We start from the raw sequence: 57,671 nt of genomic DNA, 5'->3' as shown, positions 1-57,671 counted from the left end.
CTGCCCATCATCTCGCGAGCGACTTCAGTGATCTCATCGACATGGCCGATCGTGGTTCGCACCGTGTCGAGGAAGAGCGCGGCGACGCCTTGGGTTGCATCGAAACTGAGTGCACTGAGCCGTTCGGCAGACCCGATCCGCGCCCGAACGCTCGATGACGGCACCTTCAGGACCCACAGCGCGTTTGGCTTACCGTGCCAGAATTCGTAAGGCGCATCTCCCCTCTCAACGAGGAAGCCCCCCGGACTGCAACTGACGGTTCTCGATCCTTGCGAAAAGTTCACCTCCGACATCTCCGGGATGGTGATGAGCAGGCTGGCGTCACGCTCGTTGAGGAAGTGGCGGCGATGGCGGCGATAGCTCACGGCATCGCAGCGCATTTTAGACACGCTGACGAGCCCGAGAGAGAAGGTTTCCAGCGTGCCTGAAAACTCGCGACGGTTCCGATACTCGGTGTCGAGCGGAAAATAGGCTTCGGTAACAGCGGCTTGCCAGGCATCACCGCCTGCGGGACCGCCGATCGTATCGACGACGTATTTCATTCCCCGACCTTTCTGGTTGGCCCGGTTAGCCCGGTGTTTTTCTGAAGATTACAGGAATCCGCCCGCGCGTATTGGTCAAAAACGAATAAACTTATGTGGTCGGCTAGCCCAGACCGGAGCTCGCACCCAGCCTTGGGCGCGCAAACCGCCAGCCGACTTGGGGCCATGCATCCTTTTCGCACACTCATTCAGGATAAGTTGTCGGCTTCCAGATATGGGTGGAAATGATGTCTCGCAGTTCCGTGCGCACCGCACGGAAGAGTGGGCGAAGTTCGAGGACATTGGTCGCTGCGACGAGGTCGCGAGGATCAGCTGTCGGGTAATCGGCGGGTCGAATGGCCAGACCTCGATGCGGCCAGCCTCAACAAGAAGATGGACGCGCCTTTGTCGGTTAATCTCGTGTCTTACCCAGCCAGGAGTGGAACTCATGTCTTCCCGAGCCGAGGGATTTAAAATCGCTCTGTCCCACAGTGGAGATGCCAGAGCGCAGGCCGCCGCAGCGCTCTATCAATACAACATCGCACAGACCGGGATCGACGACCGAGCTGCTATCGGAGCGGAGCTTTGCGGCCAGTCAGGAAAGACCTGGGGCGGGCTTTGGGGCAGAACGGAACTCGGGCTCCTATTTCTCGATATGTTTTTCCTGCCTGAGCAGTTGCGTGGCCAATCCTTTGGCTCACAACTTCTCAGGACGATCGAGGAAGAAGCCATCCGGCGCGGCTGTAAGAAGGCCGTCGTGGAGACGAGTAGTTTCCAGGCACCGCTATTCTACATGCGCCATGGTTTCGAGGAATTCGGCAAAGTCGAATTCGGAATTCCAGGGCACGCACGCATCTTCCTTCGCAAGGATCTGCTGTAAGTCTTGGGGACAGGGCGCACGGATGGCCATCGGCCAGTTGTTTCAAATGCCAGGTGCTCTGGAACAAATCGACGAGTGCGGAGTTAAACGCGTCGCGACGCGCAGTCTTGCAGCGACGTGTCGAATAGAGTGCATCCCGCTGGAGAGGCATGTGCGTACTGGACATTTCAGAAAGCCGATTATCATTCAACCCGGCCGGATAGACCGCGACAGGGTTGTGGTTTCGGTGTCGGACGCAGCCGAAGTGCTGCTGCGGGACTGGCCAAAGCCGACATCCGAGAGGCGTCTTGCCGCGATCAGAGCGTGCCTTGCCGTCATGCGAGGCGAAAAGCCGACAAGGGCCGCACGACAGGCGTTCATCGTTGCAGCCAAGGACGCCAGGATTCTGCTGAGCGAGCAAGTCTGACCGTGGTGGGTCGCCTTAGTGCACGCAAGTTTGGTTCCGTCGGCGCCTGCAAGTGCGACTCTGCCGAGATCGGTTCGAAGGGGAGAGATTATGGCTAAGGTTTCAGGTTTCACGCCTGCCGCGGCCAGAGGCGAAGTTCAGGCAGGAGTTACGCAGGACAAGACTCCGGGGTTCGATCCCGCCATTGCCCCGCTTGAGACAGATGCAGAGGCCGCGGACACACAAACTCCGGTCGCTGAAACAAGTCCGCTGCGCAGTCACCCAAAATTCGAAAACGATGCCAGCTTTGCCGATGCCATGCGCCCGGTCGAAGGCGAGCCGGAACTGCGGCCTGGCGGCAACTGGCCGGTGTTGGTGATTGCAGCTGTCGTTTTGACAGCAGCCGTGGTCTTCCTGGCGGCAAGCATGCTGCGCTGAGAATGGTCTTGCAATGCAGCACCCACAACCTATTCCTGGATGTCTGGGGCGCCCTTCATGCCTGAGAGTTCGGTCATCGGGCACAGCAGCCGCGGTCGCGCGGGATCGGAGATGTCGAGCTTGTCCCAAGGGATGCGGTATAGACCGTCGCGGCGGCGCAATCGGAAAAGATCCAGCACCGCCACGCCCATGGCCGAGGCCGAAAGACGCTCGAAAGCAGCGTAGACCCCGACATGGAATTCGGTGACGACGAAATCCTCACCATCCCGTTCGGCGTGGATCTCCTCGATATAACCGACATTCTTGCCGCGCTGCGAGAGTACGCGTCGCCCTGCCAGATGCTCGAGTTTGACCGTGGTCATCGTCAAGCTCCCGGAATGCGCCCGATGACATGGTCGCGCAACCAGTCCTGCCAGGCGAAGATCGACGTTTCTCGCACGTCGATGTCGAACTCGATATCGACGCCGATATCTTTCACCTTGTGCCAGGCGATCCGATGGGGCTCACCATGCTGCTTGCCGCCCAGCTTGACCGCGAGCCGCGCCATCCAGCGCCCAGGCCGTGCGCCGAGGCGACGCGCCAGGGTGATGGAGCCGAGCTCGATCGCAATGATCCGAGGCGGCTTGCCAGGCCGCAACTCCGCCACCAACCCGTCGACCTTGCCGATCTTGACCTGCTCGCGGTCGACCACCTGCTTGTCCAGGAGATCACGCAGTAACTTCATCATGTGCCTCCGAATATCTGCAGCGGGATGGTCACCACGGCCAGCACGAAGCCAAGCGCGATGATGAGGATGACCGCGGCATTCGAGATGATGCCGTTGCGATGCTCACCGACATAGCGTTCGTCGTTCAGCAGAAACAGGAATGGAACCACCGTCAGCGGCAGGCTGGCTGCCGTCAGTGCCATGGAAAAGATGGTGACCCTCAGCGGATCGAGACCAAGCGCGATGGGAATAGCCGCCAAAAGCAATGATATCGTGTAGGTGGCGCTGAAACCCGGATCGTCGCGCGGCTTACGATCCTCGCCCCAATTCCAGCCGAAACCCTGGGCTACAAGATAGGCCTGTTGCAACCCGACCTCTAGTGCGGCGCCGAAGCAGGCGATGGCGAGAGAGGCAACAAACAGCACGAAGCCCCAGAAGCCGAATATGGGGATCAGCATCAACGGCAACTGGTGATAGTCGTCCACCTGCGTGACGCCATGCGTGGCGAGCACGAGAGCCGCTACGATCAACACGCCGATCGAGATGGTGCCCCCGAAGGTCATGCCCAACCCCGCTATGGCCCGATTGGCTCCGAGATAGCTTTTGTCCCACCGGTCCTCGATGGCCCCCGAGGAATAGAACATGAAGAGGTAGGGCGATATCGAAGCGCCGAGAATGCTGACCGCCATGAACCAGTAATTGGCGGCATCGTGAACTGGCAGCGAAGGCACGGCGCCCCTTGCGACTCCCGTCCAATCGGGCCTCAGCATCACCGCTCCGACGACGAAACACAGCGTCACCAGACCCAGAATCGATACGCCCTTCTCGATGAAGCCGAACGTGCCTTTCCAGAGCAGCAGCCATGCCAGCAAAGCCACCGGCAGTGCCCACCACTGGAAGCCTACGCCGGTGGTAAATTCGAGCGCAATGGCAACGCCGCCGATCTCGGCGGACAGCACCAGGAAATTGACCAGCAGGGCGGCAAGCAACGGCCATAGAAAGACGTTGAAGCCGAATCTCTCGCGGATGCCGTCGGAGATCGTGTGATGGCTCACAGCCGCGAACCGGCCGGACATTTCGACAAGGAAGATGATGCAGATGGTGCCGAGCACCACCGCCCAGATCAATTGGAAGCCAAACATCGCGCCCGCCTGCGCCGCCGTCGCCATGGACCCAACTTCGAGGAAGCCGCCGACGCTGGTGACGACGCCGAGGGATATTTCCATGAGCTTCTTCATGGCTTCGGCGCGAAATACTTGGCGTAGGCGGTAGCGAGCGAACGCGACGCCAGCCGTAGATCCTGTTGCGCGTTCTGAACTTCCGGCCGGTCATCTGCCCGCAATCCGGCCTCGGCGCGCGCCACCGCGACCGACAGATCGTTGACTGCTTTTGTAAGGGAAGCTTGCTCGGTGGGTTCACTGGTTTCGGCGGACCGGATTTGCGCCCCGATATCTGCAAGCGTCTGGCCGATCGATTGCAGCGTATCCATCGTGTATACAGTCGGCGCCGCCCCTGCCGCCCAAGCGTCCAGCGCCATCAACACGGTCTGCGATGCGGAGGCCGCAGTTCGTGATTGCTGCTCGATCCGATCCGAAGATGAGCATGCCGACAACATCAGCAAAAGCAGCAAACAGTCGAGCCTGAGATAGCGGCGTCTAACGATCAAATCCGGCGTTTGGTGCGCCACAGAATAGTCTCCCCGACCCAACACGGCGTGAATCTGATCTAGAGCGCTCGTCGGGTCCGTCAACAACCGGCTCCCGATCCGCGCACGAGGCGGTCAAATCGGCTTTCGATTGTTGCTGAAGCTCAGTCGGGGCGATCCCCGCTCGAAGCGTCTCGGATTCTGTATTCGTGAACGAGGCCGAGAACCTGACTTCTGACGGTGTCGCGCGCGTCGGGCTGGATGAAAAACATCAGCCGTTCGACCGCTTCCACGACTGCTTCCGGCAGATCCGAAACCGCGTCAGTGAGTTCGCTGCCATGCTCGTACATATTGTCCGTCAGCTTCTTGTCGAGGTCGGAAAGGATGCCCATCGTCCACACTCCAGATCGGTGCTGTGTTGATCCCAGTCCGGCAGCGTCACCGCGAGGTCGCCCTCTCCTGTTGCTGCCGGCCGTCGATCACTGTTGCCCCGGCATTTCGGTGTTTTCCTTGGGATTCTTCTGGACGCCCGCGGCTGGTGAGGTATCCGCCGGGGCGTTGCCACCCTGGTTCTGTTCAGGCGCGCGTTTCAGCGGCGAGGTGTGCCAGCCCATATCAACGTAGAAAAAGCCGACGACGAAACCGACAATGATGACTGCGGCTATCACCAGCGAGATTATCGCGTTGCGTCGCTCCATAGGCCTAGCCGCCACTTGGCTTGGGAGATGCTGGCTGGGCTGGCTGCGTGCCTTGCTGATCGCCGCCGGTGCTGGTCTGCGGTGTCGGGTTGGTGTCCGTCGTGGGATTCTTGTCGACCGGTTGGCTGTTCGTAGTATCCGTCTTGGACTTGGCTGGATCGGCATTGTCGTTGCACCCCGCCAAGGCGAGCAATGCCGCTGACATCAATAACACTGTTCTCATGCTGATTTCTCCTGGCTGAGTCCGGGCGAAGCCGCCTGCCAATGACCTATCCGGTCGAACCGCACCGAGAGCCCTTGTTTGACCGCGCTTCTGGCCAGCAAATGGTCCAGTTCGGCGTCTTCGATCGGGCTTCGCACGACCTGGCGAATGGCCTTGCAGGCAAGTTCCGTCGAGACGAAATCATATCTCCTGCTCCTGGCGACGACATATTGTTCGACCAACATTTTCACGCGCCTGAGCGCGATTTCTTCGGCGTATTGCATTTTGTTCCTCCTGCCCGCCGAACTGCCGAACGGGTTTGTTGTTCCCTCTCGCATCTCAAACATCACAGTCGCCATACGGAAAGCCCGCGCTTGCCGGACAGGCACGCGCGGGCTGGACCAGGCTGAGGGGACCCGATCATTTAGCATCAAAAGGGGAGCAACGACGCTGCACCGACATCGAACTCGCATCGACCTGAGTTGTTCCACCTCTCCACGCGCCGCTGTTCATGGCTCGGATGAACTCAAGGGCAAATCGTTGTCCCAGCCCGCATACGGCCGCGCATCAAGCCGCACGGAACAATCAGCCCCGATAGTGGTTCGGCCGAAGCGAGGTTCGGAGGACGTGATGACGAATGAAAAGTTGGCCGTGGTGACGGGCGCCTCAAGCGGCATTGGCAAGGAACTCGCCAAACTGTGCGCCAAGGACGGCTTCCACCTGATCATAGCCGCCGACGAACCCGCGATCCAGCAGGCTGCCGAGGCGCTCGGCTCACATGGTGTGACTGTCGAAGCCATCGAGGCCGATCTGGCGACCGAGGAGGGTGTCGATCGTTTGATCGCCGGGATCGGCGATCGCGATGTCGACCTGTTGTTCCTGAATGCCGGACGTGGGCTCGGCCGTGGTTTCGTCGATCAGGATTGGAAAAAAGTCCGCCGCATCATCGACACCAACATCACCGGGACCGTCTATCTCGCGCATCAACTCGGAGCCAGGATGGCACGCCGCGGCCGCGGCCGCATTCTCTTCACAGGATCGATCGCTGGTTTCATGCCCGGCACTTTCCAGGCGGTCTACAATGGCACCAAGGCTTTCATCGATTCCTTCTCGATCGCACTGCGTCATGAGCTGCAGGACACAGGAGTCACAGTCACCGTGCTGATGCCCGGGGCAACGCAGACGCGGTTCTTCGAACGCGCCGAAATGATGGATACCAAGGTCGGGACCGACGAGAAGGACAATCCCGCCGATGTCGCCGAGGCCGGCTACGAGGCGATGATGGACGGTGAGGAACAGGTCATCAGCGGTTGGAAGAACAAGCTGCAGGTGACCGCAGCGCATGTGACGCCGGCAGGCACGCTGGCCGAACAGCACCGCAAGATGGCCGAGCCGGGTTCGGCGTCTAAAGACTGACCTTCGGCCTCAAGCAAACCACAAATGTCGGCGGACTCTTCCGCCGACCTTCTCCAAGGCAGGAGCACCTTCATGAAAGCGCTCACGTGGCACGGCAAAGGCGACATTCGATGCGACCAGGTGGCTGATCCCGCAATCGAGGATGATCGTGACGTCATCATCAAAGTCACCTGTTGCGCCATATGCGGCTCGGACTTGCATCTGATGAACGGATATATGCCGACGATGGAATCGGGCGATGTGCTCGGACACGAGACGATGGGCGAGGTCGTCGAAGTCGGCAGCGGCCATTCGAAGTTCAGAAAGGGCGACCGCATCGTGGTGCCTTTCAACATCTCATGCGGCGAATGCTGGTTTTGCCAGAAGGGGTTGTTCTCGCTTTGCGACAGGTCCAATCCCAATGCCAAACAGGCTGCCGAAGTGATGGGGCAATCCCCGGCTGGCCTGTTCGGCTATTCGCATCTGGTCGGCGGCTATTGGGGAGGGCAAGCCGAATACTTGCGCGTTCCTTTCGCCGATGTCGGTCCGATAAAGGTGCCCGAGGGAATGGACGATGAACAGGTGCTGTTCCTCTCCGACATCTTCCCGACCGGCTACATGGCGGCTGAAAACGCAGGCATCGAACCAGGCGATACCGTCGCTATCTGGGGCTGCGGTCCAGTCGGCCAGTTCGCCATCCAGAGCGCATGGATGCTCGGCGCCGGCCGCGTCATTGCCATAGACAAGGTGCCGGAGCGGCTGGCGATGGCTCGCGAGCACGGCAAGGCCGAGACGCTCGACTTCAGCAACTCCGATATCTACGACGCCTTGATGGCGATGACCGATGGCCGCGGTCCGGATCGCTGCATCGACTGTGTCGGTACCGAGTCCGACCCCGGCGCCAGTGCCGACTCCATGCTCGACAAGGTTAAGGCTGCCGTCTATCTCGGCACCGACAGGCCCCATGTGCTTCGCGAAGCAATCTATTCATGCCGCAAAGGCGGCACCATCTCGGTACCCGGCGTCTATATCGGCCTCCTCGACCATATCCCGTTCGGCGCCGCCATGAACAAGGGCCTGACCTTCCGAATGGGCCAGACGCACACGCAACGCTATCTCGAACCGCTCCTGGCCATGGTGCAGAACGGCGACATCGATCCTTCCTTCGTGATCACGCACAGGGCAGACCTCGAAGCGGGACCGGATCTCTATAAAAAGTTCCGCGACAAGCAGGATGGCTGCATCAAGGTGGTAATGCGACCACATGGCTGAGACGTCGGCATCTTGCGCGGGGTTCACCTTGCGCGAATTTTCCGCAGGGATGGCACCGACGCTACTGGGGAACCCGGAACTTTCGACCGTGGCGGCGGTTGACCCGCAGAATAAACTCAGGGCGGCGAGACTGTCGCCCGCTGTGAAGAAAGCTGCCACCATGAGCACTGAGAATTCCACATCGAAACCCAGCGTCCGGTCTCCAAACGCCGATGCCCTGCCGCACCCGAGACGGGATGCCGATGACACGAATGCCGGTGCCAAGCCGCCGACCCCGAAAACCGCCGGCACATCCCCGCCATCGGCCCCGCCGCTGGACAATCCGGTTGCCAATCGAAACGCCGGACGGCCGCGTCAGGCGAGCACCACGCCTCGGCCGACGGACAAGCCCCTGGACTGAAACCGGCCTCTCTTGAAATCACGACAAGTGTTTGTCGGGACGAAGCGATGCCAGGTCGGCCAGGGTGTCGAGAAGGGCAGCGTCGCCTGCCGGTTTCGGCACGAATTTGCAGTTTCGGAAGGGTTCGGGAACGTCACGCGGCCCAAATCCGGTCATGAAGGCGAAGGGGATGCCGCGAGCCAGCAATGTTTCAGCTATGGGCAGACTTGTTTCACCGTTCAATTGAATATCCAGCAGCGCCACGTCGACTTTGCCTGCGTCGATAAGCCGACGAGCCGCGGCGACCGAGGAGACAGGGCCGATCACCGGATAGCCCGCCGCGCGCAGGCGTGACGCGACGTCTTCGGCGATCAGCCATTCGTCCTCGACCACCAGAACGCGCGGCCTGTCGTCGCTCACGGCGCCTCCTTGTGGTTTGCCGGAAACGCGATCTGGACGCTGAGGCCCTCCTTGTGGAACACTGTCTCGACATGGCCGCCGAGCCTGTAACCGATTTCTCCTTGTAACAAGGTCAGGCCAAAGCCGTTGTCCAAGGGGGCCTTGACAAGAGGACCGTCCTTCTCTCGCCAGCCAAATGTGAAACTGTCATCCTCGATCGACCATTGCACATAGACCTTGCCGTCGGTTTTTGACAAAGCGCCATACTTGGCCGCGTTGGTGGCCAGTTCATGAATGGCCATACTGAGGGAAAGCCCCTGTTGCGGACCTAATTTCACGTCTTCGCCATCGAGTTCAACCCGCTCGATGCCGAAAGGTTCGAGTTCCTGCTGGAGCAATTCCCTGACCGAGGCTTCCTTCCATCTCTCCCGGGTCAGCAGGCCGTAGGCCCGCGACATGGCATGCAGGCGGCCGATCAGCGCATCCGCGAACTCCTCCTTCGTATCAGAACTTTCCCGCGTGCGGCTTACAATGCTGGCGATCACCGCAAGCATATTCTTGACCCGGTGATTGAGTTCCGAGATGAGCACCTGCTGATGCTCTTCCGCCTGTGCCAGCGTGGTGACATCGACAAGTGTCACCACCACGCCCTGGATCCTGTTGCCTTTGTCTCGATAGGGATTGATGCGGACCATGTGGAAGAGGCCCCTGGCATCACGCGCCAGATGATGATTCAGGATCTCGCCTGTCTCGAACACCTTGTCGATGTGCTGCTTCAACCCTGGGTAGTCGAGTTGGCTCGACAAATCCGTCAGCGGCCGGCCGACATCGGAGGGACGCAGGCTGAAGAAGGATGACGCCGCCGGCGTGAAGGTGCGGACCACAAGGCTGCGGTCGAGGAAAATGGTCGCGATATCTGTGCTTTCGAACAGGTTGCGCAGATCGCCGTTGGCGTGGTCGAGCTCTTCTATCTTGGCCGTCAACTCGGCGTTGATCGTGTTGAGCTCCTCGTTGAGCGACTGCATCTCCTCCTTCGAGGCTTCGAGTTCCTCGTTGGTGGATTGCGCCTCCTCATTGACGGAGACGAGTTCCTCGTTCGACGATTTCACCTCCTCCAGCGCGGTCTCGTATTCCTCGATCGTCGACTGCAGGCGTTCTCTGGTATCGCGCAGTTCCCGCTCGAGATCGGCGGTGCTGTCGCTGACACGGCTGCCGCCGTCTTCCTCTGAGCGAGCCTGCGTTGGGCCCGACGGCTCGAAAAGGACAAGGTAAAGCGGCTCGCCGTTGCCGCGTTCGGCGAGCGGCTCGATCGTCAGCCTGATCGGCTGGACCCGTTCGTCGTCTTCCTCCACGGTGAGGTTTTCCCGCACCACTGTGCGGCGCGTGGTCGTCGCTTCGCGCAGTGCGGCGCGGAGATCCAGCCGCAGCCCACGCCTTGCCATCGTCAGCAACTGCCGGCTGGGAATCCCTTGTGGCGCTTCGAGATATCTGCCGGTCCTGGCCGAATAATAGACGACATCGCCATCGGCGTTGACCAGGACATGCGGCGGCGCGAACCGTTCCAGCACCTGCGCCTCCACTGCCTGCCGCAGGGGATAGCCGACAAGTCCCTTCTTCGAGCCGGCGCTTTCGGATGGGAAGACGGTGGAATGGCTTTCCCCGATCAGGGCCGGCAGTCTGATGTGCGGTGAGGCATGCTCCCGGGCATGGAAGATGCGATGTTTCTTGTCGACGGTGGCGAACAGATCTTCGTGCTGCCCGATGCTTTCGGAGGTGCCGAGGAAAAGGTAACCGCCGGGCTTCAGCGCATAATGGAAGACAGGGATGACGCGGTTTTGGATGATCGGGCCGAAATAGATCAGCAGATTGCGGCAGGAGACCAGGTCCATGCGCGAGAAGGGTGGATCGCGAATGACGCTGTGCGGCGAGAAGATGCACAATTCGCGTATCGCATTGCTGATGACATAGCTATCGCCATCGCCGTTGAAAAACCGCTGTTTGCGTTCGGGAGAAAGACCTTGCAGCAAGGCTTCCGGATAGCGTGCCGCCCGCGCCACCGCCAGCGCCGGCTCGTCTATGTCGGTGGCGAATATCTGGACGCGCGGAACGACCGTAAGCTTCTCCATGTGTTCGCGCAGCAGGATGCCAATGGAGAACACCTCCTCGCCCGTGGCGCATCCGGGAACCCAGACCCTGACGGTGTCGCTGGCGGTCTTGCCTTCGAACAGCTGCGGTATGATCTTTCGCTCGAGCAACTCGAAGGCATCGGGGTCGCGAAAGAAGTTGGTGACATTGATCAGCAGATCGCGAAAAAGGTTCATCACCTCCCGAGCATCCTTCTTCAGCCAGTCTATATAAGCGCTGATGGAATGGACCTGGGCGATCTGCATGCGCCGCTTCACGCGGCGCAGGAATGTCTTGGTCTTGTAGCCCGAGAAGTCGTGGCCGGAGTGGCTGCGCAGAATGGCGTATATCTGTTCTCGCACCTTATCGATTTCGGCCGTATGGTCGCCATCTTCTTCCGCCAGCCCTTCCAGCGGGTCGAAGCCACGGGCGAAAGCCTCCAGCTTCGCCCCGATCTCCTCCGCGGGCACAGCGACATCGACGAGTCCGCTGGCAATAGCGCTCTGCGGCATGTCGGGATTGCGCGGCCCGTAGCCGTCCGGCGCTTGCGCGACGATAAACCCGCCCCGCTCCTTGATGGCCTTGGCGCCCAGGGTTCCATCGGAGTCGCCGCCCGACAGGATGACGCCAACGGCATATTCGCCCTGGTCTTCACCCAATGCGCTGAAGAAGATATCGACGGGCTTGCGCTCCTGGGTAAGCCCATTGGGCCGGCGCATGTGCAGCACCCCCGATTCAATGACCAATGTCACGTTTTGCGGCATCACATAGACGTGGTCAGGTTGAACCACCATGCCGTCCTCGACCACAATGACGGGCATGTCGGTGTAGCGGCTGATAACCTCGTGCAACAGGCTTTCGCGCTTGGGACTGAGATGCGTGATGATGATGAAAGCCATACCAGGCTGGCTGGTCACGCCTTTGAACAGGCCTTCCATCGCGGGAATGCCACCCGCCGACGCGCCGATGCCGACGATGGGGAATCTAGTCGATCGGGCAGTCACGGCATGTCCCCCTTTCGCCGACCCGACATGAAGTTGCCTCAAGGCCGGATCGAACAGGACACAACCATATAGCGCGCTAGACGGATGGAACAAGACGTCAGGGACGACGTTGAACCCGATATCAATGGTGGTTCAATGGCAAAACGATCTGCTGACATAAAACTCCCGACGCCGGTGGTATCAGGGGAGCCTGGATCGCTTGGAGATTCCCATGCGGGGGCCGTCCCGGATCGCATGGTGACGCTTGCGAAACTGTTGCAGGCGGCCTTGGATGACAGAATCCGGAAAGCAAATCCGCTGCACTCTAACCTCCGTTCCAAGAAAGGATGACGACGTGCGCGACCTGCGGGGGCTGCATATTCTGATAGTCGAAGACGAATGGACGATGGCGGGAGACCTTGCGCGGTTTTTCAGCAATATGGGCGCCATTATCCTCGGTCCGGCTGCAACCGTCGAACAGGCATCCAAACACACCGGGGCGGCCGAAGCTGCAATCCTCGACGTCAATCTCAATGGCCGACGCGTGTTTCCGATCGCCGATGAGTTGATGCGTCGGGGTGTCCCCTTCGTGTTCTTCAGCGGCGATGACGACATCGCCATTCCCGATCATCTCCGCTACGCCAGCAATTTGCGGAAATCCTCGGGCAGCCAGGCGGTGTTCAACGCGCTCTTTCCCCCGCAGGCACCTGGGTTGGCGACCCCCGTGCCGGATCCGTCCGACGACATCTTCGCGCTTTTGCCCAAGCTGCGACTTGCGGCGCGCCTTTTGCTGGGAGACGTCGACGCATCGGATCGGCTCGTCGAGCGGACGCTCGAGCAAGCAATCCGGGCTGTCGACCGCAGACAGCTTGGTCAATCCACTGAAAGCTGGCTCAACGGCATCATGCGGGAGATGGCAAAAACCCGCGGCGCAAAACTGATGCATTAGTTTAGCCTCCCAAGGCATTCTCAGGCTGAAGTGCTAAGCCGCGGGACCATCGATTGTTCACCCCATCTCGAAAAATGGCCGGAAGGCGTGTCGACCGATCAGTCGCCTGGGCCTGCGTCATCAGTCCTTCCGATGGCGCTCGACGAATTTGTTGAAACGGCTGGCTTTTCCCTCACCGGTCTTGGCCTGATACAGAAAGGCCAGATCATTCTCGTCGAATATCCGGAAGAACTCGTCCCATTCGACGGGCTCGAATGCTTCCTCGGGCTCGCCGAAGTCGATCCGCAGGATGCCGCCCTCGCCTTTGGTGCGCACCACTGCCGGCCGGCCATCCCGCTCCTCGGCCCATTTGCGAATTTCGTCGTGGTTGGTGGTCGTTTTCGACTGAGACATTGAAATCTCCTTTGATCATCGGCGTTGCCACATGGGATACGCAGGCCGTCGGGCGTCCTAACAGCACAAGGGCGCCAATGTTCCAGCACCGCGCGGTGATCGCGATGCGCCAGCTCCCAACGAAGCCGGGCAAAGGAACTTTGTTGAAGCAAGGGAACAAACCTTTTGCCGAAAAGTTCGGGGCGCCGAGGTTACTTGTTTGAGGAGTCGTCGTGAAACGCATATTGGTTACAGGAGGCTGCGGCTTCATCGGCCGGCATGTCGCACAGGAACTCGTCGAGCAGGGTTATTCGGTTCGCATCCTCGATGCGCTGCTGGAGCAGGTGCATGCAGGCGAAGCCGTCGCGCTTCCCGCCGGGACCGAACTGATCAAGGGTGACGTCCGCGATCGGGAGGCGGTCGCCAGTGCGCTCGAAGGGATTGACGCGGTCATTCATCTGGCGGCGGAAGTCGGCGTCGGACAATCGATGTACGAGATCGCGCGTTATGTCGGCTGCAACGATCTCGGCACCGCAACGCTGCTTGAGGCGCTGATCAAACACCCGGTCGAGCGCATTGTCGTCGCCTCGTCGATGAGTGTCTACGGCGAGGGACTCTATGCCACGTCCGACGGCCGGCGTGTCGACAATGCTCGGCGCAAGGCGAGCGACATCAGGAGCGGGCAATGGGACCCGCTGTCGCCAGCGGGAGACGCCCTCTCGCCGCTGCCGACGGACGAAGAAAAGCCGGTCGATCTCGCCTCCATCTATGCGCTGACAAAATACGCCCAGGAGCGCGCCGTGCTGATCTTCGGCGAGGCCTATGGCATCGATGCGGTCGCGCTGCGCCTGTTCAATGTCTTCGGCGCCGGCCAGGCGTTATCCAATCCCTATACCGGCGTGCTTGCCAACTTCGCCTCGCGTCTCGCCAACGGCCAACGGCCAATGATCTTCGAGGATGGCGAACAGAAGCGCGATTTCGTCCATGTGCATGACGTCGCCCGCGCCTTTCGCCTTGCGCTGCAGCAACGCCAGGCAAAGGGTCATGTCATCAACATCGGCAGCGGCCGAGCCTATGCAATCAGCGAAGTCGCGCGACTGCTGGCCGAGGCCATGGGGACACCGAACCGCTCGCCGGAACTGCTCGGCAAAGCGCGCTCGGGCGATATCCGCAACTGCTTCGCCGATATTTCCAAGGCCCGTGAGCTGCTCGGTTTCGAGCCGGTGCAGCAACTGGAGAATTCGCTCGGAGATTTCGTTTCCTGGGTGCGTAACACGTCCGCCGTCGACCGCGGCGCCGACATGAAGCGCGAGCTCGAAGAACGCGGGCTGGTGTCATGAACACACGCAATCGACGCGACGCGCCGGTCGCCATCGTCGGCGGCAGCGGCTTCATAGGATCGAACCTCGCCGACAGCCTGCTGTCGGATGGCGAACCGGTGCTGGTGATCGACAATCTCAGCCGTCCGGGTGTCGAGCAGAACCTTGAATGGCTGGCGCAAAAACACGGCGGTCGCCTCACGGTGGAGACGATCGATGTGCGGGACGCCAACGCCTTGGCGCCGGCTCTGATGAGTTCGAAGGCGATCTTCCATCTGGCCGCGCAAACCGCCGTCACCACAAGCCTGGTCCAGCCGGGCGAGGATTTCGACATCAACCTTCGAGGAACGTTCAACGTTCTGGAGGCGGCGCGACTGAGCGGCGAGCGTATCCCGGTGATCTTCGCCAGCACCAACAAGGTCTATGGCAGCCTGCCCGACGTCGCGGTGCGCGAGGACGGCGATCGCTATGTGCCGTGCGACAGCGTCATCGAGGCGAACGGCATCGATGAGGCTCGGAGCCTGAACTTCTGCACGCCCTACGGTTGCTCCAAAGGCGCGGCGGATCAGTATGCGCTCGACTATGCCAAATCCTACGGCATGCCGACGGCGGTGCTGCGGATGAGCTGCATCTATGGACCGCGCCAGTTCGGAACCGAGGACCAGGGCTGGGTCGCGCACTTCCTGCTCAGCGCGCTGACGGGGCGCCCCATCACCATTTACGGCGACGGCAGGCAAGTGCGCGATATCCTGCATGTCTCCGATGCCGTCGCCGCCTACAGGGCCGTGCTCGATCGCATCGAGACCACCAAAGGCCAGGCATTCAATCTTGGCGGCGGCCCGAAAAATGCGCTCAGCCTGCGCAGGCTGTTGAGCGAGATCCGTAGCCTGACCGGTCATGAGCTTTCAATCCGCCATGATAGCGAACGCACCGGCGACCAGCCCTTTTTCGTCGCCGACACCCGGAAGATCAAAACCGCGCTTGGCTGGAGGGCCAATGTCTCATGGCGCGAAGGCGTCCGCGATCTCGCCGACTGGCTGCAGCGCCATCGGCTCGAGCCTCGCCCGCAAGCCGTGAGGTACGTCGCATGAAAATCGCCCTGGTAAACCCGTCCTGGACGTATGAGGACAGCATTTATTTCGGCTGCCGCCAACCGCATCTGCCGCTGGAACTCGGCTATTCGAAGGCCCTGCTCGAAGGCGCCGGACATGAGGTGCTGATGCTGGATGGGCAGTTGCAGAAGCTCGACAATTCCGGTCTCTGCGAGCGGGTGGCTGATTTCGCCCCGGCGATGACCGTCGTCAGTACCGCCCCGACCTATCTGTTCTGGCGCTGCGCGCCGCCGGAATTGCGTGTGCCGGCCGATTTCCTCAACCGTCTCGCCGGGCGCGGCGGACGCACGGTCGCGGTCGGGCCGCACGGCTCGGCGACGCCGGCGCCGACATTGCGCAAGCTCGGCGTCGACATCGTCGTGCGCGGCGAGTGCGAAGAAGTCGTCGAGCAACTTGCCCGGCGCGACGATTGGAGCGCGGTGCCCTCAACCGCCTATCTTCGGGATGCCAAGGTGGTTTCGAACGGCGGCGTCCACGCCAGCTCGTTTGCCGATCATCCCCCACTCGAATGGCCAGCGGACTGGATCGCAGCCCATTCGCACCACCATCACAGGTTCGATGACAATCAGGTCGGGTTCGGTGCGGAAGTCGAGGCATCGCGCGGCTGTCCCTACAATTGCAGCTTCTGCGCCAAGATCGATTTCCGTGACGCCTATCGCCGTCGAAACCTCGAAGCGGTGGTAGCGGAGATCGATCGGCTGATTGCCCAAGGTGTCGGCTACATCTACTTCATCGACGAAATCTTCCTGCCACAAAAAGCGTTGCTGGAAGCCTTGGTCGATCGCGATGTGAAATTTGGCGTACAGACCCGCATCGATCTGTGGAAGCCCGAGCTGCTGGAATTGCTGGGCGCCGCAGGCTGCGTCTCAATTGAAGCCGGTCTCGAAAGCCTGACCGTTGAAGGCCGGGCGATGCTGGCCAAGCGCTGCCGGCTGGGCACCGAGGAACTCGCCGCGCTGCTCGTCGATGCCAGACGTCACGTTCCGTTTGTCCAGGCCAATCTGATCGGCGTGGTCGAGGATGATCCCGCCCTGGTCGAGCACTGGCGAACCCACCTGATCGACCACGGCGTATGGGCCAACGAACCTGTGCCGCTTTACCCGTATCCGAGTTCGCCCAGCTACCGCGAGCTGTGGGGCGAACCCGACGACCTTGCCTGGGAGCGGGCCCATGACCACTACCTCGCATCCTTCCAGAAATTCAGTGACATCCAGGAGAGGCGGCCGCGGCCGCTGGCGGAACTGGAGGCGACATGTTGCGGACACTGACGCCGCGCTCGCGGCGCATCCTGATGACCGTCGATGCCGTGGGCGGCGTATGGCGCTATGCGCTTGATCTGGCACGGGAACTTGTGAGCGGCGGCGACAGTGTGGTGCTTGCCGGCCTCGGTCCGCAACCGTCGAGGCAGCAGGCCGAGGAGGCGGAGGCTTTCACGACGCTGATCTGGTTGAACACGCCGCCGGATTGGATGACCCGCAACGGCGGCGACCTCGACACACTGCCGCGGGAATTGCTTGCGCCCATGCGCGACCACGCCATCGACCTTGTCCATTTCAACGCGCCGACGCAGGCAGCAGGATTCGATGCGCCGTGCCCAACCGTGGTGGTCTCCCATTCCTGCGTGACGACATGGTTCCACGCCGTCAGGAACCAGGCGGTGGATGGCGCATGGGCCTGGCAGAAGGAGCGTAACAGGCGCGGCTTGGATCGGGCCGACGCAGTCATCGTGCCGAGCCGCAGCCATGCCGACATGCTTGAGACCTGCTATGGCCCGATCGCGCGCCTGCATGTTGTTGGAAATGGCGCTCGTCCCGTCCCGAATGCCGAAAAGCGTCAACCGCTCGTCTTCGCCGCGGCCCGCTGGTGGGACGAGGGCAAGAATGCGGCGGTGGTCGACCAAGCTGCGTCGCTGACGCAATGGCCCGTCTTTGTCGCCGGTTCGATGCACGGTCCGAACGGCGGGCGTACCAGCTTCAGCCATGCTGTTCCTCTGGGAGCACTGCCGTTTCACGAGGTGCGCTCCTTGATGGCGCGCGCCGGCATTTTCGTGTCGCCATCAATCTATGAGCCATTTGGTCTGGCCGCGCTGGAAGCTGCCATGTCGGCGACGCCCCTGGTGCTTTCCGACATCGCAACCTATCGCGAACTATGGGACGGAGCCGCGACGTTCTTTGACGCGCGCAATCCGCACGACCTCGCGGCCTGCCTCAATCGTCTCTCCAGCGACGCCGAATTCAGGCGGGAGCTCGGCCAGGCAGCCATGCGACGGAGCCGCCGGTTTACACTGGCCAGGCAAGCGGCGGCCATGCGAGGCGTCTACGACAAGGCGGCCCTAGCCATGGCGGGGCGCTGACCATGCGCTTTCTGTTCTACACCCACTCGGTCGTTTCCGACTGGAACCATGGCAATGCCCATTTCCTGCGCGGTATCATGCGGGACCTGGTTGCGCGCCAGCACCAGGCAGTCGCGCTGGAACCGGCGGACGGCTGGAGCCGTTCGAACCTGCTGGCCGAGAAGGGATCCTTCGCCATCGAACGCTTCCGCAAGGATTTCCCTGAGTTGATGCCGGTCACCTACGATGCCGGGTTCGATCACGAAGCCTGGATCGCTGAGGCCGACGTTGTGATCGTTCATGAGTGGACGGATCCGGAGCTTGTCGCACGCATCGGCCGTGCCCGGGCCGCTGGCGGCAACTTCATCCTTCTGTTTCATGACACCCACCACCGGGCCGTATCGGCGACCGAGGCAATCTCGGCGCTGCGGTTGGAGCACTATGACGGCGTTCTCGCCTTTGGCGAGGCCTTGCGCGAGAGCTACCTGCGCGCCGGATGGGGCAAGCGCGTCTTCACATGGCATGAAGCCGCGGACGATCGCCTGTTCAAGCCGCACCCGGAGATCCACCCCATGTCCGATCTGGTCTGGATTGGAAACTGGGGCGACGATGAGCGGACTGCCGAACTCAAGGAGTTTCTACTCGAGCCGGTACACGTTCTCGGTCTCGAGGCCACTGTCCACGGCGTCCGTTATCCCAAGCCCGCACTTGCGGATCTGGCCACCGCCGGACTGCGCTATGATGGATGGATCGCCAATGCCGACGTGCCGAAGGCGTTCGCCGCGCATCGTGTCACCGTCCACATTCCACGGCGCCCATATCGTGAGGGTTTGCCCGGAATTCCGACAATCCGCATGTTCGAGGCGCTCGCCTGCGGCATTCCGCTGATTTCAGCACCATGGTCCGATGTCGAGCAGCTGTTCAGGCCCGGCGTCGACTTCCTGTTTGCCCAGAATGGCTCGCAAATGCGGCAACACCTGCGGGCGGTATTGGCCGATGCGGATTTCGCGGCTTCCCTGATGACTTCGGGTCTCGAGACCATCCGCTCGCGGCACACCTGCCGGCACCGCGTCGACGAGTTGTTCGGGGTGCTCAAGGAATGCACAACCGAACAAACCATCAACAAGACCACCGCAAAGGAAGCCGCCGCATGAAGATGGCATTCTATGGATCGAGCCTCTTGTCATCCTACTGGAACGGTGCCGCAACTTACTATCGCGGGTTGCTGAAGGCGCTTGCCCAATTGGGCTACGAAATCACCTTCTATGAGCCCGACGTCTACGACCGCCAGAAGAACCGCGACATCGAGGCCCCTGACTGGTGCACTGTGGTCGTTTATGAAGCGACCCAGCACGCGCTGATGCAGGTGGCGGCACGTGCCGCCAGCGCCGACATCGTCGTCAAGGCGAGTGGTGTCGGTTTCGAGGACGAGGCGCTGCTGCGGGCCGTCCTCGACCACGCCCGCAGCGACGCGCTGGTGGTATTCTGGGACGTGGACGCTCCAGCCACCCTTGCCCAGCTGCGCGACGAACCGGACCATCCGCTCCATAGCGCCCTGCAAGAAATCGACCTTGTGCTGACCTATGGCGGCGGCGACCCCGTCGTCTGGGCCTACCGTGCCATGGGCGCGAACGAATGCGTGCCGATCTACAATGCGCTCGATCCCCAAACGCATCACCCGGTCACCAGCAATGCGCGTTTCGCTTGCGATCTGGCGTTCCTCGGCAACAGGCTGCCGGATCGTGAGGCACGTGTCGGAGCGTTCTTCCTCGATCCCGCAACCCAGCTGCCGAAAAAACGTTTTCTGCTCGGTGGATCGGGCTGGGGAGACAAGCCGCTTCCCGCCAATGTCGGCTGGCTCGGTCACGTTGGCACCCGCGATCATAATGCCTTCAACGTCACACCCATGGCGGTGCTGAACATCAGCCGCGACAGCATGGCCCTAAACGGTTTTTCACCGGCCACCCGTGTCTTCGAGGCGGCCGGCGCCGGTGCCTGCCTCATCACGGACGCATGGCTGGGCGTGGAACTGTTCCTGAAACCAGGCGAGGAGATCCTGGTGGCACGCGACGGCGGCGATGTCGCCGAGATCATGCGCACGCTGACCTCCAGTCGCGCAAAAGCAATCGGCCAGGCCGCACTTTGCCGCGTGCTGGCCGACCATACCTACGCGTTGCGGGCGGACGTGGCCGATGCCGTCTTCAAACGTCATTTCGAGCAGGGGACCGTGGAGGCAGCGGAATGACCAAGCAATTGGACATCGTCTTTCTCGGCCTGTCGCTGTCCTCCTCCTGGGGAAACGGCCACGCCACGACGTTTCGAGGCCTGCTCAAAGGTCTGCACGAACTCGGCCACCGCGTGACCTTTCTGGAGCGCGACGTGCCGTGGTACGCCAACCACCGCGATCTGCGCGATCCGGATTTCTGCGCCTTGCGCTACTACGAAACCACAGCGGAGTTGCAACGCGACTACGCCCGGTGCCTGGATCAGGCCGACATCGTCGTCATCGGCTCCTTCGTGCCGGAAGGGCGTGTGGTCATCGACATCGTCGCTTCACTTTGCAGAGGGCGCTTCTGCTTCTACGACATCGACACGCCGGTGACCGTGGCGCAGCTTGCGGCCAATGATTGCGACTATCTGAGCTGGCGGCAAATTCCGTATTTCGATGTCTACTTCTCGTTCACCGGCGGGCCGATGCTTGGCCGTCTGGTGAAGGACTTCGGCGCGCGCCGCGCCGAACCGCTCTACTGCTCGGTCGACCCCGAACGGCACCACCGGACCGGTGATCCGATCCGCTGGGATCTCGGCTATCTCGGCACCTACAGTGCGGACCGGCAGGCAACGCTGAACGCGCTGCTGCTTGAGCCCGCACGGGATATGCCGGACCGCCGTTTCGTCGTAGCCGGCTCGCAATACCCATCCGACATCATCTGGCCGGACAATGTCGAACGCATCGAACATTTGCCGCCGGCCGATCATGCCGCGTTCTATAGCCGTCAGCGCTACACGCTGAACGTCACACGCAGTTCCATGATCGCTGCCGGGTGGTCGCCCAGTGTCCGCCTGTTCGAAGCGGCTGCTTGTGGCACGCCGGTTATCAGCGATCGCTGGCCAGGGCTCGACAGCTTCTTTCCCGCATCGGTGATCCACACCGCCGGGGAAACGGACGATGTCGTCGAGATCCTCTTCGGCGAGTCCGAGCGCACACGCCTCGCCATGGCCAGCCAAGCCCGCGAACGCGTCCTCGCATCCCACACCGGTGCTGCCAGGGCCCGCGAATTCGTGGCGGCGTTGACACAGCCAAGGGCGGCGGCCCTCCATTTCGACATCGGAAGCGCAGCATGACCGGCATACAGGAGAAAACGACGATGCGACAAAAAAGAAACGCGCAAAGGGCAAAGGCAGTGCTTGTTGCCGGCGGTGCGGGATTCCTCGGTTCGCATCTTTGCGAAGCATTGCTCCGCGACGGCTGGCGCGTGATCTGCGCCGACAATTTCCTGACTGGACGCATGGAGAACATCATCTCGATCATGGACCACCCCGATTTCCGTTTGATCGAGCAGGATATCTGCCGGCCGTTGGATCTCGGCGAGCCCGTGGATCGTATCTACAACCTGGCATGCGCTGCCTCGCCGCCGCGTTACCAGGCCGACCCGATACACACCACGCGAACCTGCGTGATCGGAACGCTCAACCTGCTAGAACTCGCGGTCCGCAATGACGCGCGGCTGCTACAGGCCTCGACGAGCGAGGTGTATGGCGATCCGGAGCAACATCCCCAGAGGGAGGACTATGTTGGCCATGTGAACTGCACCGGCCCACGCGCCTGCTACGACGAGGGCAAGCGCACCGCCGAAACGCTTTGCTTCGACTATCTGAGAGCCCGCAAAGCCGACGTCCGCGTGGCACGCATCTTCAACACCTACGGTCCGAGAATGGATCCGGCGGACGGCCGCATCGTCTCGAACCTGATCATGCAGGCGCTTGAGAAACGTCCTCTGACGATCTTCGGCGACGGCTTGCAGACGCGATCCTTCTGCTATGTCTCCGATCAGATCGATGGATTGAGGCGCCTGATGGATATCGATCCCAATCCGGGCAAGCCGGTCAATCTGGGCAATCCCGGAGAATTCACCATCGTGCGACTGGCGGCGTTGGTGAAGGCGATGACCGGCACCAAATCGGATCTGAGATTTCTGCCGCTGCCGCAAGACGATCCTCGGCGCAGGCAGCCTGATATTTCGCGTGCAAAAGCGCTGCTCGGCTGGACGCCGAAGGTGCCCCTCAACGAAGGGCTTAAGCTGACGATCGATTATTTCGCGGCACTTGAAGGCAGTCGCATCGGCGATCAGATGACAGGCTTTGCCAAAAGAGCGAGACCAGCATCCGGCGGGCTGCAGAACCTTCCGGCGTGATGCGAGACGGCCGCCGAAACCTTTCCCGAGATCGCGCGGAACATCCGCCCAAGCTTGTGGTTTGGCAGTAGGACCCGATACGGAGCATCCTAATGCGACCCAAGCGACCCGCGAGGGAGATCGACCAGTTGGCCGAGCGTGAGACGGCTGCCTATCTGCGGCGCGCCTCTATCACCTATCTCGAGTGCTGCGTCAGCCTGATGATGACGCATCTGCAGCGGGAGGAAGTGGCCAGTATTCTCGAGCAGGAAGCAGACATGCTGCGAAGGCTGGACTGATCGGAACGATCATACCTGGCATTCGTCCAGGAAGTGTATCAGCCGCATCCTATATTGGTCGGCCGTTGCGGCCAACCTTGCTTTTTCCCGGCCATTTTCGGATTGCGCAGCCGTGCTCCACACCCCGAGCTGAAATGCCAAATAGCACGGTTCGAAAAAGGCGATGTGGCCATTGTCGATGGCAAGCTGCATTCCCTCGACCAAGGCCCTCACATCGCTGTCGGATAGTCCATACTCGACACGGGCGCCGGCAATGTCCCACTCTATTGGCTGGCAGCCGATCAAATCGTGTGCCCGGCAATGGTCAACAGCATCTGTCTTGAGCACCCTGCCGTCGGCACGAACGAGAAACTCCCACGGTTGGAGCTTCCCGTCGGTTTCAACCCGCTGCAGCACGCTCGCGGGGTTCTGTTTCGAGAGCCAACCGCGCAAGGTCGCTGCGCGTTTCTCGCCCAAGGCTTCCGACGCGTTAGAAACAGCCATTTCCGCAAGCGCGAGCAATGATGCACCTGGTTCGCAAGTTCGAAGATTAAGCGCACGCCAGGCCAGGTAATTTGTGAACTCCGCGATCATTCTTCCCCTGGGCAGCGGCGCCTGATCCATCGTGGTGCCGTCAATCCACCGTTCAACCAGAAAGCCATGGCAAAGCGCTGCAACTTGCGATCCGAACCCGGCTTCATGCAACATCGCCGCGGCTCGTTTCTTGCGCAGTCCGGTTTCGCCGAGGCCGGCAAATTTGACGAGCCAGCGGTCACGCCCGGCGGACGCAAGGAATTTACGCCGCTCGGTACCGCGTGAGCTCGGCGGCCAGCGCCCTTCCTCGGCGTAGTGGGCGGCCCGCCACTCGCCACCAGACAGTTCGGTCAGGCTTAATTCCGGCCTGCCGACCGCCTCGGCCACCCAATCGCGCAGCGTGGGAATTTTCGAGCTTTCGGAGAAGGTGCAGTCAAACGCCGTCGCCACATGTTTGGGACAGCGCGACCACGTCTCCCGAGCCTCCCGCGACGCTTCGGTGCCCGGGCCGCCTGAATGGCTGGGAAACAGGTGAACACGGTCCGTATCGATGCCCAGTTGACGCAGCCACACGACCACGGCATGCATCGAACTGCCGGACAGGCCGGGACCCTCGTCGACAACCGCGAAACGCGCCGATGGATTGTTCTTCCAGGTAGAGATCGACCGCGGATCGGCGTTGACATGCCGGCGGAAAGGATGACCGATCGGGCGAACGCTGAATGGCGCCGGCGCGCCAATCGCGGCCGCCACCATAGCTGCCAGCCCAAGGCCAATGCTGCGGACGCCGATCACGCATGTGTTCGCATCGAGACCCGACTTCCGCGCCGCGTCCAAATAGCTTTCGGGATAAAGCGCATAATGCGCATAACCCTCGGCAGAGCCGGTCAGAACCTCGGCCTGGCAGTCGAGCCCGGCGAGCAGTTCGAGAAGTCCCGGATCGATGCCACCGCCGACGCCGAAACCACTTCGCCACGACTTCGCCACCTCTGCCGCAAGTCCGACCAGCAACCTGGCGCCTTGCTGTTGTCGCGTCGAAAAGATGTCGATGCCGCTGGTTTCGAAATCGACATCGGCAAGCGCCTGAACCAGTTCCGACACGCTGATGAACAGTCCGACCAATGCAGCATGGCGTTGGACGCCATGAGACATCCGACCCAGGTTTTCGGCCATTTCGCTTGCTGCTTCGCGAAGCTGTTGTGCTTTCTGCGTCTGCTTGTGGTCGCCGTAGACGATCATCGATCGGTTTCCAATGCATGCCGTGCGGCAACGCATCGAATGCAGCTTCGATCCATGCAGTCTCGCGAATTTTTCGATGGGCGGAGGAACATTCCGGCACGCTGATGGTTCGGCGCCAGGAACTTACCTTTGAACAACATAGGGTGGCGGTTTCGTGGGATCGAAAAAGGTTCGTGTTGGTATCGTTGGGATCGGCAACTGCGCATCTTCCCTCGTGCAGGGCCTCTCCTTTTACCGTCACGCGAAAAGCAACGAACCAATCCCTGGGCTGATGCATGCCGACCTCGGCGGCTACCATGTCGACGACATCGAGATTGTCTGCGCATTCGATGTCGCCAAGAGCAAGGTTGGCCTGGACGTCGCGGAAGCGATTTACGCCGCCCCGAACAACACCTTCCGCTTTGCCGACGCGCCGACAACCGGCGTTCGCGTCGAGCGCGGACCGACGCTGGACGGGATCGGCAAATATTTGCGCGACGAGATTGAAGAAGCTCCGGAGCCGGTTGCCAATGTCAGCGAAATCCTGCGCGACAGCAACGCTGACGTGCTGGTTTCCTACCTGCCGGTGGGTTCCGAGGAGGCGACCTGCTTCTATGCCGAATGCGCACTCGAGGCCGGCTGCGCCTTCGTCAATTGCATACCCGTTTTCATCGCCTCACGCCCGGAATGGCGCCGGCGCTTTGAGCAGCGGGGACTGCCGCTGGTCGGCGACGATATCAAGAGCCAGGTCGGCGCGACCATCGTGCACCGGTTGCTGGCCAATCTCTTCCGCGAACGCGGCGTACGCATCGACCGCACCTATCAGCTGAATTTCGGCGGCAACACCGATTTTCTCAACATGCTGGAGCGCGAGCGGCTGGAATCGAAGAAAATCTCGAAGACGCAGTCCGTGGCCAGCCAGTTCGATGTTCCCCTGGAGCCGGGCAACATCCATGTCGGCCCGAGCGACCATGTGCCTTGGCTTACCGATCGCAAATGGGCCTATATAAGGGTGGAAGGCACGACTTTCGGCGGCGTGCCGCTCAATGCCGAGCTCAAGCTGGAAGTCTGGGATTCTCCAAATTCAGCCGGCGTGGTGATCGATGCGGTACGCTGCGCCAAGCTGGCGCTCGATCGCGGCATAGCCGGTGCCCTGACCGGTCCCTGCAGTTACTTCATGAAGTCGCCTCCCGAACAGTTCACCGACGCCGAAGCGCGGCAGCGCACGCTTGCGTTCATCGCCGGCAAGGACGAGCCATTGCTCGATGCTGCAGAATGACGACGACCTTCTTTCTGATCCGCCATGCGGCGCACGACAATGTTGGCTCCTATCTTGCAGGCCGGATGGACGGCGTTTGCCTCGGCGATGCCGGCAAGGCACAGGCAGCGCAGCTTGGCGGCCGCATGGCCCGGGAGCCCATCGTCGCGATCCTGTGCAGCCCGCGTGAGCGTACGCGAGAGACGGCGCTGCCAATCGCGCTAGCCTGCGGTGTCGGGGAAATCGCGATCTGCGCCGAACTCGACGAGATCGACTTCGGCGACTGGTCGGGAAAGACTTTCGATGAGCTGAATGGCGACGCCAGTTGGCGAGCCTGGAATGACCAGCGGCAGGAGGCAAGAACACCAAGTGGCGAGACCATGCAGGATGTCCAGCAACGCATTGTGTCGCTGATGACCGCGGTCCGCGAGCGGCATCAGAACCAATGCGTCGCCCTGGTCAGCCACGCCGATGTGATCAAGGCCGCCGTCTGCAACGTCCTTGGCTTGCCGCCCGGTGACTGCTTTCGCTTCGACATCGATCCCGCCTCGATCACGACGATCGTATCGGGGGACTGGGGGGCGAAGCTGATCCGATTGAACGAAGGTGCCTGACGAGGATTTGCCGGATGCAGATGGTCATTTTCGGTCTTACCGTCACGTCTTCATGGGGTAATGGACATGCCACCTTATGGAGGGGACTGATCCGAGCCCTCGCCCGGCGCGGCTGGTCCATTACCTTCTTCGAACGCGACACACCCTACTATGCCGGAACGCGCGATCTCGGTCATCTGGACGGCGGCAACGTCGTGCTCTACCCGGACTGGGATGACATCCGCCGGGTCGCGGAGCAAACGATCAAACAATCGGATGTCGTGATCGTCACCTCGTATTGTCCCGACGCCGTGGACGCCTCGCGGCTGGCGCAGCAGGCAGGCCGCGGACTGCGTGTGTTCTACGATCTGGACACTCCGGTCACGCTTGCCCGCATCGAACAAGGTGAGCGTCCACCCTATTTCGGCCCCGAGGGTCTTGCCGATTTCGACCTCGTCCTGAGTTACACCGGCGGCTCGGCGGTCGACGCGCTGAAGACGGTTCTGGGTGCGCGCCATGTGGTGCCGCTCTATGGGCATGTCGATCCCGACCAACACCGGCCGGCAGAGAAGCGGGCCGAATTCGCAGGTGATCTGTCCTATCTCGGGACCTACGCGGCGGATCGCCAGGCCGGCGTCGAAAAGCTGCTGGTCCGTACCGCCGCGCGTCTACCGGATCGACGCTTCATCATCGGCGGCGCACAGTATCCGCAGGAATTCCCGTGGGGCGACAACATCTTCTTCGTCAGGCATCTGCCACCGGCCGATCATCCGGCGTTTTTCTCATCCTCCCGACTGACGCTGAATGTCACCCGCGAGGCGATGGTGCAAAAAGGCTGGTGTCCTTCGGGCCGGTTGTTCGAAGCGGCGGCATGCGGGGTGCCGATCATAACCGACACCTGGCCTGGCCTAAGCAGCTTCTTCGAACCCGGCAGCGAGATCCTGCTGGCCCACGACACCGATGACGTGGTCGCGGCGCTCGCCTTGCCGGCAGATGAACTCGATGCCATCAAAACCCGGGCGCGCGAACGGGTTTTGAACGAACACACTTCTGCCCGGCGCGCGGCGGAGTTGGACCACATTCTAAACGACGCCTTTCAAAGATCTCCCGGCGAACCGATGATGGAAGCAGTCTGATGTTGGGCATTGTGCCCGCTGCCGGGCGCGGCAGCCGCATTCAACCGCTCGGCTTCTCGAAAGAGTTGCTGCCGGTAGGCAGTCGGATCGATGGACAGACGGAGCGTCCCTGCGCGGTGAGCGAGTATCTGGTGCGGCGGATGGTGCGCGCCGGCGTCGACAAGATCTGTTTCATCATTGGATCGGGCAAATCCGACATTCTCGAATATTACGCCGCCGGCTACGGGGACGCCGCGGCTCTCTTCGTGGTGCAGCCCAACCCTGTTGGACTTTGCGATGCGATTTTTCGGGCAGCGCCTCTCGTCGCGCCCGACGAAGTCGTCCTGGTCGGCCTTCCCGACACGATCTGGTTTCCCGAGGACGGCTTCTGTCATTTGCCTGACGATCAGCTTTCATTTCTGCTCTTCCCGGTGGATCGTCCGGAATTCTTCGACGCCGTCATTGTCGATGACGACGAGCGCGTGACCGAAATCCAGGTCAAGCAACAGGATGCCGGCACGAACTGGGTTTGGGGTGCGTTCAAGATGCCGGGCCAAATTCTGCATCAGCTTGCGGCACTCTGGCGCGAGCGGGAATGCCGTGACGAATATGTCGGCACGTTGGTCAACGCCTACCTTGCGGCCGGAGGTCAGGCCTCTGGCGTCAAGGCTGGGTCCGCTTATGTCGATGTCGGTACGTTCAACGGCTATCGCACGGCGCTGCGGCTGCTCGAAGACGGCGCCGCACCCGTCCATCACCAACCCGCCACGATAATGCCAGGTGCCCGTTCGCATGTGCCTGTCGTGCCGGGCGAAGGAGCCTGATCATGCTGCATTCCCATGCCGAAATCCGCCGCCGTATCGACGCTCTCGGCCCATGGTTCCACAACATGGAACTGGCCGGTGTCGAAACCGCTCCCAACCATTTTCTCGGCAATTATCCGCTGATCAAATGGCGCAAATTCGCCGAGGCCATTGCCGCGGATCTGACAGGCAAGACGGTGTTGGATATCGGCTGCAATGCCGGTTTCTATTCCATCGAGATGAAACGGCGAGGTGCTGCCCGTGTCCTCGGCATCGATTTCGATGAGGCTTATCTGGCGCAGGCCCGCTTTGCCGCCGAGATCGCCAATTGCGAGATCGAATTCCAGAAACTTTCGGTCTACGACGTCGGCGCCCTGCGCGAAACATTCGATATCGTGCTGTTCATGGGGGTGCTTTATCATTTGCGCCACCCCTTGCTCGCGCTCGACCTTATCCGTGAGCATGTCGCCGGTGACCTGATGATCTTCCAGTCCATGCAGCGCGGCAGCACGGATCTGCCCGAGATGGAAGAGAACTATCATTTCTGGACGCATGACCTGTTCGACCGGCCGGAATTTCCCAAGCTGCATTTCATCGAGCACCGCTATGCCGATGACCCGACCAACTGGTGGATACCCAACCGCGCCTGCACCGAAGCGATGCTGCGCAGCGCCGGATTTGAAATCGTCCTGCATCCGGAGCAGGAGGTCTATTTCTGCCGCGCCGCTGGCGACCCGGCCAGTGGGGGTCCCGTCTACCCCTCGAAAGGACAGCGCCATGATTGAAGCCGCGATGATCTGGAACGAGCCCAACAACAAATCGCATTGGGACCCCGAACTCGACCCTGATTGGAGCCGCTTTGCCCGGATGGCGATCCTGGCGGCGGACGCAATCGCATCTGAAAACCAGGCTTTGACCAAAGTGCTAGGTGGCATCTCGCCGATAGACCCGGGGTTCATCATCCGCATGAAGGAATTCGGCGTGCTGGATCATGTCGACGCCGTCGCCGTGCACGGCTTTCCCCTCGACTGGAATCTGTGGCAGATCCAGGAATGGCCGCAGAAGATCGGCGAGATCGCGACCGTCACCGACCTTCCCATCTGGGTCAGCGAAGTCGGCGTATCGACCTTCGGCGCCGAGGAAATCCAGGTCTGGGGGCTCAAGCGCACAGCTGAATTGCTGCTCGGCAACGCACCACGCATCCAGTGGTACAGCCTCTACGATCTTCCGCGTGAATGGGAAGCAACGACGCGTCACCGCGAAGCCGAGGGCTCTTCTTATTACCGTCATTTCCACATGGGGCTGCTGCGCCAGGACGGCACGCCAAAGCCCGCGCTGGAGGAATTCCTGCGCTATACACCCGCAATGGGACTGGTGCAGTGGTTTCATTTCGAAGATCCGCGGCTGGACGATGCCGTCGCCTGGATGAAGCGGCTGGGTGTCACCAATATGCGTACCGGGCTTTCCTGGGCGGACAGTTTTCGGCCGAATGCGCTGGACTGGTTCGACCGGCAGATGGAAGCACTCGCCGATTTCGACGTGACGGTCACCTTCTGCTTCACGCCTCAGCACCGCGGAATGATGCCCCACCACACTAGCCCGCCACTGGTGCCGGAGGAGTTCGCGGAATTCTGCTCAACCATGATCCGCCGCTATGCGCCTGGCATGACATCCGCCTCGCTCCCCACGCGGCGGGCCTCGGCCGCGTGAAATCGTCATGCTGCCCATGCATCAGATGCCGGACTTCGCGACACCAATGACAGGTGGAGATGCGGCGCATGGCAGCGGGACGCAACCAGCCGCGACACTCACCGTCCTCAATGTCGCCTACCCTCTCGCGCCGGTCGGCCCCGACGCCGTTGGCGGTGCCGAACAGGTTCTGTCGATGCTCGATCGGGCACTGGTTCACGCCGGTCATCGATCTATCGTCATTGCTTGCGGTGGCTCCAAAACGAGCGGCACGCTTGTGGAAATACCAGCCGAAAACGGCGTGCTCGACGAGGCGGCGAAGAGCCGCGCGCAACAAGCCCATCGCAAAGCGATCGCCGCTGCCCGCGCCCGATGGCCCATCGATGTGGTCCATCTGCACGGCATCGATTTCGACGCTTATCTTCCCGACGATGGTCCGACGTTGGTGACCCTCCACCTGCCATTGGATTTGTATCCGGCCGCGGCATTGCGCCCGACACGCGGCGACCTCTGGCTTCATGCGGTCTCGCCCAGCCAGCAGAAAACCGCGCCACCAGGTGCCAGACTGGCAGCACCGATTCCGAACGGCGTCGACATCGAAGCACTGAACCTGCCGCAGCCGAAGCGCGACTTTGCCCTGGTTCTGAGCCGGGTTTGCCCGGAAAAGGGCATTCACCTGGCGCTTGATGCAGCCCAACAGGTAGGCGTTCCGCTGGTCATCGGCGGTAAGGTCTATCCCTACGAAACGCATACGCGGTACTTTCGTGACGAGGTCCAATCTCGCCTCGATGGCCGCCGCCGCTTCCTTGGTCCGCTCGGCTTCACCGCCAAGCGACGCTTTCTCAACGCAGCGCGCTGTCTGGTCATTCCGAGCCTCGCAGCCGAGACCAGCTCGCTTGTGGCCATGGAGGCCCTCGCCTGCGGTACCCCGGTGGTCGCCTTTCCAAATGGTGCGCTTCCGGATGTGATCGAGCATGGCAGGACGGGCTTTCTCGTCGATACGGTCGACGAGATGGCCCAAGCCATTCTTGCGGCGCCCAGCTTGGATGCCGAGACATGCAGGGCCGAAGCGCGCCGGCGGTTTTCGCTGGAACGGATGATCTCATCTTACATGGATGCCTATCAGGCGCTGGCACAGCTCGGCACCGCTCGCCGGCGCTTGGCTGCGGCACCGTGAGCAAAGCGGTGCTGCGCTGCGAAATCATCGGTGACCGCGCACAATTCAACGCCTTGACGCCGCACTGGTGGAAACTCTGGCAGCAGAGTCCCTCGGCGACGCCGTTTCAATCTCCCGCCTGGCTGGTGTCATGGTGGCACGCATTCGCACCCGGTGAACTGGCGACGGTCGCGGTCTGGCGCGGCGGCGATCTGGTCGGTCTGGCGCCGTGTTACCTGGAGCATGGGACGGCCGGTTCGAAGCTGCTTCCGGTCGGCATTTCGCTCAGCGATTATCTGGACATCCTGGCTGTCCCTGGGATCGAAGCCGAGGTTGTCGGCATTATCACCGAGTCGTTCTTCTCGATCGGGTGGGCGCAATGGATCTTGTCGGACTTGGCGCAGGACAGCGTCGCCCTTGCGATAAAGCATCCCGAGATGGATCGGCCGACCGCCCATGCCGCCTGCCCCGTGCTCGCCATCGCCGGCGACGAAACGCTAGCAGGCTGCGTCCCCGCAAGACGCAGACGCCAGTTGCGTCGGGCGCGCCAGGCCGCATCAAGATGCGGCCGGATTGCGCTGTCATCGGCAAGCGGCAGTCCGCAAACCTTCCTCGATCAATTGATCCGCCTGCACAATGTGCGCTGGGCCGAACACGGAGGCGGTGTGTTGGCCAACCCCGCCGTCGACCAATTCCATCGGCTCTCGCTTCCCTTGCTCGATGCTCACGGTCTGGTGCGATGCTGGCTGCTTGCGATCGATGGCAGGACCGTCGGTGCCTATTACGGATTTCACCACCGCGGCCGTGCCTATGCTTATCTGGGTGGCTTCGACCCTGCTTATGCCGAGCAGAGCCCAGGCGCGATCCTGATTGGCCACGCAATCGCGGAGTCGATCCGCGAAGATGCGCGCGAGTTCGATTTCCTGCGCGGCCAGGAGGCCTACAAATATGGCTGGGGCGCCGTCGACAGGTGGACGATGCGCAGAGTCTGGACGCGGAGTTGACCCATGAGTGGAACCGCACCGAAAGCTGCCCAGCGCCGGACATCGGTCAGGCTGGCGATTGAAGACTGCATGGCAGATGGTATTTGCGCCGAAGGTGTTCTCGTCAGGCTGGCGCTCCACCTGCCGTCCACAATTGGAGCAGCGGAATTGGCGGAGGTCGTGCTGAAAGTCCGTCCGGCGGATACCGGCGACGCGGCAAGACTGCGAAAGGTCGCCGGACTGCTGCGCTGCAGACCAGACGTCTTTGCCATGCTGCGAGCGACCGGCGGCGCCGTTCGGCATGAGCGCGATAAGGACGAGACCAATGCCGCTGTCGTCACGCGGCTGGCCTCCAGCTTCGATGCCGCGGCAGCGATTTCGGGAGCCGCGAGTGTCCAACTGACATCCCTCGGCGATGAGGAAAGGCTCACAGCCACGACCAACGAAATCGTTGCATGGCTGGAAGCGCGAGAATTCACGGGAAGGGAACGGAGCATTCTCGACATCGGTTGCGGCATCGGCCGTTTCGAGCGTGCGCTGTGTAAATCCTTCAAGCGGATGGTCGGCATCGACATATCGCCGCGGATGATCTCCATCGCCTCAGAGCAATGCGCCGCACTCGGCAATGTCGAGTTGCGACAAACCTCCGGTCTCGATCTCGCCGATTTCGACGATGCCAGTTTCGATTGCGTGCTGGCGGTCGACAGCTTTCCCTATCTGGTTCTGGCCGGCATGGCGGAGCGGCATTTCGAAGAAATTGCGCGCGTTCTGAATCGGCCGGGCTGGCTCGCCTTGCTGAACTATTCCTATCGCGGATCACTTTTCTCAGACCGCGACGATATCGGCCGTCTGGCGCAAGCTCATCAATTGCAGGTCCTCATCGACGGTGAGAAGCCGTTTCGGTCATGGGATGGCAGCGTCTTTTTGCTCGCTCGGTGAGACGGAACATTACAGTGCGATGCCAGTTCGGACGTCGAAATAGGGGCACCGACGAGGGTCCCCGCTTCGAAGGAGGAGATCATGGCATCTGGCGGTAAAAAACATTTCGGTCGCGGCAGCCAGGGCAAGAGTGCCGGCGTCGGCGCAATGACCTCCCTGGAGAAGGACAAGATCGAAGAAAACGCGGTTTTGTCGAATCGCGACAAGAAGCAGCATGGCCAGGAGCGCGGGCTGGACGGCAATCGGATCAAATCCGATCAATATCAGGATCACGCCGCTAACCGATTGCCGAAGGACTGAACGCCACCGCGCCGCATCCATAGTCGGCGGCGACGAAGGAGCAAGGAATAAACCTGTGCAAAGGGTCCGCTGATGAGCTTATCGGCGGTGGACACCGCCTTGTAATGCCAGGCGCTTATCACCACACTACGATCAAGGGACCGCTATCAAGAGAATGTGATGTCTCGTTCGAGCGACGATACCACGGATCCGCATGTGGAGATGACAGTGGATCAGGAGATTGCTTCCCTGCTGGCCGCCATAGAGCAGGAAAGGGTTCCAGACCGCCTGACCAAGCTGGCGATGGAACTGCAGAACGCACTCGTCGAGAAACGCCGGCGCGACGTGAGGAACTAACTATCTGCGGCTGTCGACCTCGACATCGAGCTGACCATCCGAAAGCTGGTTTCTTCTCTCCATCAATGTCTCCAGCGAACTCTCGCCAAGGAATTCAAGGATGTTGGCGCGCGCACGGTTCAGGCGGCTTTTGACCGTCCCGACCGCGCAACCGCATATGTCGGCGGTTTCCTCGTAGCTCACTCCCAAAACGCCGATCAGCATCAGGACTTCGCGTTGGTGTTCAGGCAGCCTTTGAATGGCGCCGTGAACTTCCTTGCTCTGAACGGTCCATTCCTGGGTGGCTTCCGAAATCGGTCTTGAAGACGCGCAATCGAGCAGGCCGGGCGCCTCCCGGGCAGCGATCTTGACCCGGGTGTAATAAGTGTTGCGCATGATGGTGAAGAGCCACGACTTCATCCGCGTACCGGGTTCGAACTTGTCGATGTTGGCGAGACCCTTGGTCAGTGTCTCCTGCACGAGATCGTCAGCATCGTCGGGGACGCGGCAGAAGGTGCGCGCGAATGCCCGCAGCGCGGGTATCAGGTCAACGATGGAAACTTCATTGGTTTCCTGGTCGGCCAAAAGGCAGCCTCCGGATGACAATAGTCCAGCTCCCAGAAGAAAGAGTGTGTGAACGCAGCCCCAGCTAAATGCATGGAAGTTTGGTTCGTTCCTCGTGCTGGAGACAACTCTTCATAAATTCTGCGCGGGCGGAGATATCTGTCATCCGATCGGCGCGCACCATCGCCGCGGCAGTCACGACAGCGGTGTCTTCAGCGTCCATTTTCACGGGAACAAAGCCGCTCACCGGCAGTTTGATGGCTTGACCACTTCAACCTTCCGGTATCGATCGAGGAACTGTCATGGCCAAATCCGCTCGCCCCTCCGCTCGCCAATCGGCAAGTGGACTGGATCAGAATAGCGCGCGGGGAAACGGCGGCGAGTTGCACCAGGTCGCGGGGGACGAAACGCCTGCCCTTACGACGGCGCTCGGAACGCCTGTCTCCGACGACCAAAACACATTGCGGATCGGTGAGCGCGGACCAGCGCTGATCGAAGACTTTCACTTTCGCGAGAAGATTTTCCACTTCGACCACGAACGCATCCCGGAAAGGGTCGTTCATGCCCGCGGCTATGGCGCGCACGGTTATTTCGAGACCTACGAATCACTTGCCAAATACACACGTGCCGACATTTTCCAGCGAGCTGGTGAAAAGACGCCGGCGTTCGTTCGTTTCTCCACGGTTGCCGGCAACAAGGGCTCGTTCGATCTCGCCCGCGACGTGCGCGGCTTTGCGGTGAAGCTCTACACCAAGGAAGGCAATTGGGACCTGGTCGGCAACAACATCCCGGTCTTCTTCATCCAGGACGCCATCAAGTTTCCCGATCTGATCCACGCCGCCAAACAGGAGCCCGACCGTGCCTTTCCGCAGGCACAGACGGCGCACGACAATTTCTGGGACTTCATCAGCCTGATGCCGGAATCGATGCACATGGTGATGTGGATCATGTCGGATCGCGCGATCCCGCGTTCCTTCCGCTTCATGCAAGGCTTTGGTGTGCACACGTTCCGCCTCGTCAACGCGAAGGACGAATCCACCTTCGTCAAGTTCATCTGGAAACCCAAGCTCGGCATGCAATCGGTGGTCTGGAACGAGGCGGTCAAGATCAACGGCGCCGATCCCGACTTCCACCGCCGCGATCTGTGGGACGCCATACAGGCCGGCAACTTCCCGGAATGGGAGTTGACGGTGCAACTGTTCGATCAGGCTTTTGCCGACAGTTTTGACTTCGATATCCTGGACGCAACGAAGATCATTCCCGAAGAGGTCCTCGAACCAATTCCGGTCGGCCGGCTGGTGCTCGACCGGATGCCGGACAATTTCTTCGCCGAGACCGAGCAGGTTGCGTTCATGACGCAGAATGTGCCGCCCGGCATCGATTTCTCCAACGATCCGCTTCTGCAGGGCCGCAACTTCTCCTATCTCGATACCCAATTGAAACGACTGGGCAGCCCGAACTTTACCCATCTGCCGATCAATGCGCCGAAGTGCCCGTTCGCCCATTTTCAACAGGACGGGCACATGGCCATGCGCAATCCGGCCGGTCGCGCCAATTATGAGCCGAACTCATGGGGACTGGGACCGCGCGAGGATCCGCAGCGTGGCTTCCGTTCTTTCGCCGATGCCGAAGAAGGGCAGAAAGTGCGTCTGCGCGCGGAGAGCTTCGCTGATCACTACAGCCAGGCCCGGCAATTCTTCAACAGCCAGACACCACCGGAGCAGCGTCACATCGCGATGGCGCTGACGTTTGAATTGAGCAAGGTTCAGGCACCGGCGATCCGCGAGCGGATGGTTTCGCATTTGTTGAACATCGATGAAACGCTGGCGACCACGGTAGCCGACAAGCTCGGCATCCGTGACATGCCCGAACCTGCCGAAGCCGCCGTTCCGCCGCGCGATGACTTGCCGCCGTCGCCGGCGCTCAGCATCATCCAAAACGGGCCCGACAGTTTCGAAGGCCGCAAAGTCGGTGTCATGCTCGGCGATGGAGCCGATGTCGCGCTGTTCGAGGAACTTCGTTCCGCCATCGAAGCGGAAGGCGCGGTGATGGAGGTGGTTGCGCCCAAGGTGGGCGGCGTCGAAGCCGCCGACGGCACCCACATCGAGGCAAGGCACATGATCGACGGCGGTCCATCCGTTTTGTTCGACGCGGTGGTGCTGCTCCTCTCCGAGGCGGGCGCCGAGCTGCTGGTCAAGGAGGCCGCTGCGAAAGATTTCGTGTCTGATGCGTTTGCGCATTGCAAGTTCATCGGCTTCACCCCAGGGGCCGAGCCGCTCCTGATCAAAGCAGGCGTCGCTCCCGATGCCGACGAGGGGCTGACGCGGTTGGATTCGGCAGCTTCGGTAACTGCGTTTGTGCAGTCATGTCGCAAACTGCGGCTCTGGGCGCGGGAGGCGGCTGTCAAGCTTTGATGCGATGCGTCAGCTGTTTCCGTTGGCGTGTCCGCAGGCCTTGGTTGCCGCCAAACCAGCCGGCACTGCGATCTACGAGCGACTTTCGCTGCTAGACGCTTGTTGCCGCTGCTTTTCCAGGACCTCGTCGGTCCCGACCAGCTTTTTTGCTCCGCCTGAAATGGTCGTGGACACCACCGACGGCGGATCACTCGCCGGAAAGGAATCCTCCAACCCCGCCTGCAGTTGGTCCTCGAGCGTGCGTGGTTCTTCGGAACGGCCGGGCGTTCTGCGCGTGTCTATCTTCTCAAGCGACTGCTTCTTTTTTGGCGAATCGTTGGCGTTCCGGACCAGGGCGTAAAGCTGCTCGATCGCGAATTCCTTGATCAATTCGAAATCGGCCCGATCGTCCTTTGCCGCCTCGATTTGATCAAGCATGGCTTTCTCGAAGCGGTCGAGGCTGTCGCCTCCGCAGGCATGGGAAAGGCGCAACAGGGCCTCGTTCAGCATCAACGGAGCGAAATGTGCTGAAGCTTCAAGCCTGAGTTGCCTTAAACGATCCGGAGTAGCAGCCTGCAACTTTGACATGGACAAACTCCTTTATCCCGCAAGCGTCTCAACGACATTTGACCGCCGACGTTCCACTGTGCCTGAACATCCTTCATGCCATGCGAGCTACAGGAACCAGCTTGCCACCAGTCCCGCCGACGCCGCAAAAATCGCCAGGGTCGTCACGCCGCCCAGGATGTTCGTGCTGGTGCTGTTGACCTTGTCGCCCATGATCTTGCGGTTGTTGGTCATGATGAGGATAAGAAGCAGCAGCGGCGGCGTTGAAAATCCTTGCACGATGCCAGACCAGACGAGGGCTTTCATCGGGTTGAAGCCGAAAAAATTGAGGCCCACCGCCACCAGCGTTATGACCCCGATCACGATGTAGAATTTGGGAGCCTGCCGGGGTTTGGCATGCAAGCTACTCTTCCATCCCATCGCCTGAGCGAAATCGAAAGCAGCGCCAGCGGTCATGATCGGCACGGCCAGAAAGCCGACGCCAATTACACCGGCCGCAAAGAGAATGCCGGCAGCGTCGCCGGCAAGCGGCCGCAGCGCTTCGGCCGCCTGTGCCGCTGTCTCGATCTGCGTCTGCCCGGCCTTGTAGAGGGTCGACCCTGTCGAAAGGATGATGAAATACATGATCAGATTGGAAAACGTCATGCCAATCAGAATATCGCGGCGGGATCGGCGCAGTTCGCCCTCGGTGGCGCCTTTGCGCTCTTCGAGGCTCGTACGACCCTTGGCGATCTCCTCCTCCACCTCCTGATTGGACTGCCATGTGTAAAGGTATGCGGAGAGCGTGGTCCCGACGATGGCGACGAGGATGGACAGGTATTCCCGGCTGAACTCGATTTTTGGCAACAGCGTGCCGCGCAGGACCGAAGCGGCATCCGGTTTGGCAAGCACCGCGGAGACCACATAGGCAAGCAGAGCCAGAGCCAGCCACCGAAACACATTTCGGATCAATTTATACGATCCGAACACCTGCAGGGCAAAAATGACGGCCGCGACGACAATGACGACCAAGGGAGCAGGCATAGGAACGAACAGCACGATGGCCGCCGACATGGCGCCAAGGTCGGCGGCTGCCTCGATCGTGTTGCCAATCAGTACGCCCACCAACACAGACCATAGCAGCCAACGCGGATAGAAGTCCGATACGACCTTGAAAAGCCCGCGACCCGAAACCTGGCCTAGTTTGGATGAAAGATAGACGACGAGATACATCATCGGCAGCGTGACAGGTGCCGTCCACAGCAGGTCGGGCCCGAACCGGGCTCCGGCGCTCGCGTAGGTACCGATGGCCGAGCAGTCGTCATCGGCCGCACCGGTGATCAGACCAAGCCCGAGAGCCCGAACGACGTCGCCGCCTTTTCGCTTGCTTTCCCTTTGGCCGGCATTGTCAGGCGGCTTGTTCATTGAAGGTGCGTCTTTACCGGGGCCACGCAAGAAATCATGACGAACATTCCAATCGGATACCGACGAAGCAGCGGTTCAAGCTGCAGGAGATCGAGGCTCGAACCTCTGGTCAGGATTTTTGTTCCTGGACATAGTCCCGGCCCGCGACGGCGGCGGCGATGCGGGTCTTTCGGCGGAGCCGAACATCGAAGAGAATGCTTGTGTCGAAGCCTGTCATTCGGGCGACGTGGCACAAAATGGTTCTTTGAAGGAATATCCAGCGTCGCCAAAGTCGAGTGTTCGGCCCGGCCGTTCATCCGCTTCGTCAGCGGCTCGTACCGCCGCCGATCACCATCCGCACGCCGAGGCCGATGATGAGGCAGCCGGCGAGCCGCTGCTGCCAAAGCCCTGCGCGAGGGTGCCGCATGACCCATGCACCGACCGCGCCCGATGCCAAGGCGTAGGCTCCCAGCACCAGCACACCGGTTATCTTCAGTGTTGCCCCAAGCAGCACCAGCTGCAACGTGACGGAACCCCTATGCGGATCCACAAATTGCGGCAGGAACGCAACCATGAACATCAAAGGCCAGGGATTGCTCAGATTGGCGATCATTCCTTCCCGGGCGGCGGCGAGCGGCCGCAGGGCCTTGATGTCTCCTGCGGGAATGGTTGCCGAGGCTGAAAGCAGCAGCCGGACACCCAACCAGACGATGTAGGCCGCCCCGGCCATCGAAGCAGATTGAACGCCAGCGGCGAGGCTTGGACAAGCGAGGACAGGCCGAATGCAATCAGCGGAAGCTGCACCAGTCCGGCGCCCAGCGTCATGCCGAGTACAGTGAACAGCGCCACGCCGCGCCCCTGTCCGATGCCGCGGGCCATCACCAGCATGCTGTCGGGACCTGGCGGCACCTGCATGAGAATGACGGTTCCGACAAAAGCGGTCCACAATGAGGGATCGATGGGCCATCTCCGCTCGCGTTGCCGATGACATCAAAGCGGCCAGCCGTCATCCGGGTTCCGGCGGCAAATGAAAATGTCCCATCGCGAAAAACCAGGCATGAACCGTCAGATGGAACGCGGTGCCAGTCCCGGAAGTTGAAAAACCGGAGCCGTTCCTGAACCGGTTTTGGAGGCCGACCCGTGCATGAACCGATAAACGCCTTCCCGCTCCCGCTGGACACTTCTCCGATGGAGGCCAGGCTTGCCGATGAAATCCCCAGGGACGGGAACCGCTGGCAGTACGAGCCCAAATGGGACGGATTTCGCTGCCTTGCTTTCAAGAGCGACGACACCGTTGACCTGCGCGCCAAATCCGGCAAGCCGCTCGGCCGCTATTTTCCGGAAATCACGGGGATTTTGGGTGACCTCAAGCGCGGGCATTTCGTCATCGACGGCGAGATTGTCATCGAGGTTGACGGTGAGCTTTCCTTCGAGGCGCTGCAGATGCGCCTTCACCCCGCACAAAGCAGAATCCGCAAACTGAGTTCGCAGACGCCTGCCAGTCTGATCCTCTTCGACATGCTTGCCAGCCCGGGCGGCGAGGTCATCACGGGCAAACCCCTTGTCGAAAGGCGGCGAGCGATCGAAGACTTCGTGATCTCTTCGAACAGTCCAGATCTTCGCCTGTCCAAGTGCACTTGTGATGCAGCCACGGCGGCTCGATGGCTAAACAGAGCCGGCCAGGCATCGACCGACGGCATCGTGGCCAAAATGCTCGATGAGCATTATCTGTGCGGCGAACGTGCGATGGTGAAGGTTAAGCCGAGGCGCACCGCCGATTGCGTTGTCGGCGGTTTCCGCTATCTCGCGGATCGTCGTGAGGTCGGCTCGCTGCTCCTCGGCCTCTACAATGACGACGGCAAGCTCGATCACGTCGGCTTCACGTCGACCATCGCCAGGACCGACAGAGGAGCGCTCACGCGCCGGCTGGAAGGGCTGCGGTCAGAGCCCGGATTCACCGGCAAGGCGCCCGGCGGCCCGAGCCGCTGGAGCACGGAGCGCAGCGGACAATGGGAACCTTTGGAACCTGAACTGGTGGTGGAGGTCCGCTTCGACCACGTCACCGGCAATCGGTTCCGCCACGGTACCAAACTGCTGCGCTGGCGCCCCGACAAGGCGCCACGGCAATGCACGTTCGAGCAGATCGAATAGACCGCTCCTGGAAAATCGCTTCCAGAAACTGTCACGATTTTCGTGTCGAAGGAACCAACTCGGGATTCACCGGTTCGGACACCATCCACCGGAGCTACCCTGACATGCCAAATGCAGCAGAAATTCTGATCGATACACTCGTCGCTTGGGACGTGGAGGTGGTGTTCGGCTTGCCGGGAGACGGCATAAACGGCGTCATGGAAGCGTTGCGGACGCGGCGCGACAAGATTGCCTTCGTTCAGGTTCGGCATGAAGAGTCGGCTGCCTTCATGGCATGTGCGTATGCCAAGTGGACAGGAAAGCTGGGCGTGTGCCTTGCGACGTCCGGTCCCGGCGGAACACATCTTCTGACCGGCCTCTATGACGCCAAGCTCGACCAGGCTCCAGTGCTGGCGATTACGGGCATGCAGTTCCACGATCTGATCGAGACGTTCACGCAACAGGATGTCGATCTGACCCGCGTGTTCAATGATGTCTCCGTTTATAACGCCCATGTCGCCGATGCCGCGCATATGGAAAACGTCGCCAGCCTTGCCTGCCGAACCGCGCTGGCGCGCAAGGGCGTCGCCCACCTTTCGATTGCCAGCGACATCCAGGAGCAGGAGCGCGATCCATCGAAGCGCTCCAAGCGCAATCGCCCGGCGCACACACCGCAGGATATGTTCGCCGGTCACAGCGTACCGCTGGACGTTGAGCTCGACAAAGCCGCCGCCATTCTCAATGACGCTTCGCGGGTTGCGATCCTGGCCGGACGCGGCGCCCTCGGCGCGGCCGCCGAACTCGAACATACGGCGCGCCTGCTGCAGGCGCCTGTCGCGAAGGCCTTGCTGGGCAAGGCGGTACTGCCGGACGACCATCCCTACACCACCGGCGGGATCGGCATTCTTGGAACCCTGGCCTCGCAAGAGGCGATGGAGAGCTGTGACGCGGTGCTGATTGTCGGTTCGACCTTTCCCTATATCGAATACTATCCACAGCCCGGGCAAGCTCGTGGCGTCCAGATCGACTGCGATGCGCAGCGGATCGGCTTGCGCTTTCCGGTCGAGGCCGGCCTTGTCGGCGACGCGGCCGAGACATTGCGCGCGCTCAACCAACGTCTGACGCAGAAGCCCTCTGATGAATTCCTGCACCGTTCCCAGGAGACCATGAGAAAATGGCGCGAGATGATGCGGCAGTCGGAAGACATGCAGGCGCAACCCTTGAAGCCACAAGCGATTGCCCGGGCGTTCGGACAAAGATTGGCCGACGACACGGTGCTGGCCACGGATTCCGGTCAGAACACAGAGCTGGCCGCCCGCCATGTCGATCTTCGCAGCGGCCAGGCATTTGGGGTGTCCGGATCGCTGGCATCGATGGCTTGCGGTCTGGCCTACGCCATCGCTGCCGGCATAGCATTCCCCGGTCGACCGATTGCCGCCATCGTCGGCGATGGCGGCTTTGCCATGCAGCTCGGCGAATTCTCGACGGCGGTGCGCTACAAGATCCCGCTGAAGGTTCTGGTGATCAAGAACAACATGCTCAATCAGATCGCCTGGGAGCAGATGATGTTTCTGGGGAACCCGCAATTCGGTTGCGAATTGCAGCCGATCGATTTTGCCAAGGCGGCGGAAGCGATGGGCGCAAAGGGTTTTCGCATCGAGCGGGCCGACCAGATCGAGACGGTTCTCGACCAGGCTTTCGCAACGGAAGGCCCTGTCGTGATCGAAGCGCTGGTAGATGCCTATGAGCCGCTGATGCCGCCCAAAATGCCGGCGGACTACGCCAAGAACTTCCGCAAGGCCCTGCCGCGCACACCGGGACACGAACGCATAGAGGAAAATATCGCCCGGGAGCCGGCGAAATCGATGATGGACGCCTAGAGGCAGCGCAAGGAGGTGGGAACAGCGCCCCTCCTTGGCTTCATTCTGGATCTTTCCGGATGAACCGGTGCTCTTCCGGGTGACGGGGGCTCGGCCCGCTCGAGGACCAGCAACTTGCAGGCTTGATCATGTGGATTCCCGCCGCACCGCTTCGCGTCGGTTTTCAGCCGGGCGGTGTGGCCAAGCATCCTTTTTTACCCAGCCGCGTTATGGCCTTGGCAACGATGGTGGATCTTTCATGGCAAGTCCGTTGGCCAGCTCTTGCAGGCGGACAGGGCCGCGAATGTCGCTTGCCTTTACATGTCCAACGCAAATCCTGACTGGCATAGTTCCGGGAAAGGCCGCGCAAAAGTGTTTGAGGTGGGTCAGCGCAGCGCCGATGTTGGTCTTGGCAGGATGCGGCGATCGGCAGTCGGCCCTCCATGCACATGGTGCGAACGCCCGAAGAATCCTTGATCTGATCTGGTCCTTCAGCGCAGTCGCCGGGGCCACGTGGCTGCTTGTCATGCTGGTCCTGGCGGCAGCGCTTTTGCGTCGCCGCCTGTCCGAGACAACGCGCTCGCCGCTCGAGATCGATTCTCATCAGGAGCGCCGATTTGCCCAAGCTGTCGGCAGCGCCATTGCGTTGACCGTTCTGGCGCTCGTCATGATGACGACAGCGAGTTTTTTCGCCGGCAAATCCATTGCTTCGCTGAGCGGAACGGAAACGCTTGCCGTGCGGATCACAGGGCACCAATGGTGGTGGGAGGTCCGGTATCCCGGAGATGATCCGTCGCAATCGATCGTCACGGCAAATGAAATCCATGTCCCGGTCGGCGAACCGGTCAAGGTCGAACTCGATTCGCTCGATGTCATTCATAGCTTCTGGGTGCCTAACCTTGCCGGTAAGCGCGATCTCATTCCGGGCCGGCCAACCCAGCTTACCCTCATCGCCGATAAGCCCGGCATCTATCGTGGCCAATGTGCTGAATTCTGCGGCTATCAGCACGCCCATATGGCCATCACCGTCATCGCGGAAAGCCGCGAAGCGTTCGAAGCATGGCAATCCAGGCAAAACGCCGTTGCATCCGCGCCTGGCGGCGAAGAAGAACGCCGCGGCCAACAGGCATTTCTTTCCACCGGCTGTGCGCTCTGCCATACGATAAGAGGCACGCCTGCCAGCGGAACGGTCGGACCTGATCTAACCCATCTCGCCAGCCGACGTGCACTGGCCGCGGATACGCTGGCCATGACCCCTGGCGCCCTCGCCGCATGGATTGCCGATCCACAGTCGATAAAGCCCGGCGCCAAGATGCCGCGCATTGCCCTTAGCGCCGACGATCTCAACGCGGTCGTCACCTATCTCGGAAGCCTCGAATGAGTGGCATTGCGGGAAAGCCGGCCGAGCATACCCACAAAGCCCTGAAAGGCATCCGTGACACTGGTCTCGAGGAGGTGAGGCTGCGCACCTTTCTGGCGCATGCCTGGCGAACGCCGAAAGGCCTATACGGCTGGCTGGTCACGGTCGATCACAAGCTGATCGGGCGGCGCTATATCGTGACGGCTTTCCTGTTTCTCATCCTTGCAGGTCTGTCGGCGCTCGCCATGCGTTTCCAGCTTGCCCAGCCTGAGGCCGGCCACATCGGCCCCGATCTCTATAACCAGCTGTTCACCATGCACGGCACGACGATGATGTTTCTGTTCGCTGTGCCGGTGATGGAAGCTTTCGCCATTTACCTGGTGCCCTTGATGATCGGCACTCGCAATGTCGCCTTTCCGCGGCTCAATGCATTCAGCTACTGGGTCTATCTTTCCGGTGGTCTGATGATCTGGATCGCCTTCGCCTTCGAAACCGGTGCGGATGCCGGCTGGTTTTCCTATGTACCGCTCGCCGGACCCGAATACGGCATCGGCAAACGCCCCGATTTCTGGGCGCAGATGGTGACCTACACTGAAGTGTCCGCGCTCGCGGTAGCGGTCGAGATCATCGCCACAGTGTTCAAACAACGTGCTCCCGGCATGTCGCTCGACCGCATCCCGCTCTATGTCTGGTCCGTCCTCGTCACGGCTTTCGTCGTCCTGTTCGCCATGCCGGCGGTGATGGTTTCAAGCACAATGCTGATCCTCGACCGCCTGGTCGGCACAAAATTTTTCGATCCCGCTGCAGGCGGCGATGCACTGCTGTGGCAGCATCTGTTCTGGTTCTTCGGTCATCCCGAGGTTTACATCATCTTCATTCCGGCGACCGGCTTCGTCTCCGCGATCCTGCCGACCTTCGTTCGCCGCCCGGTCTTTGGCTATCTCGGGATCGTGCTGTCGTTGATCGCGATTGGTTTTCTCTCCTTCGGCCTGTGGGTGCACCACATGTTCGCTACCGGCCTGCCACAGCTCGGCGAGAGCTTCTTTACCGCTTCCTCGATGATAATCGCCATTCCGAGCGGCATTCAGATCTTCTGCTGGATTGCGACGATCTGGGGCGGGCGGCCGATCTTCGCCACGCCCATGCTTTTCGTGCTCGGCTTCATCTTCACCTTTGTGATCGGCGGCCTGACCGGGGTCATGGTCGCCTCGGTGCCGCTCGACCTGCAGGTACACGACACCTATTTCGTGGTTGCCCATTTCCACTATGTGCTGGTCGGGGGCGCCGTCTTCCCCCTGCTCGGCGCCGTTTATTACTGGTTTCCCAAGATCACCGGACGCATGCTGTCCGAGAGGCTCGGCCGCTGGAATTTCTGGCTCGTCTTCCTTGGGTTCAATCTCACCTTCTTCCCCATGCATATTCTCGGTCTGCAAGGCATGCCGCGCCGCGTTTATACCTATCCGCCGGCGAGCGGCTGGGGTGAGATGAACCTCTTCATCAGCCTCTCTTCGCTGGTGGTGTTCGCCGGCTTTGCGCTCTTCTTCCTGAACCTCCTGTTTAGCCTCCGCAACGGCCGCATTGCAGGAGACAATCCCTGGGGCGCGAGCACGCTCGAATGGGCGACGACGTCGCCGCCGCCTTCCTACGATTTTTCGAGGCTGCCCGTCGTAACTCACCGCGAGCCCCTTTGGGCCGAGCCCGATGTGCTCCCAGTGGTCGAAGGCCTGCGTGTCGACGCCCGCGAGGTGCTCGCGGGCACGGTCGCCGATGCGGTGCCGCAAGTAAGGGTGCCATCGGCTGACAACTCGATCTGGCCGTTGCTGTCGGCCATCGCGGTCGGGGGCGCATTTCTCGGTTCGATATACACGCCGTGGGCGGTGGTCTGGGGAGCGATCCCGGTTTCGATCGGCTTCATCTGTTGGTTCTGGCCGAAAGGCGAACCGGAGGACGAGGAATGAGGCACCGCCCCGTCGCCGACATCAGCCACCTGCCCACATACGATTTCGGGTCGGCGAGCCCGATGTGGTGGGGAACCCTTGCCTTCATTGCCCTCGAGGCAACAGGTTTTGTCTTGGCCATCGGCACTTACTTCTATCTGGCTGTGCTGGCGCGGCATTGGCCCATTGGAGCCCCGGCGCCAGATCTGCTGCCGGGCACTGCAGTACTCGTTATTCTGGTTGCGAGCGTCCTGCCCAACCACATGATCGAGTTTTGGGCACGTCGCCGAGACCTCGCGAAAGTTCGCCTTGGCATCGTCGTCATGTCGATCGTCGGAATTCTTCCGCTGATCGTTCGCATCTGGGAATTTCCGGCTCTGCGGATTTCCTGGGATCAGAACGCTTACGGATCGATCGTCTGGTTCCTGCTCGGGCTGCATACGACGCATCTCCTTACCGATGTCGGCGACACGATCGTCCTGGCAGTTCTCATGTTCACACAAAAAGGAAAAGCGGGCCGCCGCTTCAGTGACGTCTCGGACAACGCCTTCTACTGGGACTTCGTCGTCGTCTCATGGGTCGTGCTCTATCTTGTGATTTATTGGGCTCCGAGGATGTGAGATGCAGGCGATCCGTACCGGCGTTTCCTGGGCAGGCCTGGTCAGTGGACCAGTTGCGTGGGCAATAACGCTGCAGCTCGATTATTCCATTGCATCCTGGCAATGCCATGCGGGCTTTCGTCCCACTGCCTTGTTCTCATTGATAGGCGCCGCTGTCGCCCTCGCAGGCGCGCTGCTGTCGTGGCACGCCGTTCATGACCGCGGACGTGGCACGATCCCTCCCCTGAAGGCGCGCACGCGCGGGTTCCTTGCCAGGACTTCCGTGGGCATCGGGGCGCTGTTCACGCTCATCTTGCTGGCGCAAGTGGTGGCAGGGCTGATCTTCAGCGGGTGCGAACTGTGACGATGCCAAAGACCCGGAGATTGGCCATCCGCCGCCGGTGCGCGCCTCGGCCTGCCACGGGCATTCCATTCCCAGTCATCATCTCTCGGGCGGTCGCGCTCGTCTTAGTATCACTGGCTCTTTGCACCGAGCTGCCGGCGAGCGAGATCCAGAAAGGTGAATACCTTACCCGAGCGGCCGACTGCATCGGCTGCCACACGTCCAATCCGAGCCGCCCGTTCGCTGGAGGCTATCGCGTGCCGACACCCTTCGGCGATGTATACTCGACCAACGTCACACCTGATGCCGACACGGGCATCGGACGCTATTCAGCGGACGAGTTCGTGCAAGCCGTGCAGAAAGGTATCAGGCGCGACGGAGCCGATCTCTACCCCGCCATGCCCTATGACAGCTTCGCCGCGATGAGCCGCGAGGACGTGCTTGCGATTCGGTCCTACCTCCTTGCGCAACCGCCGATTTCCCAGCCGCGGCCGCGAAACATCTTGCCTTTTCCATTCAACCAGCGCTGGACGGTTGCGCTGTGGAAGCTCGCGAACCTGCACACCGGCAGTTTCACGCCCGATCGGAGCCGGACCGCCGCATGGAACAGGGGGGCCTACCTGGTCGAGGTGCTCGGTCACTGCGGTGCCTGCCACACGCCAAGGAATGCGACGTTCGGCATGGATGAAGACCACAAGCTTGCCGGCGGCACCGCCGGCATCTGGCACGCCTTCAACATCACCAGCGACAAGATCGCAGGCGTCGGCGGCTGGAGCAACGAAGAGCTGTCTCGATTTCTCAAAACCGGCGCCGTGCCCGGAAAGGCCTATGCGGGCGGGCCGATGGCGGAAACGGTCATGAACAGCCTGCAGCATCTTTCCGATGACGACATCCAGGCTATTGTCGCCTATCTCAGGGACGTGCCCGCCCAACCGGGAGACGAGAAGCAGCCGCGTTTCTCATGGGGCAACGCAGCCGCGGTCGACGGCGATCCTGGAACCAAAGGGATGACGCAAGGCAGCGGGACCGCAACCGGCGATGATCTCTATCGATCGCTCTGTTCGACGTGCCATGGGGCGAACGGAGGCGGATCAACAGACGGATCCTATCCGTCCTTGACCCGCAACAGCACCCCCGGCGCGGCCATGCCCGAGGATGTCGTCATGACCATCCTTGAAGGCGTCAAAGCCGGCGACGTGGCAGGGCGTAAATCGATGGCAGCCTTCGGCGGCTGGCTGGACGATGGCCAGGTGGCAGCCCTTGCAAATTACGTCACTGCTCGGTTCGGAAATCCCAACATCAGCGTCACCGCGGCCGATGTACGCCAGATGCGGGCGGGCTCGACAACAGGCCAGACAATCATGGTTCTGGCGGCTCAATCACTTGTGGCGGGCGCCGCCGTGTTGATGCTTGGGCTGCTGCTTTTGCTGGCAAGACGCCTGCGCCGTGGGATGAGTTCAGCGCGACTCATGTTCGCGCATAGAGATAGGCGGTAATGTCGCGCGCCTCTTGAGGCGACAGATTTGTATTGGGCATGGCCGTCTTCGGGTCTACGTCCCGCGCCCTGCTGATCCAGCGCATCATGGCCTCCGGGCTGGCTCGCGACGCCCCGAAATATCCTCTTTCGACGACGCCTTGCAGGGACGGACCGACGGTACCACGGGCACCGGGCACTCCCGGGATTTCGTGACATCCGCCACAGCCGTTGCGGATCATTGCCGGGACGGCCCGTTCAGGGTCGCCGCCGATGGCCTGCATGAGCGTGGTTTCTCGCAGACTGTTGCTGCGAACCGATCCGCTGGCAAAGGCGGCAAAACCGATGACGACGGCCGCCGATGCTCCTGCCAACCATAAGAATTGGGGCGACGCTTGCTTGGCGGCCTGCCGGTTCATCTGCACTTACTACTCTCAGTTCAATGCGCTGCCGGATTCTGCCGAAGCACTGGTCCGGCAGCGGATTGAGGAGCCAGTTCATTTGTTACAGTTCTGCACATTCGATGTTGTCGTGCCGGTTGCGGTGTTGTTGTCGATATCGTTGCCTGCCGCATCTTTGCAGCGGTCAGTCATGCCGCCCGATTTCGTTGTCGAATTTGTCGAATTCGTAGTGCTGGGATCGGAAGGGTTCACCGACGTTCCAGAGCCGGTGCCGCTGTTGCCCCCTGTATTTCCAGACGTAGCGCCGGTGCCGTTGTTCGAGCCGGTGCCAGTGTTGGAGCCGGATCCATTCGCCTGCGCCATTGCCGATGTGGCCAATGTGAGCGCGAGCACAGCGGTGGAAAGAAGTTTGATAATCATGGTGGATCTCCTGGTTGGGTGTACCGCCACCAAACCAATCGTTTCCTGATATGTTCCCGGCGAAATCCGAAATCGTGTTCATGTGAAACGGGTTTTTCGTACCGATACTGCGATAGGTATGCAGCCTTGCCCCGGGCGCGGAAGCAGCGCTAGCCGCAGGTCCTCGGCCGAAGCATAGTTGCCCACTGGGTGGCCGCTGCCCGCGGTCCCGACCAACGCTCGATCATCCCCGGATCGGAGGCAGCTCAACCATCGCCATGAAAGTCATACCAACGGGCCGAACACGAATATAGCCAGTAGAACAAGAAAAATCGCGGCGATAAATGCGATCGCCCACATGACAATTCTTCTTGTCCCCCGTTGCTCCTGCCTGCGAGAGATATTTTCTGCCACAGTACGAAATCCTTGCTGCAAAATTCAACCGACGACAAGGCTCAGCACCCGCATGGTGCCGGACTGTTGGGCGGCATCCTGGAATTGGCCACAGCCGGGCTCACATGCTTACCAACCCTGCCGCCCGTACCAATCGTCGACATCGCGCCGCACACGGTCCTTTTCGATGCCGTAACGCTCCTGGATTTTGCCTTCGAGTTGATCGCGCTTGCCTGCGATGCGGTCAAGGTCGTCATCGGTGAGTTTACCCCACTGCTCCTTGACCTTGCCTTTCACCTGCTTCCAGTTTCCTTCCACGCGGTTCCAGTCCATGACACCGTTCTCCCTGTTTTGGAAAGGTCCGGAATAGGAAACGCAATCCAGTCAAGTATGTTCCTGGGAAACAGCCAGCGCGCTGCCCGACTCGGTTGACAGAAAGTCATATCGCCCCTCGCCGTGCGCAACGTACTGTTCGAGCCACACTTTCAGCCGAGCCATCGTCGCTCGCTCAACCCGCCTATTTGCACGCCGTGATACGCCCACGGCTCTGAACGGTTCCGACGATGCTTGTGGCTTCCGCAGACTGTCTCCGCCAGCACCAAAAGTACCGTCACCACCGCCCAAAATTGCGATCGCTAGCTAGTCTAGGATCATCAGACATCCAGCACCAAAGAAACGGAGGGGTTGTCGGCACGGAGCATGCAGACCATGAGCGACTGGCTGTCGGCTTGTTGGCTCGGGGTCTTCAGAACGTCGTGATGGTCCACCAGACCGCTCAAAAGCGGGGTTTCATAAGACCCGCAATTGCCAGACCGAGAGAACTGGTCCTGCCTCGTCTAGAGCAGCGAGAATTGTCAGGTCCTTTGCCTGCCGATAATCTCGGACCGTTCTGCGTTAGAATCACCTCAAAAGCGAAGTCACTTGGCTAATCCGTCATTTCTGGCGAAAGGCGGAGTGGAACGACACAACCAGCGGGCCCAGAATGTAGTCGAGCGCGGTGCGTTCCTCGGTGACGATCATGACTGACGCTGGCATGCCCGGATAAAGCGCGATCTGTGGGGCTGCTGCCAATTCCATAGGATCGACCGCTACGTCGGCAAGATAGTAGGGGAACCCGGTCTTGCTGTCGGTAATGCGATCCGCCGAAATGCGGCTGACGCGGCCATGGATTATGGGTATCGAGCGCTGTTTGTATGATGTGAAACGAACTTCGGCAGCCATATCGGGTCGCAGGTTCGATATGTCCTCGACGCGAACCTGCGCCTGGACGATCAGCGAATTTTCGGTCGGCACGATGTCGAGGATGGTCTGGCCCGGCGAAACGATCGCGCCGATCGAGAAGACGCTGAGATCCATCACCTGGCCATCATAGGGTGCGCGAACTTCGGCTCGGTCCATGGCAGCCTGGGCGGCAAACATCTTGGGCACGAGGTCGGAAAGGCTCGATTGCGTATCGATCAGCATGGCCGACAGCTTGGCGCGGCGCTCATAGGTCAATTGCGCGATCTGGCCCTCGAGTTCGGCTTTGCTCTGTTGGCTGCCGGCTACGGCGCCGAGGTTCTCGTCGATCAGGCCCTGCAGATCCGAGGCCGATCTTTCCAGTTCCAGAATGCGTGGGCGGGTCGTCAACCCAGCCTTGAGCAGCTTTGACAAGCTGGCCTTCTCCTCGATAGTCGATTGCATCTGGGCCTGGTAGGATTGGACCCGCGCCTGCTTGCCCTGGATTTGCTCTTCGAGCTCGGCAATCCGCCGCTCGAGGATCTGCCTGGCGCCGGCCATCGAGGCGCGCTGGCTTTCCAGGTCGGCGATCTGGTTTGCCATCGCATCTCTAAGGTAGGCCTCGTGCTCCTTGAGGATGTCCTTCGGGAAGGCAACAGCCTCGCTGCCATCCAGCTCGGCCCGAATCCTGGCATCAGTTGCACGCAGCAGCGCATATTGCTGGGCATAGAGATTGAACTCGGACCGTATCCTGGTGTCGTCCAGCTTCAGCATTATGTCGCCCTTCCTGACGACGTCGCCATCCTTGACGCGGATCTCCTTCACGGTTCCGCCGTCGAAGTGCTGTACGCTCTTGCGATTGCCTTCCACCTTGACGATGGCGTCGGCGAGCACGGCGCCGTTCAGCGGGGCAAAGGCTGCCCAGCCGCCGAAGATGCCGAAGAAGGCAACGATGATCAGCAGGCCGATATAGGCCGGCACCCGGATCGAATCCGGGGCGAGGATACCGGTTTCGCCGGGCAGGCTCCGGTAGGTAAGGGCGCCGTCGCTCATCGATCTCTCCGGCTACAGCTCATTGGGTTGCCACCGCCATTGGCGCCGCGCGCTGGTTGAGCAGCGCCACGATCTCGTTTCTCATGCCGAAGGCCTCGACGGCGCCATCGCGCAACAGAAGGATCTTGTCGACATTCGCCAGAGTCGAGGGCCGGTGCGAGACGATGATCACCGTGCTGCCGCGGCGCTTGAGTTCGATCGCGCAGTCGCTCAGCGCGCGGTCGCCATCGGCGTCGAGATTGGAGCTCGGCTCGTCGAGAATGATCAGGTTCGGCGTTCCGAACACCGCCCGGGCAAGAGCAATCCGCTGCCGATATCCTCCTGACAACACTGCGCCGCCTTCGCCGATCTGGGTCTCATAGCCCTGCGGCAGGCGGATGATCATCTCATGCACGCCGGCGAGCCGCGCGGCCTCGATCACCTCCTGGTCGACATTGGTCTTGAAGCGGCCGATGTTGGCGGCGACGGTATCGGAGAAGAGTTCGATATCCTGCGGCAGGTAGCCGATGTGGTCGCCGAGCGCGTCGTGCCCCCATTGCGACAGGTCGGCCCCGTCCAGCCTGACGGTGCCGCGGCTGGGTTGCATGACGCCCGCGAGATGACGCGCCAGCGTCGACTTGCCGGCGCCGGAAGGGCCGACGATTCCCAGCGTCTCGCCTGCTTCCAGCCGGAACGATACGTCCCGGAGAAGCACTTTCTGCTGGCTGGCAATTGCAAAGCTGACCTGTTCGACCGAAATCTTGCCGGTGGGCTTCGGCAGGTTGAACGATCTTTCGCTCTGCGCGCCCCCGTCGACCAGCTTCTCGACCCTTGCCAACGCCGCCCGCCCCAGGATCAGGCTGCGCCAAAGGCCGACGATCTGCTCAACCGGCTGTAGCCCACGCCCCAGCAAGAGGCTCGCCGCGAACATGGTGCCGCCGGTGATCTGCCGCTCGATCACCAGATAGGCGCCGAGGCCGAGGATCAGTGACTGCATGGTGAGCCGCAGAAAGCGGATCAGGCCCGACATCAGCGCGGCGCGATCGCTTGCCTCCGCCTGGCGCCGCAGCGCTAGGTTGCGGTCGCGCCCCCAGCGGCGGATGAGACCGTCGATCATCCCCATGGCGCGAACGACTTCCGCGTTTCTGAGGCTCATCTCGGTAAAGTTATAGTTGGTCGTCGCCAGGTCGTTGGCCTGCTTCAGCGGCGATCGCACGATATACTCGTTGAGCACGGCCATGCCGATCAGGAGCAGCGAGCAGCCCAGTGCGAAGAAGCCGAGCCACGGATGCAGCAGGAAGATGATGCCGATGTAGATGGGCGACCATGGCAGATCGAACAGGGCATGGATGCCGCTCCCGGTGATGACCTGCCTGAACGTATCGAAATCGCGGATCGGCTGGCTTTGCGAGGAGCCCGGCGATGGGGTCTCGACCGACGCGGCGAGGACTTTTGCCGAGAGCAACCGGTCGAGCCGCGCGCTGGCACGCGTGAGGATGGAGGCGCGCACCAAATCGAGGCCGGCCAGCGAAAGGAAGGCCGCCAGCAACACCAGGGTCAGCATCACCAGCGTGGTTTCGCTGCCGCTGGTGACAACCCGGTCGTAGATCTGCAGCATGTAGAGTGGGGAGGCCAGGTAGAGCAGATTGATCGCCAGGCTGAATGCCGCCGCAACCACGAAATAGCGGCGGCATGCCCGAAGCGCATCCTTCACAATTCGAGACTTGCTATCCACGTCCAAAACCCCACTCGATACTCGTCAGGCCAGGTGAGCCGCCGCTGACGGCGGCCCTTTTGGTTCACACCACGAAGTCGCTTGAAATCCCTCCATCGCCGACGCCTGTCAGCGTGAACTCCGCCGGATTGTACGAAACGGCGGTATGACCTTGGCCGTCATCGGCAAGCTTGAAGCCGTTCGCATCATAGGAGCCGACCAGATGCAGAGCGGTACCGTGGGTGCCGTCTGAAACGGTCAACGTTCCCCCGCTGCCATCCTGGTTTGCCTGATAGACGGCCGTCGTTCCCGCACCGAACAGGATATCCTCGAGCTCCAGCCTGTCGTCATTGGTGATGCCGCCGATCCGCCCGCTGAAATCGAAAGAATCGTCGAGCTGCAGCGTGCCGGCCGCATCGTGCGCGAAGGTGACATCCGTCGACGAGGCGCCGCCGAATTCGAGCTTCGACAGATCGCCGATCGTGGCATCGCCGTCGCCGGTGACCTGGCCGTGGATGACGATGTCGCCGCCATTGGCCAACAGCATGCCGGAATTCGCCAGCCCGCCGGTGATCGTCAGGCCACCTGAACCGGTCGCTTCCAGTGTGCCGGAGTTGGTGACGACGCTGCCCCCTGTATCGATGACGAGCGCATTCGCACCGGAGGCGATGATGGTGCCCTGGTTGTCGAGGCCCAGCATCCCGCCACCCAACTGGCCGGCGCCCGATATCGTGTTATCGATATTGACCAGAGTGACATCCGGTCCGGTGCCGGAAATCACGTTGGCGGCGCTGTCGGACAACAGGATCTGTCCGCCGCCCTGCAGCGTCACGCCATGCTGGATGATTTGCAGCAGCGTTTCGCTGCCCGTCGAGTCCAGCGAGATAAGGCCGCTATTGTTGATCGTGCCGCTCAGCGGCAGCAGAGCGCCGTCGCCGATCGTCATGGTGCCTGAATTGTTGACCACCGGCGTCTGGTCGAAGACGAAATTGCCTGCCGTCAGCGCACCCGAATGGACGCCGTCCAGCGTGATCGACTGCCCGTCGCCGAGCGTGATCACCGCGTTGCCGTGGGCATCGTCGGCGATATGGGTCTGCAGGTCGGCAAAGTCCGCCAATCCATTGTAGCCGATAAGGTCGATCTGGTCGGCCGCGGTGTCGAAATTGTGCACTGTGTCTGCGCCGATCGGCTGCGAGAAGACGAAGAGATCGTTGCCGCTCGAGCCGGTCAGCACGTCGTCGCCCGACCAAGCGAAGATCGGCGAACCCGGCGCGTAGGCCTCGACATTGTCGGCGATCGACGCGCTGCCCGTCGTGCCGTCGGCATTGGTCCAGGTCAGTTGCACGTCGAGCACGGCGGCGCCGGTGAATTCGACCGGTGTGGTCACGGTCAGCCCGTGCAGGTCGTTGGTCTGTGTCGTCCAGCTTCCATCGGCGTTATGCGTCGCGCCGTCGATGGTCCAGCCCGAAGGCACGTCCTTCACCGTGACTGTGATGAGGGCGCCTTCATGCGAGGGGTCGGTGAGGGCGAGATTGATGGGCTCGCCGGAGGTGCCGGCGGGCTTGAGGCTGCCATTTATAACTTTTATTGCGTTAGTGTTTCCAATGTTGTCTGAAAAAGCACCGGCGTCGATTGTGAGATTGTAGGTCGATCCATTGTTGCCAGTTTTCACTACACTGAATGTGTACTGATCAAGGGTCGCATTAAAACTTCCAGTACCTGGCACTAGAGCGCCGCCTGACGTAATGTGTATTGCATCCGAAATGCTCGCGAAATTTGCATGGACGGCCCTACTAAACGTTATGGTGGCCGTACTTGGATCGTTGTTGTTTCCTTGATTTCCCTGTACGACCGTGCTGATCAGGGTGTTGCTCGGCTCGTCCGTGCCGAATACCGTCACGGCCAGATTGGTCGATGATGTTCCTCCATGCCCATCCGAGACAGTGTAGGTGAAGCTGTCCGTGACCGTCTGGCCCGCCGCCAGAGCCTGCACATTGCCTTGGGCGTTTGCCAGGGTATAGGTGTAGGCCCCGGTCGCCTTGGTGATTACAAGCGAGCCGTAAGTTCCGGTCTTGGTGAATGTGGTGCCGTTGTCGATGCCACCGGACAGCGCGGAGACAGCCAGTGTATCGGCATCAGGATCGGTATCAGCATGGTCCGAGAACGTTCCCGACGGTGCACCGGCATGCACGAGTGTCTGAAGCACGTTGCCAGTTGCGCTTGTATTGGTGTCTTCCTTCGCCCAATTGGTATCAGCGACTGCGACTGGTGCACCGTTGTCATTGGTGCCCAGGATATCGATATGCACCGAGGTGTGGGTGCCGTCGGCACTGACCGCATCGAAGTTCTCGATGTAATGCTGGCCGGCGACGAATTCGTCATGGGCGGAGCTTGCGGTGTAGGTCCAGGCGCCGGCCGCATTGATGGCGAAGGTACCATAGGTTCCGACATTGGCGGCCTGGGCGACGAAGGTCGCCGGGCTGTCGACATCGGAGATGGTCAGCGTGCCCGAAGTCGAGATGTCGGCGGCCGTGTTGCCTTCGGTCAGATTGACCGAGGCAGACGAGAGCACGGCCGCGTCATTTGCACCGTTGATGGTGACGGTGAGCACTGCCGTGTCGGTCAGGCTGCCGTCGCTGACCGTGTAGTTGAACGTATCGGTGGTGGTGCCGCCGGCATTGAGGGCCTGCACCGTCGAGTCGTTCTCGTTGACCACGTAGGTGTAGCTGCCGTTGGCGGCGATGGTGAGCGTGCCGTGCGCGCCGACCAGGCCGACACCCAGCGAACCGCCTGTGCCTGAGCCTTCGACGCCGCCGGTGCGGATCGCGCTGACGGTCAGGCTGGCGCTGTCGACATCGCTGTCGTTGGTCAGCACGTTGCCGGAACCATTGTTGCCGCCGGACGCGTTGAGGGTGCCGCCCTTCTCGGTGGCCGCGATAGCACCGAGGCTGGCGCTGGTGTCGTTCACACCAACCGGGGCGTCATTGGCGCCGTTGATGGTGACGGTAAGCACGGCGGTGTCGGTCAGGCTGCCGTCGCTGACCGTGTAGTTGAACGTATCGGTGGTGGAGCCGCCGGTGTTGAGGGCTTGCACCGTTAAGTCGTTCTCGTTGACCACATAGGTGTAGCTGCCGTTGGCGGCGATGGTGAGGGTGCCGTGCGCGCCGACCAGGCCGACACCCAGCGAACCGCCCGTGCCTGAGCCTTCGACGCCGCCGGTGCGGATCGCGTTGACGGTCAGGCTGGCGCTGTCGACGTCGGTGTCATTGGTCAGCACGTTGCCGGAACCATTGTTGCCGCCGGACCCGTTTAACGTGCCGCTCTTCTCGGTCGCGGCTACAGCACCGAGACTGGCGCTGGTATCATTTGCACCGACAGGTGCATCATTTGCACCATTGATGGTAACGGTGAGTACTGCCGTGTCGGTCAGGCTGTCATCGCTGACCGTATAGTTGAACGTATCGGTGGTGGAGCCGCCGGTGTTGAGGGCCTGCACCGTTAAGTCGTTCTCGTTGACCACGTAGGTGTAGCTGCCGTTGGCGGCGATGGTGAGGGTGCCGTGCGCGCCCACCAGTCCGACACCCAGCGAACCGCCCGTGCCTGAACCTTCGACGCCGCCGGTGCGGATCGCGCTGACGGTCAGGCTGGCGCTATCGACATCGCTGTCGTTGGTCAGCACGTTGCCGGACCCATTGTTGCCGCCCGAGCCGTTGAGCGTGCCGCTCTTCTCGGTTGCCGCAATCGCACCCACGCTTGCGCTGGTGTCGTTTGCCGCTACGGGCGCGTCGTCGGCACCGGTCACGTTGACCGTGTAGGTCTGGGTCACCGCCGGTCCGTCGCCGTCCGAGACGGTGACGGTGAAGGCGTCGCTTGGATGGGCGCCATCGTCGAGCGCCTCGATCGCTGCGGCGTCCTTGGCGTAGCTGTAGGCGCCGGTGGTGGTGTCGACCGTCAGCGTGCCATAGCTGCCGGCAAGGCTGACCGTGCCGTCGCCATTGTCGATGCCGCCCTGGATGCCGTAGGCCAGCACATCGCCGGCATCGACGTCATGGCCATTGAGCGTCCCCGACAGCCCGCTGTCGGTCGTCGCCGAGGATTGATCGACCTCGGCCACCGAACCGGAAACCACCGCGGCAAGTGTCGGCGCGTCGTCGGCACCGGTCACGTTGACCGTGTAGGTCTGGGTCACCGCCGGTCCGTCGCCGTCCGAGACGGTGAC

At 61.3% G+C, this 57,671-nt stretch carries 56 protein-coding genes and 1 pseudogene (1 of these 57 running past the window's edge); 35 read left to right on the top strand and 22 right to left on the bottom strand.

The genetic code is table 11. The features are described 5' to 3' along the window. Window positions 1-542: the 5' portion of a helix-turn-helix domain-containing protein gene (locus LB558_RS03725; protein ID WP_127255018.1), read on the bottom strand. 439 nt of this gene lie to the left of the window's left edge; 542 of the gene's 981 nt are visible here — the first part of the coding sequence; its start codon is at window positions 540-542; its stop codon lies beyond the left edge, outside the window. Between the two features lie 427 nt (window positions 543-969). On the opposite strand from LB558_RS03725, the gene LB558_RS03720 reads away from it, so the two are divergent. From LB558_RS03720 to LB558_RS03710, 3 genes are all read left to right on the top strand, one after another. After that, entirely contained in the window at window positions 970-1,401 is a 432-nt protein-coding gene (locus LB558_RS03720) for a GNAT family N-acetyltransferase (protein WP_224696282.1), read from the top strand. Window positions 1,402-1,423: 22 nt separating this feature from the next. Continuing rightward, window positions 1,424-1,807 (top strand): DUF982 domain-containing protein, encoded by a 384-nt coding sequence (locus tag LB558_RS03715; protein ID WP_224696281.1) that lies wholly within the window; start codon window positions 1,424-1,426, stop codon window positions 1,805-1,807. A 90-nt stretch (window positions 1,808-1,897) separates the two neighbouring features. Next, complete coding sequence (locus tag LB558_RS03710; RefSeq protein WP_224696280.1) at window positions 1,898-2,224, top strand: hypothetical protein; 327 nt, start codon at window positions 1,898-1,900, stop codon at window positions 2,222-2,224. A gap of 29 nt (window positions 2,225-2,253) precedes the next feature. Here LB558_RS03710 and LB558_RS03705 read toward each other — a convergent pair whose 3' ends face one another. The 8 genes from LB558_RS03705 to LB558_RS03670 form a co-directional block, all read right to left on the bottom strand. After that, entirely contained in the window at window positions 2,254-2,586 is a 333-nt protein-coding gene (locus LB558_RS03705; protein ID WP_224696279.1) for a hypothetical protein, read from the bottom strand. A 2-nt stretch (window positions 2,587-2,588) separates the two neighbouring features. Further along, window positions 2,589-2,948, bottom strand: coding sequence for a hypothetical protein (locus tag LB558_RS03700; protein ID WP_224696278.1), 360 nt, complete (start codon window positions 2,946-2,948; stop codon window positions 2,589-2,591). Beyond that, the gene (locus tag LB558_RS03695) at window positions 2,948-4,168 is read right to left on the bottom strand and encodes an NRAMP family divalent metal transporter (RefSeq protein WP_318011606.1); all 1,221 of its coding nucleotides are present in this window, start codon (window positions 4,166-4,168) and stop codon (window positions 2,948-2,950) included. Before LB558_RS03695 ends, LB558_RS03700 begins: the two co-directional genes overlap by 1 nt. Further along, on the bottom strand, window positions 4,165-4,617 hold the full coding sequence (locus tag LB558_RS03690; RefSeq protein WP_224696276.1) for a hypothetical protein: 453 nt from the start codon (window positions 4,615-4,617) through the stop codon (window positions 4,165-4,167). Before LB558_RS03690 ends, LB558_RS03695 begins: the two co-directional genes overlap by 4 nt. A gap of 122 nt (window positions 4,618-4,739) precedes the next feature. Further along, on the bottom strand, window positions 4,740-4,967 hold the full coding sequence (locus tag LB558_RS03685; protein WP_224696275.1) for a hypothetical protein: 228 nt from the start codon (window positions 4,965-4,967) through the stop codon (window positions 4,740-4,742). A gap of 87 nt (window positions 4,968-5,054) precedes the next feature. Then, on the bottom strand, window positions 5,055-5,273 hold the full coding sequence (locus tag LB558_RS03680; protein ID WP_224696274.1) for a hypothetical protein: 219 nt from the start codon (window positions 5,271-5,273) through the stop codon (window positions 5,055-5,057). A gap of 4 nt (window positions 5,274-5,277) precedes the next feature. Then, window positions 5,278-5,496, bottom strand: coding sequence for a hypothetical protein (locus tag LB558_RS03675; RefSeq protein WP_224696273.1), 219 nt, complete (start codon window positions 5,494-5,496; stop codon window positions 5,278-5,280). Continuing rightward, window positions 5,493-5,834, bottom strand: a complete 342-nt coding sequence (locus LB558_RS03670; RefSeq protein ID WP_224696272.1) for a hypothetical protein — start codon at window positions 5,832-5,834, stop codon at window positions 5,493-5,495. Before LB558_RS03670 ends, LB558_RS03675 begins: the two co-directional genes overlap by 4 nt. A gap of 271 nt (window positions 5,835-6,105) precedes the next feature. Between LB558_RS03670 and LB558_RS03665 the strand changes: the two genes are divergently transcribed. Next, window positions 6,106-6,891 carry an SDR family NAD(P)-dependent oxidoreductase gene (locus tag LB558_RS03665; RefSeq protein WP_224696271.1) on the top strand — a complete coding sequence of 262 codons (786 nt, stop codon included), beginning with the start codon at window positions 6,106-6,108 and terminating at the stop codon, window positions 6,889-6,891. Between the two features lie 72 nt (window positions 6,892-6,963). Next, on the top strand, window positions 6,964-8,142 hold the full coding sequence (locus LB558_RS03660) for a zinc-dependent alcohol dehydrogenase (protein ID WP_224696270.1): 1,179 nt from the start codon (window positions 6,964-6,966) through the stop codon (window positions 8,140-8,142). A gap of 418 nt (window positions 8,143-8,560) precedes the next feature. Here the strand turns inward: LB558_RS03660 and LB558_RS03655 are convergent, their stop codons facing one another. Both LB558_RS03655 and LB558_RS03650 read right to left on the bottom strand, forming a co-directional pair. Next, on the bottom strand, window positions 8,561-8,941 hold the full coding sequence (locus LB558_RS03655) for a response regulator (protein ID WP_224696269.1): 381 nt from the start codon (window positions 8,939-8,941) through the stop codon (window positions 8,561-8,563). Further along, the gene (locus LB558_RS03650) at window positions 8,938-12,048 is read right to left on the bottom strand and encodes a CheR family methyltransferase (RefSeq protein WP_224696268.1); all 3,111 of its coding nucleotides are present in this window, start codon (window positions 12,046-12,048) and stop codon (window positions 8,938-8,940) included. The genes LB558_RS03655 and LB558_RS03650 overlap by 4 nt, the downstream gene beginning before the upstream one ends. Before the next feature lie 334 nt (window positions 12,049-12,382). Here LB558_RS03650 and LB558_RS03645 point away from each other — a divergent pair, with 334 nt between their 5' ends. After that, window positions 12,383-12,976, top strand: coding sequence for a response regulator (locus LB558_RS03645; RefSeq protein ID WP_224696267.1), 594 nt, complete (start codon window positions 12,383-12,385; stop codon window positions 12,974-12,976). Window positions 12,977-13,096: 120 nt separating this feature from the next. Here LB558_RS03645 and LB558_RS03640 read toward each other — a convergent pair whose 3' ends face one another. Next, window positions 13,097-13,369, bottom strand: coding sequence for a hypothetical protein (locus LB558_RS03640; RefSeq protein WP_224696266.1), 273 nt, complete (start codon window positions 13,367-13,369; stop codon window positions 13,097-13,099). A gap of 212 nt (window positions 13,370-13,581) precedes the next feature. Between LB558_RS03640 and LB558_RS03635 the strand changes: the two genes are divergently transcribed. The 9 genes from LB558_RS03635 to LB558_RS03595 all read left to right on the top strand — a co-directional run bounded on the left by LB558_RS03635 (window position 13,582) and on the right by LB558_RS03595 (window position 22,804). After that, on the top strand, window positions 13,582-14,688 hold the full coding sequence (locus tag LB558_RS03635; protein ID WP_224696265.1) for an NAD-dependent epimerase/dehydratase family protein: 1,107 nt from the start codon (window positions 13,582-13,584) through the stop codon (window positions 14,686-14,688). Further along, window positions 14,685-15,758 carry an NAD-dependent epimerase/dehydratase family protein gene (locus tag LB558_RS03630; RefSeq protein WP_224696264.1) on the top strand — a complete coding sequence of 358 codons (1,074 nt, stop codon included), beginning with the start codon at window positions 14,685-14,687 and terminating at the stop codon, window positions 15,756-15,758. The genes LB558_RS03635 and LB558_RS03630 overlap by 4 nt, the downstream gene beginning before the upstream one ends. Next, window positions 15,755-17,047: a TIGR04295 family B12-binding domain-containing radical SAM protein gene (locus LB558_RS03625; protein ID WP_224696263.1), complete on the top strand. Its 1,293-nt coding sequence runs from the start codon at window positions 15,755-15,757 to the stop codon at window positions 17,045-17,047. The genes LB558_RS03630 and LB558_RS03625 overlap by 4 nt, the downstream gene beginning before the upstream one ends. After that, a complete protein-coding gene (locus LB558_RS03620; protein ID WP_224696262.1) occupies window positions 17,032-18,132 on the top strand; it encodes a glycosyltransferase family 4 protein in 1,101 nt (366 codons plus the stop codon). The genes LB558_RS03625 and LB558_RS03620 overlap by 16 nt, the downstream gene beginning before the upstream one ends. Before the next feature lie 2 nt (window positions 18,133-18,134). Beyond that, window positions 18,135-19,265, top strand: a complete 1,131-nt coding sequence (locus LB558_RS03615) for a glycosyltransferase (protein ID WP_224696261.1) — start codon at window positions 18,135-18,137, stop codon at window positions 19,263-19,265. Beyond that, a complete protein-coding gene (locus LB558_RS03610; RefSeq protein ID WP_224696260.1) occupies window positions 19,262-20,356 on the top strand; it encodes a glycosyltransferase in 1,095 nt (364 codons plus the stop codon). Before LB558_RS03615 ends, LB558_RS03610 begins: the two co-directional genes overlap by 4 nt. After that, complete coding sequence (locus LB558_RS03605) at window positions 20,353-21,456, top strand: glycosyltransferase (protein WP_224696259.1); 1,104 nt, start codon at window positions 20,353-20,355, stop codon at window positions 21,454-21,456. Before LB558_RS03610 ends, LB558_RS03605 begins: the two co-directional genes overlap by 4 nt. Before the next feature lie 23 nt (window positions 21,457-21,479). Next, on the top strand, window positions 21,480-22,526 hold the full coding sequence (locus tag LB558_RS03600; protein ID WP_224696258.1) for a UDP-glucuronic acid decarboxylase family protein: 1,047 nt from the start codon (window positions 21,480-21,482) through the stop codon (window positions 22,524-22,526). Between the two features lie 92 nt (window positions 22,527-22,618). After that, a complete protein-coding gene (locus LB558_RS03595) occupies window positions 22,619-22,804 on the top strand; it encodes a hypothetical protein (protein WP_224696257.1) in 186 nt (61 codons plus the stop codon). A gap of 9 nt (window positions 22,805-22,813) precedes the next feature. Here LB558_RS03595 and LB558_RS03590 read toward each other — a convergent pair whose 3' ends face one another. Beyond that, on the bottom strand, window positions 22,814-24,556 hold the full coding sequence (locus LB558_RS03590; protein WP_224696256.1) for a hypothetical protein: 1,743 nt from the start codon (window positions 24,554-24,556) through the stop codon (window positions 22,814-22,816). 154 nt (window positions 24,557-24,710) lie between these two features. Between LB558_RS03590 and LB558_RS03585 the strand changes: the two genes are divergently transcribed. The 11 genes from LB558_RS03585 (at window position 24,711) to LB558_RS03535 (ending at window position 33,707) form a co-directional block, all read left to right on the top strand. Further along, window positions 24,711-25,814, top strand: coding sequence for an inositol-3-phosphate synthase (locus LB558_RS03585; protein WP_224696255.1), 1,104 nt, complete (start codon window positions 24,711-24,713; stop codon window positions 25,812-25,814). Beyond that, window positions 25,811-26,407, top strand: coding sequence for a histidine phosphatase family protein (locus tag LB558_RS03580; RefSeq protein ID WP_224696254.1), 597 nt, complete (start codon window positions 25,811-25,813; stop codon window positions 26,405-26,407). Before LB558_RS03585 ends, LB558_RS03580 begins: the two co-directional genes overlap by 4 nt. A 14-nt stretch (window positions 26,408-26,421) precedes the next feature. After that, window positions 26,422-27,522, top strand: a complete 1,101-nt coding sequence (locus tag LB558_RS03575) for a glycosyltransferase (protein WP_224696253.1) — start codon at window positions 26,422-26,424, stop codon at window positions 27,520-27,522. Beyond that, entirely contained in the window at window positions 27,522-28,325 is an 804-nt protein-coding gene (locus LB558_RS03570) for a sugar phosphate nucleotidyltransferase (protein ID WP_224696252.1), read from the top strand. The genes LB558_RS03575 and LB558_RS03570 overlap by 1 nt, the downstream gene beginning before the upstream one ends. A gap of 2 nt (window positions 28,326-28,327) precedes the next feature. Next, complete coding sequence (locus LB558_RS03565) at window positions 28,328-29,089, top strand: TIGR04290 family methyltransferase (RefSeq protein ID WP_224696251.1); 762 nt, start codon at window positions 28,328-28,330, stop codon at window positions 29,087-29,089. Next, the gene (locus LB558_RS03560) at window positions 29,082-30,014 is read left to right on the top strand and encodes a beta-xylosidase (protein WP_224696250.1); all 933 of its coding nucleotides are present in this window, start codon (window positions 29,082-29,084) and stop codon (window positions 30,012-30,014) included. The genes LB558_RS03565 and LB558_RS03560 overlap by 8 nt, the downstream gene beginning before the upstream one ends. Before the next feature lie 7 nt (window positions 30,015-30,021). After that, complete coding sequence (locus LB558_RS03555; protein ID WP_224696249.1) at window positions 30,022-31,170, top strand: glycosyltransferase family 4 protein; 1,149 nt, start codon at window positions 30,022-30,024, stop codon at window positions 31,168-31,170. Beyond that, window positions 31,167-32,153 carry a GNAT family N-acetyltransferase gene (locus LB558_RS03550; RefSeq protein ID WP_224696248.1) on the top strand — a complete coding sequence of 329 codons (987 nt, stop codon included), beginning with the start codon at window positions 31,167-31,169 and terminating at the stop codon, window positions 32,151-32,153. Before LB558_RS03555 ends, LB558_RS03550 begins: the two co-directional genes overlap by 4 nt. A 3-nt stretch (window positions 32,154-32,156) precedes the next feature. Continuing rightward, a complete protein-coding gene (locus tag LB558_RS03545) occupies window positions 32,157-33,071 on the top strand; it encodes a class I SAM-dependent methyltransferase (protein WP_224696247.1) in 915 nt (304 codons plus the stop codon). 81 nt (window positions 33,072-33,152) lie between these two features. Then, complete coding sequence (locus LB558_RS03540; RefSeq protein ID WP_224696246.1) at window positions 33,153-33,371, top strand: hypothetical protein; 219 nt, start codon at window positions 33,153-33,155, stop codon at window positions 33,369-33,371. 159 nt (window positions 33,372-33,530) lie between these two features. Further along, window positions 33,531-33,707, top strand: coding sequence for a hypothetical protein (locus tag LB558_RS03535; RefSeq protein ID WP_224696245.1), 177 nt, complete (start codon window positions 33,531-33,533; stop codon window positions 33,705-33,707). On the opposite strand, the gene LB558_RS03530 is transcribed toward LB558_RS03535, so the two are convergent. Further along, window positions 33,708-34,271 carry a sigma-70 family RNA polymerase sigma factor gene (locus tag LB558_RS03530; RefSeq protein ID WP_027036349.1) on the bottom strand — a complete coding sequence of 188 codons (564 nt, stop codon included), beginning with the start codon at window positions 34,269-34,271 and terminating at the stop codon, window positions 33,708-33,710. A 281-nt stretch (window positions 34,272-34,552) separates the two neighbouring features. On the opposite strand from LB558_RS03530, the gene LB558_RS03525 reads away from it, so the two are divergent. Then, the gene (locus LB558_RS03525) at window positions 34,553-36,664 is read left to right on the top strand and encodes a catalase (protein WP_224696244.1); all 2,112 of its coding nucleotides are present in this window, start codon (window positions 34,553-34,555) and stop codon (window positions 36,662-36,664) included. Between the two features lie 72 nt (window positions 36,665-36,736). Here LB558_RS03525 and LB558_RS03520 read toward each other — a convergent pair whose 3' ends face one another. From LB558_RS03520 to LB558_RS03510, 3 genes and pseudogenes are all read right to left on the bottom strand, one after another. Further along, window positions 36,737-37,231, bottom strand: coding sequence for a hypothetical protein (locus LB558_RS03520; protein ID WP_224696243.1), 495 nt, complete (start codon window positions 37,229-37,231; stop codon window positions 36,737-36,739). Window positions 37,232-37,318: 87 nt separating this feature from the next. Further along, window positions 37,319-38,614, bottom strand: coding sequence for an Nramp family divalent metal transporter (locus LB558_RS03515; protein WP_224696242.1), 1,296 nt, complete (start codon window positions 38,612-38,614; stop codon window positions 37,319-37,321). Window positions 38,615-38,918: 304 nt separating this feature from the next. Next, window positions 38,919-39,472, bottom strand: a pseudogene (locus LB558_RS03510) (LysE family translocator). Between the two features lie 261 nt (window positions 39,473-39,733). On the opposite strand from LB558_RS03510, the gene LB558_RS03505 reads away from it, so the two are divergent. The 7 genes from LB558_RS03505 to LB558_RS03475 all read left to right on the top strand — a co-directional run bounded on the left by LB558_RS03505 (window position 39,734) and on the right by LB558_RS03475 (window position 48,317). Continuing rightward, entirely contained in the window at window positions 39,734-40,744 is a 1,011-nt protein-coding gene (locus tag LB558_RS03505) for an ATP-dependent DNA ligase (protein ID WP_224696241.1), read from the top strand. 104 nt (window positions 40,745-40,848) lie between these two features. Beyond that, entirely contained in the window at window positions 40,849-42,603 is a 1,755-nt protein-coding gene (locus LB558_RS03500) for a thiamine pyrophosphate-dependent enzyme (RefSeq protein ID WP_224696240.1), read from the top strand. 130 nt (window positions 42,604-42,733) lie between these two features. Continuing rightward, window positions 42,734-43,963: a cytochrome c oxidase subunit II gene (gene coxB / locus LB558_RS03495; protein ID WP_318011605.1), complete on the top strand. Its 1,230-nt coding sequence runs from the start codon at window positions 42,734-42,736 to the stop codon at window positions 43,961-43,963. Beyond that, window positions 43,960-45,900 (top strand): cytochrome c oxidase subunit I, encoded by a 1,941-nt coding sequence (ctaD, locus tag LB558_RS03490; RefSeq protein ID WP_224696239.1) that lies wholly within the window; start codon window positions 43,960-43,962, stop codon window positions 45,898-45,900. Before coxB ends, ctaD begins: the two co-directional genes overlap by 4 nt. Then, window positions 45,897-46,499: a heme-copper oxidase subunit III gene (locus tag LB558_RS03485; RefSeq protein ID WP_224696238.1), complete on the top strand. Its 603-nt coding sequence runs from the start codon at window positions 45,897-45,899 to the stop codon at window positions 46,497-46,499. Before ctaD ends, LB558_RS03485 begins: the two co-directional genes overlap by 4 nt. Window position 46,500: 1 nt before the next feature. Further along, window positions 46,501-46,842, top strand: a complete 342-nt coding sequence (locus LB558_RS03480; RefSeq protein WP_224696237.1) for a hypothetical protein — start codon at window positions 46,501-46,503, stop codon at window positions 46,840-46,842. Between the two features lie 20 nt (window positions 46,843-46,862). After that, window positions 46,863-48,317, top strand: a complete 1,455-nt coding sequence (locus LB558_RS03475) for a c-type cytochrome (protein WP_224696236.1) — start codon at window positions 46,863-46,865, stop codon at window positions 48,315-48,317. Here LB558_RS03475 and LB558_RS33100 read toward each other — a convergent pair. Further along, entirely contained in the window at window positions 48,289-48,537 is a 249-nt protein-coding gene (locus LB558_RS33100; RefSeq protein ID WP_224696733.1) for a c-type cytochrome, read from the bottom strand. The genes LB558_RS03475 and LB558_RS33100 overlap by 29 nt on opposite strands. Before the next feature lie 40 nt (window positions 48,538-48,577). On the opposite strand from LB558_RS33100, the gene LB558_RS03465 reads away from it, so the two are divergent. Then, window positions 48,578-49,165 carry a hypothetical protein gene (locus LB558_RS03465; protein WP_224696235.1) on the top strand — a complete coding sequence of 196 codons (588 nt, stop codon included), beginning with the start codon at window positions 48,578-48,580 and terminating at the stop codon, window positions 49,163-49,165. A gap of 452 nt (window positions 49,166-49,617) precedes the next feature. Here LB558_RS03465 and LB558_RS03460 read toward each other — a convergent pair whose 3' ends face one another. From LB558_RS03460 to LB558_RS03445, 4 genes are all read right to left on the bottom strand, one after another. After that, entirely contained in the window at window positions 49,618-49,821 is a 204-nt protein-coding gene (locus tag LB558_RS03460) for a CsbD family protein (RefSeq protein WP_013533227.1), read from the bottom strand. A gap of 600 nt (window positions 49,822-50,421) precedes the next feature. After that, the gene (locus LB558_RS03455) at window positions 50,422-51,759 is read right to left on the bottom strand and encodes an HlyD family type I secretion periplasmic adaptor subunit (protein WP_224696234.1); all 1,338 of its coding nucleotides are present in this window, start codon (window positions 51,757-51,759) and stop codon (window positions 50,422-50,424) included. Window positions 51,760-51,778: 19 nt separating this feature from the next. Further along, the gene (locus tag LB558_RS03450) at window positions 51,779-53,473 is read right to left on the bottom strand and encodes a type I secretion system permease/ATPase (protein ID WP_224696233.1); all 1,695 of its coding nucleotides are present in this window, start codon (window positions 53,471-53,473) and stop codon (window positions 51,779-51,781) included. Window positions 53,474-53,537: 64 nt separating this feature from the next. Further along, on the bottom strand, window positions 53,538-57,671 hold a 4,134-nt coding region (locus tag LB558_RS03445), incomplete at its 5' end, for a beta strand repeat-containing protein (protein ID WP_224696232.1).

This window comes from Mesorhizobium sp. CO1-1-8 (genome assembly GCF_020164875.1).
Taxonomy (GTDB): domain Bacteria; phylum Pseudomonadota; class Alphaproteobacteria; order Rhizobiales; family Rhizobiaceae; genus Mesorhizobium.
This window is presented reverse-complemented; position numbering and strand designations above follow the sequence as displayed.

Coding starts and splice junctions, on each gene's coding strand:
- LB558_RS03480 (WP_224696237.1), top strand. CDS start 46,501: ATGCAGGCGATCCGTACCGGCGTTTCCTGGGCAGGCCTGGTCAGTGGA.
- LB558_RS03640 (WP_224696266.1), bottom strand. CDS start 13,369: ATGTCTCAGTCGAAAACGACCACCAACCACGACGAAATTCGCAAATGG.
- LB558_RS03695 (WP_318011606.1), bottom strand. CDS start 4,168: ATGAAGAAGCTCATGGAAATATCCCTCGGCGTCGTCACCAGCGTCGGC.
- LB558_RS03455 (WP_224696234.1), bottom strand. CDS start 51,759: ATGAGCGACGGCGCCCTTACCTACCGGAGCCTGCCCGGCGAAACCGGT.
- LB558_RS03580 (WP_224696254.1), top strand. CDS start 25,811: ATGACGACGACCTTCTTTCTGATCCGCCATGCGGCGCACGACAATGTT.
- LB558_RS03575 (WP_224696253.1), top strand. CDS start 26,422: ATGCAGATGGTCATTTTCGGTCTTACCGTCACGTCTTCATGGGGTAAT.
- LB558_RS03685 (WP_224696275.1), bottom strand. CDS start 4,967: ATGGGCATCCTTTCCGACCTCGACAAGAAGCTGACGGACAATATGTAC.
- LB558_RS03595 (WP_224696257.1), top strand. CDS start 22,619: ATGCGACCCAAGCGACCCGCGAGGGAGATCGACCAGTTGGCCGAGCGT.
- LB558_RS03570 (WP_224696252.1), top strand. CDS start 27,522: ATGTTGGGCATTGTGCCCGCTGCCGGGCGCGGCAGCCGCATTCAACCG.
- LB558_RS03560 (WP_224696250.1), top strand. CDS start 29,082: ATGATTGAAGCCGCGATGATCTGGAACGAGCCCAACAACAAATCGCAT.
- LB558_RS03680 (WP_224696274.1), bottom strand. CDS start 5,273: ATGGAGCGACGCAACGCGATAATCTCGCTGGTGATAGCCGCAGTCATC.
- LB558_RS03465 (WP_224696235.1), top strand. CDS start 48,578: ATGAGCGTGGTTTCTCGCAGACTGTTGCTGCGAACCGATCCGCTGGCA.
- LB558_RS03520 (WP_224696243.1), bottom strand. CDS start 37,231: ATGTCAAAGTTGCAGGCTGCTACTCCGGATCGTTTAAGGCAACTCAGG.
- LB558_RS03710 (WP_224696280.1), top strand. CDS start 1,898: ATGGCTAAGGTTTCAGGTTTCACGCCTGCCGCGGCCAGAGGCGAAGTT.
- LB558_RS03660 (WP_224696270.1), top strand. CDS start 6,964: ATGAAAGCGCTCACGTGGCACGGCAAAGGCGACATTCGATGCGACCAG.
- LB558_RS03705 (WP_224696279.1), bottom strand. CDS start 2,586: ATGACCACGGTCAAACTCGAGCATCTGGCAGGGCGACGCGTACTCTCG.
- LB558_RS03600 (WP_224696258.1), top strand. CDS start 21,480: ATGCGACAAAAAAGAAACGCGCAAAGGGCAAAGGCAGTGCTTGTTGCC.
- LB558_RS03565 (WP_224696251.1), top strand. CDS start 28,328: ATGCTGCATTCCCATGCCGAAATCCGCCGCCGTATCGACGCTCTCGGC.
- LB558_RS33100 (WP_224696733.1), bottom strand. CDS start 48,537: ATGATCCGCAACGGCTGTGGCGGATGTCACGAAATCCCGGGAGTGCCC.
- LB558_RS03540 (WP_224696246.1), top strand. CDS start 33,153: ATGGCATCTGGCGGTAAAAAACATTTCGGTCGCGGCAGCCAGGGCAAG.
- LB558_RS03500 (WP_224696240.1), top strand. CDS start 40,849: ATGCCAAATGCAGCAGAAATTCTGATCGATACACTCGTCGCTTGGGAC.
- LB558_RS03515 (WP_224696242.1), bottom strand. CDS start 38,614: ATGAACAAGCCGCCTGACAATGCCGGCCAAAGGGAAAGCAAGCGAAAA.
- LB558_RS03665 (WP_224696271.1), top strand. CDS start 6,106: ATGACGAATGAAAAGTTGGCCGTGGTGACGGGCGCCTCAAGCGGCATT.
- LB558_RS03615 (WP_224696261.1), top strand. CDS start 18,135: ATGCGCTTTCTGTTCTACACCCACTCGGTCGTTTCCGACTGGAACCAT.
- LB558_RS03720 (WP_224696282.1), top strand. CDS start 970: ATGTCTTCCCGAGCCGAGGGATTTAAAATCGCTCTGTCCCACAGTGGA.
- LB558_RS03625 (WP_224696263.1), top strand. CDS start 15,755: ATGAAAATCGCCCTGGTAAACCCGTCCTGGACGTATGAGGACAGCATT.
- LB558_RS03545 (WP_224696247.1), top strand. CDS start 32,157: ATGAGTGGAACCGCACCGAAAGCTGCCCAGCGCCGGACATCGGTCAGG.
- ctaD (WP_224696239.1), top strand. CDS start 43,960: ATGAGTGGCATTGCGGGAAAGCCGGCCGAGCATACCCACAAAGCCCTG.
- LB558_RS03610 (WP_224696260.1), top strand. CDS start 19,262: ATGAAGATGGCATTCTATGGATCGAGCCTCTTGTCATCCTACTGGAAC.
- LB558_RS03670 (WP_224696272.1), bottom strand. CDS start 5,834: ATGGCGACTGTGATGTTTGAGATGCGAGAGGGAACAACAAACCCGTTC.
- LB558_RS03620 (WP_224696262.1), top strand. CDS start 17,032: ATGTTGCGGACACTGACGCCGCGCTCGCGGCGCATCCTGATGACCGTC.
- LB558_RS03630 (WP_224696264.1), top strand. CDS start 14,685: ATGAACACACGCAATCGACGCGACGCGCCGGTCGCCATCGTCGGCGGC.
- LB558_RS03675 (WP_224696273.1), bottom strand. CDS start 5,496: ATGAGAACAGTGTTATTGATGTCAGCGGCATTGCTCGCCTTGGCGGGG.
- LB558_RS03525 (WP_224696244.1), top strand. CDS start 34,553: ATGGCCAAATCCGCTCGCCCCTCCGCTCGCCAATCGGCAAGTGGACTG.
- LB558_RS03700 (WP_224696278.1), bottom strand. CDS start 2,948: ATGAAGTTACTGCGTGATCTCCTGGACAAGCAGGTGGTCGACCGCGAG.
- LB558_RS03605 (WP_224696259.1), top strand. CDS start 20,353: ATGACCAAGCAATTGGACATCGTCTTTCTCGGCCTGTCGCTGTCCTCC.
- LB558_RS03485 (WP_224696238.1), top strand. CDS start 45,897: ATGAGGCACCGCCCCGTCGCCGACATCAGCCACCTGCCCACATACGAT.
- LB558_RS03590 (WP_224696256.1), bottom strand. CDS start 24,556: ATGATCGTCTACGGCGACCACAAGCAGACGCAGAAAGCACAACAGCTT.
- LB558_RS03715 (WP_224696281.1), top strand. CDS start 1,424: ATGGCCATCGGCCAGTTGTTTCAAATGCCAGGTGCTCTGGAACAAATC.
- LB558_RS03460 (WP_013533227.1), bottom strand. CDS start 49,821: ATGGACTGGAACCGCGTGGAAGGAAACTGGAAGCAGGTGAAAGGCAAG.
- LB558_RS03555 (WP_224696249.1), top strand. CDS start 30,022: ATGCTGCCCATGCATCAGATGCCGGACTTCGCGACACCAATGACAGGT.
- LB558_RS03535 (WP_224696245.1), top strand. CDS start 33,531: ATGTCTCGTTCGAGCGACGATACCACGGATCCGCATGTGGAGATGACA.